Origin of the sequence: Buchnera aphidicola (Symydobius americanus) (assembly GCF_964059135.1) — a bacterium.
GTDB lineage: Bacteria > Pseudomonadota > Gammaproteobacteria > Enterobacterales > Enterobacteriaceae > Buchnera_L > Buchnera_L aphidicola_AJ.
On sequence record NZ_OZ060393.1, the window covers coordinates 382,501 to 439,387 of the forward strand.

General features: G+C 26.0%; 74 protein-coding genes, 5 tRNA genes and 1 rRNA gene (2 of these 80 running past the window's edge). 20 read left to right on the plus strand and 60 right to left on the minus strand.

The features are described 5' to 3' along the window. From AB4W55_RS01775 to aroE, 3 genes are all read right to left on the minus strand, one after another. Window positions 1-1,385: ribosomal RNA gene (locus AB4W55_RS01775) — 23S ribosomal RNA — on the minus strand; it reaches 1,522 nt to the left of the window's first position. 199 nt (window positions 1,386-1,584) lie between these two features. Further along, a tRNA-Glu gene (locus tag AB4W55_RS01780) sits at window positions 1,585-1,657 on the minus strand. Window positions 1,658-1,804: 147 nt separating this feature from the next. Next, window positions 1,805-2,653: a shikimate dehydrogenase gene (gene aroE, locus AB4W55_RS01785; protein WP_367672364.1), complete on the minus strand. Its 849-nt coding sequence runs from the start codon at window positions 2,651-2,653 to the stop codon at window positions 1,805-1,807. Between the two features lie 128 nt (window positions 2,654-2,781). Between aroE and def the strand changes: the two genes are divergently transcribed. Then, a complete protein-coding gene (gene def, locus AB4W55_RS01790) occupies window positions 2,782-3,222 on the plus strand; it encodes a peptide deformylase (RefSeq protein WP_367672366.1) in 441 nt (146 codons plus the stop codon). A gap of 42 nt (window positions 3,223-3,264) precedes the next feature. Further along, a complete protein-coding gene (gene fmt / locus AB4W55_RS01795; protein ID WP_367672368.1) occupies window positions 3,265-4,212 on the plus strand; it encodes a methionyl-tRNA formyltransferase in 948 nt (315 codons plus the stop codon). A 54-nt stretch (window positions 4,213-4,266) separates the two neighbouring features. Here the strand turns inward: fmt and rplQ are convergent, their stop codons facing one another. The 35 genes from rplQ to tusD all read right to left on the minus strand — a co-directional run bounded on the left by rplQ (window position 4,267) and on the right by tusD (window position 23,707). Further along, complete coding sequence (gene rplQ / locus AB4W55_RS01800) at window positions 4,267-4,647, minus strand: 50S ribosomal protein L17 (protein WP_367672369.1); 381 nt, start codon at window positions 4,645-4,647, stop codon at window positions 4,267-4,269. A 41-nt stretch (window positions 4,648-4,688) separates the two neighbouring features. Beyond that, window positions 4,689-5,678 (minus strand): DNA-directed RNA polymerase subunit alpha, encoded by a 990-nt coding sequence (gene rpoA / locus AB4W55_RS01805; protein ID WP_367672370.1) that lies wholly within the window; start codon window positions 5,676-5,678, stop codon window positions 4,689-4,691. A 32-nt stretch (window positions 5,679-5,710) separates the two neighbouring features. Then, the gene (rpsD, locus tag AB4W55_RS01810) at window positions 5,711-6,331 is read right to left on the minus strand and encodes a 30S ribosomal protein S4 (protein WP_367672371.1); all 621 of its coding nucleotides are present in this window, start codon (window positions 6,329-6,331) and stop codon (window positions 5,711-5,713) included. A gap of 30 nt (window positions 6,332-6,361) precedes the next feature. After that, window positions 6,362-6,751 carry a 30S ribosomal protein S11 gene (rpsK, locus tag AB4W55_RS01815; protein WP_367672800.1) on the minus strand — a complete coding sequence of 130 codons (390 nt, stop codon included), beginning with the start codon at window positions 6,749-6,751 and terminating at the stop codon, window positions 6,362-6,364. A gap of 20 nt (window positions 6,752-6,771) precedes the next feature. Further along, window positions 6,772-7,128 carry a 30S ribosomal protein S13 gene (gene rpsM / locus AB4W55_RS01820; RefSeq protein ID WP_367672372.1) on the minus strand — a complete coding sequence of 119 codons (357 nt, stop codon included), beginning with the start codon at window positions 7,126-7,128 and terminating at the stop codon, window positions 6,772-6,774. A 41-nt stretch (window positions 7,129-7,169) separates the two neighbouring features. Continuing rightward, window positions 7,170-7,286, minus strand: coding sequence for a 50S ribosomal protein L36 (gene rpmJ / locus AB4W55_RS01825; protein ID WP_367672374.1), 117 nt, complete (start codon window positions 7,284-7,286; stop codon window positions 7,170-7,172). A gap of 75 nt (window positions 7,287-7,361) precedes the next feature. Continuing rightward, window positions 7,362-8,684 carry a preprotein translocase subunit SecY gene (secY, locus tag AB4W55_RS01830; protein WP_367672375.1) on the minus strand — a complete coding sequence of 441 codons (1,323 nt, stop codon included), beginning with the start codon at window positions 8,682-8,684 and terminating at the stop codon, window positions 7,362-7,364. 19 nt (window positions 8,685-8,703) lie between these two features. Next, window positions 8,704-9,135 (minus strand): 50S ribosomal protein L15, encoded by a 432-nt coding sequence (gene rplO / locus AB4W55_RS01835; protein WP_367672376.1) that lies wholly within the window; start codon window positions 9,133-9,135, stop codon window positions 8,704-8,706. Window positions 9,136-9,138: 3 nt separating this feature from the next. Further along, complete coding sequence (rpmD, locus tag AB4W55_RS01840) at window positions 9,139-9,321, minus strand: 50S ribosomal protein L30 (protein WP_367672378.1); 183 nt, start codon at window positions 9,319-9,321, stop codon at window positions 9,139-9,141. A gap of 9 nt (window positions 9,322-9,330) precedes the next feature. Further along, on the minus strand, window positions 9,331-9,834 hold the full coding sequence (rpsE, locus tag AB4W55_RS01845; RefSeq protein ID WP_367672380.1) for a 30S ribosomal protein S5: 504 nt from the start codon (window positions 9,832-9,834) through the stop codon (window positions 9,331-9,333). A gap of 14 nt (window positions 9,835-9,848) precedes the next feature. Beyond that, entirely contained in the window at window positions 9,849-10,211 is a 363-nt protein-coding gene (gene rplR / locus AB4W55_RS01850; protein WP_367672381.1) for a 50S ribosomal protein L18, read from the minus strand. A 1-nt stretch (window position 10,212) separates the two neighbouring features. Next, complete coding sequence (rplF, locus tag AB4W55_RS01855) at window positions 10,213-10,749, minus strand: 50S ribosomal protein L6 (protein ID WP_367672382.1); 537 nt, start codon at window positions 10,747-10,749, stop codon at window positions 10,213-10,215. 14 nt (window positions 10,750-10,763) lie between these two features. Continuing rightward, window positions 10,764-11,159: a 30S ribosomal protein S8 gene (rpsH, locus tag AB4W55_RS01860; protein WP_367672383.1), complete on the minus strand. Its 396-nt coding sequence runs from the start codon at window positions 11,157-11,159 to the stop codon at window positions 10,764-10,766. Window positions 11,160-11,207: 48 nt separating this feature from the next. Further along, window positions 11,208-11,513: a 30S ribosomal protein S14 gene (gene rpsN, locus AB4W55_RS01865; protein WP_367672384.1), complete on the minus strand. Its 306-nt coding sequence runs from the start codon at window positions 11,511-11,513 to the stop codon at window positions 11,208-11,210. A gap of 23 nt (window positions 11,514-11,536) precedes the next feature. Beyond that, the gene (rplE, locus tag AB4W55_RS01870) at window positions 11,537-12,076 is read right to left on the minus strand and encodes a 50S ribosomal protein L5 (RefSeq protein WP_367672385.1); all 540 of its coding nucleotides are present in this window, start codon (window positions 12,074-12,076) and stop codon (window positions 11,537-11,539) included. A 14-nt stretch (window positions 12,077-12,090) separates the two neighbouring features. Then, window positions 12,091-12,408 (minus strand): 50S ribosomal protein L24, encoded by a 318-nt coding sequence (gene rplX, locus AB4W55_RS01875; protein ID WP_367672386.1) that lies wholly within the window; start codon window positions 12,406-12,408, stop codon window positions 12,091-12,093. Between the two features lie 19 nt (window positions 12,409-12,427). After that, complete coding sequence (gene rplN, locus AB4W55_RS01880; protein ID WP_367672387.1) at window positions 12,428-12,796, minus strand: 50S ribosomal protein L14; 369 nt, start codon at window positions 12,794-12,796, stop codon at window positions 12,428-12,430. A gap of 85 nt (window positions 12,797-12,881) precedes the next feature. After that, the gene (gene rpsQ / locus AB4W55_RS01885) at window positions 12,882-13,133 is read right to left on the minus strand and encodes a 30S ribosomal protein S17 (RefSeq protein ID WP_367672388.1); all 252 of its coding nucleotides are present in this window, start codon (window positions 13,131-13,133) and stop codon (window positions 12,882-12,884) included. Then, complete coding sequence (rpmC, locus tag AB4W55_RS01890) at window positions 13,130-13,327, minus strand: 50S ribosomal protein L29 (protein ID WP_367672389.1); 198 nt, start codon at window positions 13,325-13,327, stop codon at window positions 13,130-13,132. The genes rpsQ and rpmC overlap by 4 nt, the downstream gene beginning before the upstream one ends. Then, window positions 13,324-13,737 (minus strand): 50S ribosomal protein L16, encoded by a 414-nt coding sequence (rplP, locus tag AB4W55_RS01895; RefSeq protein ID WP_367672390.1) that lies wholly within the window; start codon window positions 13,735-13,737, stop codon window positions 13,324-13,326. The genes rpmC and rplP overlap by 4 nt, the downstream gene beginning before the upstream one ends. A gap of 8 nt (window positions 13,738-13,745) precedes the next feature. Further along, entirely contained in the window at window positions 13,746-14,465 is a 720-nt protein-coding gene (gene rpsC, locus AB4W55_RS01900) for a 30S ribosomal protein S3 (RefSeq protein WP_367672391.1), read from the minus strand. A 23-nt stretch (window positions 14,466-14,488) separates the two neighbouring features. After that, window positions 14,489-14,821 (minus strand): 50S ribosomal protein L22, encoded by a 333-nt coding sequence (gene rplV / locus AB4W55_RS01905; protein ID WP_367672392.1) that lies wholly within the window; start codon window positions 14,819-14,821, stop codon window positions 14,489-14,491. 12 nt (window positions 14,822-14,833) lie between these two features. Beyond that, window positions 14,834-15,112, minus strand: coding sequence for a 30S ribosomal protein S19 (rpsS, locus tag AB4W55_RS01910; RefSeq protein WP_367672393.1), 279 nt, complete (start codon window positions 15,110-15,112; stop codon window positions 14,834-14,836). Between the two features lie 21 nt (window positions 15,113-15,133). Next, window positions 15,134-15,961, minus strand: a complete 828-nt coding sequence (gene rplB / locus AB4W55_RS01915; protein WP_367672395.1) for a 50S ribosomal protein L2 — start codon at window positions 15,959-15,961, stop codon at window positions 15,134-15,136. A 25-nt stretch (window positions 15,962-15,986) separates the two neighbouring features. Further along, window positions 15,987-16,286, minus strand: coding sequence for a 50S ribosomal protein L23 (gene rplW, locus AB4W55_RS01920; protein ID WP_367672396.1), 300 nt, complete (start codon window positions 16,284-16,286; stop codon window positions 15,987-15,989). Continuing rightward, the gene (gene rplD, locus AB4W55_RS01925) at window positions 16,283-16,888 is read right to left on the minus strand and encodes a 50S ribosomal protein L4 (protein ID WP_367672398.1); all 606 of its coding nucleotides are present in this window, start codon (window positions 16,886-16,888) and stop codon (window positions 16,283-16,285) included. Before rplD ends, rplW begins: the two co-directional genes overlap by 4 nt. Window position 16,889: 1 nt before the next feature. Continuing rightward, window positions 16,890-17,522, minus strand: a complete 633-nt coding sequence (rplC, locus tag AB4W55_RS01930; protein WP_367672400.1) for a 50S ribosomal protein L3 — start codon at window positions 17,520-17,522, stop codon at window positions 16,890-16,892. 56 nt (window positions 17,523-17,578) lie between these two features. Next, a complete protein-coding gene (gene rpsJ / locus AB4W55_RS01935; RefSeq protein ID WP_367672401.1) occupies window positions 17,579-17,890 on the minus strand; it encodes a 30S ribosomal protein S10 in 312 nt (103 codons plus the stop codon). Window positions 17,891-18,190: 300 nt separating this feature from the next. Continuing rightward, window positions 18,191-19,375, minus strand: a complete 1,185-nt coding sequence (tuf, locus tag AB4W55_RS01940; protein ID WP_367672403.1) for an elongation factor Tu — start codon at window positions 19,373-19,375, stop codon at window positions 18,191-18,193. 64 nt (window positions 19,376-19,439) lie between these two features. Beyond that, a complete protein-coding gene (gene fusA / locus AB4W55_RS01945; RefSeq protein WP_367672405.1) occupies window positions 19,440-21,551 on the minus strand; it encodes an elongation factor G in 2,112 nt (703 codons plus the stop codon). 68 nt (window positions 21,552-21,619) lie between these two features. Then, complete coding sequence (gene rpsG / locus AB4W55_RS01950; RefSeq protein WP_367672407.1) at window positions 21,620-22,090, minus strand: 30S ribosomal protein S7; 471 nt, start codon at window positions 22,088-22,090, stop codon at window positions 21,620-21,622. Between the two features lie 52 nt (window positions 22,091-22,142). After that, complete coding sequence (gene rpsL / locus AB4W55_RS01955) at window positions 22,143-22,517, minus strand: 30S ribosomal protein S12 (protein WP_367672409.1); 375 nt, start codon at window positions 22,515-22,517, stop codon at window positions 22,143-22,145. A gap of 129 nt (window positions 22,518-22,646) precedes the next feature. Further along, the gene (gene tusB / locus AB4W55_RS01960) at window positions 22,647-22,934 is read right to left on the minus strand and encodes a sulfurtransferase complex subunit TusB (protein WP_367672411.1); all 288 of its coding nucleotides are present in this window, start codon (window positions 22,932-22,934) and stop codon (window positions 22,647-22,649) included. An 18-nt stretch (window positions 22,935-22,952) separates the two neighbouring features. Continuing rightward, entirely contained in the window at window positions 22,953-23,312 is a 360-nt protein-coding gene (gene tusC / locus AB4W55_RS01965; protein WP_367672413.1) for a sulfurtransferase complex subunit TusC, read from the minus strand. A gap of 5 nt (window positions 23,313-23,317) precedes the next feature. Continuing rightward, the gene (gene tusD / locus AB4W55_RS01970) at window positions 23,318-23,707 is read right to left on the minus strand and encodes a sulfurtransferase complex subunit TusD (RefSeq protein ID WP_367672415.1); all 390 of its coding nucleotides are present in this window, start codon (window positions 23,705-23,707) and stop codon (window positions 23,318-23,320) included. 200 nt (window positions 23,708-23,907) lie between these two features. Between tusD and tsgA the strand changes: the two genes are divergently transcribed. Further along, window positions 23,908-25,092, plus strand: a complete 1,185-nt coding sequence (gene tsgA, locus AB4W55_RS01975) for an MFS transporter TsgA (protein ID WP_367672417.1) — start codon at window positions 23,908-23,910, stop codon at window positions 25,090-25,092. A 23-nt stretch (window positions 25,093-25,115) separates the two neighbouring features. Here tsgA and trpS read toward each other — a convergent pair whose 3' ends face one another. The 4 genes from trpS to aroK all read right to left on the minus strand — a co-directional run bounded on the left by trpS (window position 25,116) and on the right by aroK (window position 28,609). Further along, the gene (trpS, locus tag AB4W55_RS01980; protein WP_367672419.1) at window positions 25,116-26,114 is read right to left on the minus strand and encodes a tryptophan--tRNA ligase; all 999 of its coding nucleotides are present in this window, start codon (window positions 26,112-26,114) and stop codon (window positions 25,116-25,118) included. A gap of 76 nt (window positions 26,115-26,190) precedes the next feature. After that, on the minus strand, window positions 26,191-26,859 hold the full coding sequence (rpe, locus tag AB4W55_RS01985; protein ID WP_367672420.1) for a ribulose-phosphate 3-epimerase: 669 nt from the start codon (window positions 26,857-26,859) through the stop codon (window positions 26,191-26,193). Window positions 26,860-26,940: 81 nt separating this feature from the next. Further along, window positions 26,941-28,029: a 3-dehydroquinate synthase gene (gene aroB, locus AB4W55_RS01990; protein ID WP_367672422.1), complete on the minus strand. Its 1,089-nt coding sequence runs from the start codon at window positions 28,027-28,029 to the stop codon at window positions 26,941-26,943. Between the two features lie 58 nt (window positions 28,030-28,087). After that, complete coding sequence (gene aroK / locus AB4W55_RS01995) at window positions 28,088-28,609, minus strand: shikimate kinase AroK (protein WP_367672424.1); 522 nt, start codon at window positions 28,607-28,609, stop codon at window positions 28,088-28,090. Window positions 28,610-28,897: 288 nt separating this feature from the next. Here aroK and AB4W55_RS02000 point away from each other — a divergent pair. After that, window positions 28,898-28,985 (plus strand) — tRNA-Ser (locus tag AB4W55_RS02000). Between the two features lie 63 nt (window positions 28,986-29,048). Here AB4W55_RS02000 and deoD read toward each other — a convergent pair. The 4 genes from deoD to ssb all read right to left on the minus strand — a co-directional run bounded on the left by deoD (window position 29,049) and on the right by ssb (window position 32,600). Beyond that, entirely contained in the window at window positions 29,049-29,756 is a 708-nt protein-coding gene (deoD, locus tag AB4W55_RS02005) for a purine-nucleoside phosphorylase (RefSeq protein WP_367672426.1), read from the minus strand. Window positions 29,757-29,841: 85 nt separating this feature from the next. Further along, window positions 29,842-31,071, minus strand: a complete 1,230-nt coding sequence (locus AB4W55_RS02010) for a phosphopentomutase (protein ID WP_367672428.1) — start codon at window positions 31,069-31,071, stop codon at window positions 29,842-29,844. Between the two features lie 68 nt (window positions 31,072-31,139). Continuing rightward, entirely contained in the window at window positions 31,140-31,721 is a 582-nt protein-coding gene (locus AB4W55_RS02015; RefSeq protein WP_367672430.1) for a NifU family protein, read from the minus strand. A gap of 393 nt (window positions 31,722-32,114) precedes the next feature. After that, window positions 32,115-32,600, minus strand: a complete 486-nt coding sequence (gene ssb, locus AB4W55_RS02020; RefSeq protein WP_367672431.1) for a single-stranded DNA-binding protein — start codon at window positions 32,598-32,600, stop codon at window positions 32,115-32,117. A 340-nt stretch (window positions 32,601-32,940) separates the two neighbouring features. Here ssb and dnaB point away from each other — a divergent pair, with 340 nt between their 5' ends. The 4 genes from dnaB (at window position 32,941) to hemW (ending at window position 36,694) form a co-directional block, all read left to right on the plus strand. Beyond that, entirely contained in the window at window positions 32,941-34,320 is a 1,380-nt protein-coding gene (gene dnaB / locus AB4W55_RS02025; RefSeq protein WP_367672433.1) for a replicative DNA helicase, read from the plus strand. A 174-nt stretch (window positions 34,321-34,494) separates the two neighbouring features. Continuing rightward, a complete protein-coding gene (locus AB4W55_RS02030) occupies window positions 34,495-35,058 on the plus strand; it encodes a YqgE/AlgH family protein (RefSeq protein ID WP_367672435.1) in 564 nt (187 codons plus the stop codon). Window positions 35,059-35,061: 3 nt separating this feature from the next. Further along, window positions 35,062-35,484, plus strand: a complete 423-nt coding sequence (gene ruvX / locus AB4W55_RS02035; protein ID WP_367672437.1) for a Holliday junction resolvase RuvX — start codon at window positions 35,062-35,064, stop codon at window positions 35,482-35,484. Between the two features lie 73 nt (window positions 35,485-35,557). Continuing rightward, entirely contained in the window at window positions 35,558-36,694 is a 1,137-nt protein-coding gene (hemW, locus tag AB4W55_RS02040; protein WP_367672439.1) for a radical SAM family heme chaperone HemW, read from the plus strand. A gap of 20 nt (window positions 36,695-36,714) precedes the next feature. On the opposite strand, the gene trmB is transcribed toward hemW, so the two are convergent. Then, a complete protein-coding gene (trmB, locus tag AB4W55_RS02045; protein WP_367672441.1) occupies window positions 36,715-37,452 on the minus strand; it encodes a tRNA (guanosine(46)-N7)-methyltransferase TrmB in 738 nt (245 codons plus the stop codon). Between the two features lie 101 nt (window positions 37,453-37,553). On the opposite strand from trmB, the gene mutY reads away from it, so the two are divergent. Continuing rightward, on the plus strand, window positions 37,554-38,591 hold the full coding sequence (mutY, locus tag AB4W55_RS02050; protein WP_367672442.1) for an A/G-specific adenine glycosylase: 1,038 nt from the start codon (window positions 37,554-37,556) through the stop codon (window positions 38,589-38,591). A 12-nt stretch (window positions 38,592-38,603) separates the two neighbouring features. Continuing rightward, window positions 38,604-38,852, plus strand: coding sequence for an oxidative damage protection protein (locus AB4W55_RS02055; protein WP_367672443.1), 249 nt, complete (start codon window positions 38,604-38,606; stop codon window positions 38,850-38,852). Window positions 38,853-38,900: 48 nt separating this feature from the next. Here AB4W55_RS02055 and sbcB read toward each other — a convergent pair whose 3' ends face one another. Continuing rightward, complete coding sequence (gene sbcB, locus AB4W55_RS02060) at window positions 38,901-40,310, minus strand: exodeoxyribonuclease I (RefSeq protein ID WP_367672445.1); 1,410 nt, start codon at window positions 40,308-40,310, stop codon at window positions 38,901-38,903. A gap of 223 nt (window positions 40,311-40,533) precedes the next feature. Further along, a tRNA-Asn gene (locus tag AB4W55_RS02065) sits at window positions 40,534-40,606 on the minus strand. A gap of 177 nt (window positions 40,607-40,783) precedes the next feature. Here AB4W55_RS02065 and AB4W55_RS02070 point away from each other — a divergent pair. Both AB4W55_RS02070 and pyrE read left to right on the plus strand, forming a co-directional pair. Beyond that, a tRNA-Ile gene (locus tag AB4W55_RS02070) sits at window positions 40,784-40,856 on the plus strand. An 81-nt stretch (window positions 40,857-40,937) separates the two neighbouring features. Further along, a complete protein-coding gene (gene pyrE, locus AB4W55_RS02075; RefSeq protein ID WP_367672446.1) occupies window positions 40,938-41,594 on the plus strand; it encodes an orotate phosphoribosyltransferase in 657 nt (218 codons plus the stop codon). Between the two features lie 31 nt (window positions 41,595-41,625). Here pyrE and dut read toward each other — a convergent pair whose 3' ends face one another. The 8 genes from dut to miaA all read right to left on the minus strand — a co-directional run bounded on the left by dut (window position 41,626) and on the right by miaA (window position 48,240). After that, a complete protein-coding gene (dut, locus tag AB4W55_RS02080; protein ID WP_367672801.1) occupies window positions 41,626-42,090 on the minus strand; it encodes a dUTP diphosphatase in 465 nt (154 codons plus the stop codon). A gap of 52 nt (window positions 42,091-42,142) precedes the next feature. Beyond that, window positions 42,143-42,598 (minus strand): 50S ribosomal protein L9, encoded by a 456-nt coding sequence (gene rplI, locus AB4W55_RS02085; protein WP_367672447.1) that lies wholly within the window; start codon window positions 42,596-42,598, stop codon window positions 42,143-42,145. A 26-nt stretch (window positions 42,599-42,624) separates the two neighbouring features. Beyond that, window positions 42,625-42,852, minus strand: coding sequence for a 30S ribosomal protein S18 (gene rpsR, locus AB4W55_RS02090; protein ID WP_367672449.1), 228 nt, complete (start codon window positions 42,850-42,852; stop codon window positions 42,625-42,627). 42 nt (window positions 42,853-42,894) lie between these two features. Next, window positions 42,895-43,383, minus strand: coding sequence for a 30S ribosomal protein S6 (rpsF, locus tag AB4W55_RS02095; protein ID WP_367672451.1), 489 nt, complete (start codon window positions 43,381-43,383; stop codon window positions 42,895-42,897). Between the two features lie 234 nt (window positions 43,384-43,617). After that, a complete protein-coding gene (locus AB4W55_RS02100; RefSeq protein WP_367672452.1) occupies window positions 43,618-44,916 on the minus strand; it encodes an adenylosuccinate synthase in 1,299 nt (432 codons plus the stop codon). Between the two features lie 169 nt (window positions 44,917-45,085). Further along, on the minus strand, window positions 45,086-45,664 hold the full coding sequence (locus tag AB4W55_RS02105; RefSeq protein WP_367672453.1) for an aminodeoxychorismate/anthranilate synthase component II: 579 nt from the start codon (window positions 45,662-45,664) through the stop codon (window positions 45,086-45,088). Further along, window positions 45,665-47,233, minus strand: coding sequence for an anthranilate synthase component 1 (locus AB4W55_RS02110; RefSeq protein ID WP_367672455.1), 1,569 nt, complete (start codon window positions 47,231-47,233; stop codon window positions 45,665-45,667). Window positions 47,234-47,304: 71 nt separating this feature from the next. Then, the gene (miaA, locus tag AB4W55_RS02115) at window positions 47,305-48,240 is read right to left on the minus strand and encodes a tRNA (adenosine(37)-N6)-dimethylallyltransferase MiaA (RefSeq protein WP_367672803.1); all 936 of its coding nucleotides are present in this window, start codon (window positions 48,238-48,240) and stop codon (window positions 47,305-47,307) included. Window positions 48,241-48,572: 332 nt separating this feature from the next. Between miaA and AB4W55_RS02120 the strand changes: the two genes are divergently transcribed. Continuing rightward, window positions 48,573-49,016 (plus strand): Hsp20 family protein, encoded by a 444-nt coding sequence (locus tag AB4W55_RS02120; protein WP_367672457.1) that lies wholly within the window; start codon window positions 48,573-48,575, stop codon window positions 49,014-49,016. Window positions 49,017-49,239: 223 nt separating this feature from the next. Continuing rightward, window positions 49,240-49,312: transfer RNA gene (locus tag AB4W55_RS02125), tRNA-Gly, on the plus strand. A 171-nt stretch (window positions 49,313-49,483) separates the two neighbouring features. On the opposite strand, the gene rpmE is transcribed toward AB4W55_RS02125, so the two are convergent. Next, complete coding sequence (gene rpmE, locus AB4W55_RS02130; RefSeq protein WP_367672459.1) at window positions 49,484-49,687, minus strand: 50S ribosomal protein L31; 204 nt, start codon at window positions 49,685-49,687, stop codon at window positions 49,484-49,486. Window positions 49,688-49,900: 213 nt separating this feature from the next. Here rpmE and hslV point away from each other — a divergent pair, with 213 nt between their 5' ends. From hslV to AB4W55_RS02150, 4 genes are all read left to right on the plus strand, one after another. Continuing rightward, window positions 49,901-50,431: an ATP-dependent protease subunit HslV gene (gene hslV / locus AB4W55_RS02135; protein WP_367672460.1), complete on the plus strand. Its 531-nt coding sequence runs from the start codon at window positions 49,901-49,903 to the stop codon at window positions 50,429-50,431. A gap of 12 nt (window positions 50,432-50,443) precedes the next feature. Further along, window positions 50,444-51,772 carry an ATP-dependent protease ATPase subunit HslU gene (gene hslU, locus AB4W55_RS02140; protein WP_367672805.1) on the plus strand — a complete coding sequence of 443 codons (1,329 nt, stop codon included), beginning with the start codon at window positions 50,444-50,446 and terminating at the stop codon, window positions 51,770-51,772. 25 nt (window positions 51,773-51,797) lie between these two features. After that, window positions 51,798-52,568, plus strand: a complete 771-nt coding sequence (locus AB4W55_RS02145) for an FAD-binding oxidoreductase (protein ID WP_367672461.1) — start codon at window positions 51,798-51,800, stop codon at window positions 52,566-52,568. A gap of 130 nt (window positions 52,569-52,698) precedes the next feature. Beyond that, on the plus strand, window positions 52,699-53,385 hold the full coding sequence (locus AB4W55_RS02150; RefSeq protein ID WP_367672462.1) for a class I SAM-dependent methyltransferase: 687 nt from the start codon (window positions 52,699-52,701) through the stop codon (window positions 53,383-53,385). 98 nt (window positions 53,386-53,483) lie between these two features. On the opposite strand, the gene AB4W55_RS02155 is transcribed toward AB4W55_RS02150, so the two are convergent. Together AB4W55_RS02155 and dapF are read right to left on the minus strand one after the other, a co-directional pair. Beyond that, a complete protein-coding gene (locus tag AB4W55_RS02155; RefSeq protein WP_367672463.1) occupies window positions 53,484-54,737 on the minus strand; it encodes an MFS transporter in 1,254 nt (417 codons plus the stop codon). Window positions 54,738-54,830: 93 nt separating this feature from the next. Then, on the minus strand, window positions 54,831-55,664 hold the full coding sequence (dapF, locus tag AB4W55_RS02160; RefSeq protein WP_367672807.1) for a diaminopimelate epimerase: 834 nt from the start codon (window positions 55,662-55,664) through the stop codon (window positions 54,831-54,833). 137 nt (window positions 55,665-55,801) lie between these two features. Here dapF and cyaY point away from each other — a divergent pair, with 137 nt between their 5' ends. Then, the gene (cyaY, locus tag AB4W55_RS02165; protein WP_367672465.1) at window positions 55,802-56,176 is read left to right on the plus strand and encodes an iron donor protein CyaY; all 375 of its coding nucleotides are present in this window, start codon (window positions 55,802-55,804) and stop codon (window positions 56,174-56,176) included. A gap of 72 nt (window positions 56,177-56,248) precedes the next feature. After that, window positions 56,249-56,887 carry the 5' portion of a hydroxymethylbilane synthase gene (hemC, locus tag AB4W55_RS02170; protein WP_367672467.1) on the plus strand. It continues 297 nt past the right edge of the window, so only the first 639 of its 936 coding nucleotides appear in the window; it begins with the start codon at window positions 56,249-56,251; its stop codon lies off the right edge, out of view.

Consider the following 56,887-nt stretch of genomic DNA (forward strand, 5'->3'; position numbering starts at 1 on the left):
CCATCGACTACGCCTTTCGGCCTCACCTTAGGGGTCGACTTACCCTGCCTCGATTATCGTTGGACAGGAAACCTTGGTTTTTCGGCGAGCAGGTTTTTCACCTGCTTTATCGTTACTCATGTCAGCATTCGCACTTCTGATACCTCCAAAGTGATTTACAACACTTCTTCGCAGGCTTACAGAACGCTCCCCTACCCAATAAAAAAAATTTATTGCCACAGCTTCGGTACATAATTTGAGCCCCGTTACATCTTCCGCGCAGGCCGACTCGACCAGTGAGCTATTACGCTTTCTTTAAATGATGGCTGCTTCTAAGCCAACATCCTGGTTGTTTATGACTTCCCACATCGTTTCCCACTTAATTATGATTTTGGGACCTTAGCTGGTGATCTGGGTTGTTTCCCTTTCCACAACGAACGTTAGCACCCGCTGTGTGTCTCCCGTGATAACATTCTACGGTATTCGGAGTTTGCATCGGATTGGTAAGCCGGGATGGCCCCCTAACCGAAACAGTGCTCTACCCCCGAAGATGAATTCACGAGGCGCTACCTAAATAGCTTTCGGGGAGAACCAGCTATCTCCCGGTTTGATTGGCCTTTCACCCCTAACCACAAGTCATCCGCTGATTTTTCAACATCAGTCGGTTCGGTCCTCCAGTTGGTTTTACCCAACCTTCAACCTGCTCATGGCTAGATCACCGGGTTTCGGGTCTGTATCCTGAAACTTAACGCCCATTTAAGACTCGGTTTCCCTTCGGCTCCCCTATTTGGTTAACCTTGCTACAGAATACAAGTCGCTGACCCATTATACAAAAGGTACGCAGTTACCTAGTAAAAAATAGGCTTCTACTGCTTGTACGTATACGGTTTCAGGTTCTATTTCACTCCCCTAACCGGGGTTCTTTTCGCCTTTCCCTTACGGTACTAGTTCACTATCGGTCAATCAGGAGTATTTAGCCTTGGAGGATGGTCCCCCCATATTCAAGCAAGATTTCTCGTGTCCCGCTCTACTTTTTGAATCCACTTATATAATTTTTTTCGTATACTGGGCTATCACCATGTTTCGCTATTCTTTCCAAAATATTCTACTAAAAATTATAAAGATTATGATTCTGGGCTGATCCCTTTTCGCTCGCCACTACTTAGGGAATCTCAATTGATTTCTTTTCCTCAAGATACTTAGATGTTTCAATTCTCTTGGTTTGCTTTGCTAACCTATAGATTCAATTAGCAATGACACAATTTAAAGTTGTGTCGGGTTTCCCCATTCGGATACCATCGGATATAACGTTTCTTATCAACTCACCGATAATTTTCGCAGATTAGCACGTCCTTCATCGCCTCTGATTGCCAAGGCATCCACCATATACGCTTAATCACTTAACCTTACAACCCACAGGTGTCTCTTATTAATTTCGTATTGTAAAAGAGCGTCTAAAAATGTTTGTTTATCAATAACTCTAGAATTTTAAAAAATTAAAAAAATGTATTAAAATCTAAAATTATAAAACATATTTTTGATTACTTTAATATAATAACATATTATTATGTTAAAGCAATGAATTATTTAAAATATTTTATTTTTCGTCCCCTAGGAGATTTGAACCCCTGTTGCCGCCGTGAAAGGGCGGTGTCCTAGACCTCTAGACGAAGGGGACAAAATGTTAAAATTAAATAAAATAAAATTTAGAAAAATAAAAAATTTTAATATTAATTAATTTAATATATAATTTTTACAGAATGTAATAAAAGAGTCAAGATCTTTTTTGTATTTTTTTTAAAGTTTTAATTATCTTGCATACTAATTATAAATAAACATATTTTTTTTGATGATTTAAAAAAGAAATAACATTTTTTACATTCGGAAAAATACCATTCCATAAATAAAAAGAATATGCCGCCTGACTTACAAGCATCCCAATTCCATCAGAAAAATAAATTGCTTTATTTATTTTACACCAACGTAAAAATGGAGTTAATTCATTACTATAATATAAATCATAAAAAAAAGTATTTTTCGGATAAAATACTAAATTAGAAATAAAAAAATTGGAATTATTTTTAATTCCTACCGAAGTAGCATTAATTACTAAATCATAATTTAATTCCTTTAATAGACTGACATTAATTGCGCGAATTGAACCTAGATTTTTAAAAAAATAAACAATCTTTTTTGCATTACAAAATGTTCTATTAACAACATCTATAGAACAATTTAATGATAATAAATTTGGTATAATTCCTCTAGCAGCTCCTCCAGATCCAATTAATAAAACGCGATCGCTATAATTAATAGCATTTAACCTCTTTAGATCATACAAAAGACCTATACCATCAGTATTATCCCCTAAAATTTTCCCTGATGAAATTTTTTTTATAGTATTTACAGAGCCGGAAATTAAAGCTCTCTTGGTTAAAACATGAGATAATAAATAAGCATCGTGTTTAAACGGAACGGTAATATTTGCCCCGGAATAATGTGATTTTAAAAAATACAAAAAAGCAGTAAAAAATTTATCTTTTTCTACATATTGAGTATTATATCGCATTAAACAATTTGTTTGTTCCGCAAATAAATCATGAATAGTAGGTGATTTAGAATGCTGGACAGGATTTCCAAATAACACGTAATATTTTTTATTATTAATCAACATTTATTTTCTCTCTAATAATATTCTAAATATTTAAAAATAAATATTAAAAATAGAATAAATTATTTAATTAATTTATATGAAATAATTTATAATATAAAATTATATTAAAAATTTTAAAAATAATTCCCATGTCTTTATTAAAAATAATAAAATACCCAGATAATAGATTACGTAACATAGCTCAACCAGTCAAAATAATTAATAAAAAAATACATCAAATTATACAAGATATGTATTACACAATGTATGAAAAACAAGGAATAGGTTTAGCTGCTACCCAAGTAGGTATTAATTTACAAATTATAGTAATTGATATTAGCGAAAAACAAACAGATCCAATAATACTTATTAATCCTAAAAAAATTTATTGTTCCGAAAAAATCAGCATTGAAGAAGGATGTCTATCAATTCCAAATACCTTAAAAAAAATTACAAGAGCAAACAAAATTCAAATTCAAACATTAAATTATTATGGAAAAAAAATTATTATTGAAGCAAAAGAACTATTATCAATCTGTATACAACATGAAATGGATCATCTCGTTGGAAAGTTAATTATTGATTATTAATTCAAAATTTACTTAAACCTTCTAAATAAAAAAAATAATATTATGAATGAATCAAAACTGAAAATTATTTTTGCTGGAACATCACAGTTTTCTGCAGATCACCTATCTAAATTAATATTATCAAAATATAACATTATAGCAGTATTAACAAAACCAGACATGCGATCAGGAAGAGGAAAAAAAATTATTAAATCACCAATAAAAATTTTATCAGAAAATTATCAAATTCCAATTTTTCAACCCAAACAAATTAACCAAAAAAATAATCTACTCGATTTTTTAAAAATCGAAGCAGATATTATGATCGTCGTTGCATATGGATTTAAAATACCTAATTTTTTATTAACAAAATACCGGCTGGGTTGTATTAATGTACACGCTTCATTATTACCAAGATGGAGAGGAGCATCCCCAATACAATCTGCAATTCTAAACGGAGATCATCAAACTGGAATAACAATTATTCAAATGAATCATAATATCGACGAAGGAAAAATATTATCTCAAATTACATGTAATATTCAAAAAAAAGATAATACAATAAATTTAACTAAAAAATTATCTCACCTTGGACAAAAAATCCTTATAAAAACATTACAAAAAATTCAAAATAAACAAATTACTCCAAAACCACAAAATCATAAAAAGTCTAAAAATTGTATCAAAATCCAAAAATACATGGGCAAAATAAATTTTTATATACATGCAAAAAAAATAGAAAAAATGGTTAGAGCATTTAACCCATGGCCTGGAACATATTTAATAATTAAAAATAAAATAATAAAAATTTGGGAAGTAGATGTTCTTGAAAGTATTTCAATGCACAATATTGGAGAAATTATTAATATTGATAAATATGGAATACAGATACAAACAAAAAAAAATATATTAAATCTTAAAAAAATACAAATATCTGGAAAAAAAATTGTTACAACTTCAGAATTTATTAATTCTACACAAAAAATATTTATCAAGGGAGATATAATATAAAATATTTTTAAAACGGCAATAAGATGCCGTTATATGAATTAAAAAATAATAAATTTATTTTTTTTCTTTTTGAAAAATACTTCGTCCAGTTAACTGAACATATGCAATGGGCGCTTTATCTCCAGGACGAAATCCACATTTTAAAATTTTAGTATATCCACCAGGACGATTCAAAAAATATGGACCAATATCACTAAATAATTTATACACTATGAAATTATTTCTGATACGAGAAAAAATTAATCTTCTATTAGAAATACTATCTACTTTCGAAATAGTAATTAATGGTTCAACTATAGTACGCAATTCTTTTGCTTTAGGTAATGTAGTTTTTATCATTTCATATTTCAATAATGCGCAAATCATGTTATTAAACATAGCTTTTAAATGACTTGAATTACGATTTAAATAACGACCGCTGTGCCTATGTCTCATTAATTATTCCTTTAAAATAAACTACTTAATTCACATAAAAATTATTCACCAGAAACATTTTCAGGAGGCCAATTTTCTAAATGCATACCCAGAGATAACCCTCGAGCGGCTAATATATCCTTGATTTCAGTTAAAGATTTTTTTCCAAGGTTTGGAGTTTTTAATAATTCTATTTCAGTACGTTGAACTAAATCTCCAATATAATGTATCGCTTCTGTTTTTAAACAATTAGCAGATCGAACCGTTAACTCTAAATCATCTACAGGACGTAATAAAATTGGTTCAAATTTCGGTTTCTTTACTTCCTTCTTGGGCTGACGAATATTACGAAAATCAACAAATGCTTCTAACTGTTCAGAAAGTATTGTTGAACCCATACGAATTGCCTCTTCTGGATTAATAGTTCCATTAGTTTCCATTTCGATAATTAATCGATCAAGATCAGTTCTCTGGGCAACACGAGCAGATCCTACACGATAAGCAACACGTTCTATTGGACTATAAGAAGCATCTAAAGATATAGATCCAATATTGATAGATTCAGAATGCGATTGTAAACGCGCAGATGCCGGAACATAACCGTATCCTAATTCTACTTTCATAGAAATATTAATAGAAGATGATTGAGTAGTTAAATGACAAATAATATGATTTAAATTAATTATTTCTACACTACTCTCACAAGTAATATCAGATGCTAATACAGGTCCAATTCCAGATTTTTGTAAAGTTAATATCACGTATTCCTTTTTATCTACTTTAATCGCTAAACCCTTAATATTTAATAAAATTTCTAAAATATCCTCTTTCACTCCAGTTTTAGAGATATATTCATGTAAAACCCCTTCAATTTGTACTTCAGTAACAGCATATCCAGGCATAGAAGAAAGTAAAATTCTACGTAAAGCACTACCCAAGGTATGACCAAAACCACGCTCTAGGGGTTCTAGAACAACTTTAATATGGGTTGGACTAATCAGTTCAACATCTGAAATATGTGATTTAACAAAATCCTTAATAGAACCATGCATAAAAAAAATTACTCCTGATTATATATTTAAAATTATTTAGAATATAACTCAATAATTAAATGTTCATTAATATCTGCTGATAAATCTGAACGATCTGGAATGCGAAGAAATATTCCTTCTAATTTATTCGAATTTACTTCTAACCAAGTTGGTTTTTCTCGTTGTTCAGATAATTCTATAGCAGCCTTAATCCTAGATTGATTTTTAAAATTATCTCTAATTTTAATAACATCATGAGGACGAACTTTATATGAAGGAATATTAACAACTTTAGTATTTACCATGATTGATTTATGACTAATGAGTTGTCGAGCTTCAAATCTAGTTACCGAAAAACCTAAACGATAAATTATATTATCTAATCTGCTCTCTAATAATCTTAGTAAATTTTCACCAGTATCACCTTTCAGTTTTACAGATAATTTATAATAATTTCGAAATTGACGCTCTAAAATACCATAAAGACGACGAACCTTCTGTTTTTCTCGTAACTGAATGCCATATTCAGATAATCTTGTCTTGCGAGCACCATGTTGACCGGGGAGTTGATTAAGTTTACACTTAGAATCAATAGAACGATATCCTGATTTTAAGAATAAATCAGTACCCTCACGACGACTAAGTTTTAATTTAGGTCCTAAATATTTTGCCATTTTATTTTTCTCATACATTCCCTAAAAAAATTATACACGACGTTTTTTAGGTGGGCGACAACCATTATGGGGAATAGGAGTAATATCAGTAATATTAGTAATTTTAAATCCTGCAGTATTTAAAGCCCGAATAGTAGATTCTCTACCCGGTCCAGGTCCTTTAACCATAACTTCTAAATTTTTCAGGCCATAATCTTTAATAGATTCAATACATCGTTCTACAGCTACTTGAGCAGCAAAAGGAGTAGATTTTCTCGAACCCCGAAAACCAGAGCCTCCCGAAGTTGCCCAACCTAATGCATTTCCCTGACGATCAGTAATCGTAACTATAGTATTATTAAAAGATGCGTGAATATAAGCAATACCATCTAAAATTTGTTTTTTTATACGTTTTTTTGTACGTTTTGAAAATTTTACCATCATTTAAAAGTCTCTAACTATTATTTTTTTATTGGTTTACGAGGGCCTTTTCGAGTACGAGCATTAGTTTTAGTCCTTTGTCCACGAACAGGTAAACCCCGACGATGTCTTAAACCGCGATAACACCCTAAATCCATTAATCTTTTAATATTTAAATTTTTCTCACGCCTTAAATCTCCTTCTAAAATTAAATTAGAAATAGCCTCTCTTAAAGAATCTAATTTACTTTCATGTAATTCACCCACTTTAGCTGTTTCTGCAATACCACATGTTATACAAATATTTCTAGCACGCGATGTTCCAATTCCATATATTAACTGTAGTGCAATAACAATATGTTTATAATCAGGAATATTTATCCCTGCGATACGAGCCATCAATACACTCCTTATAATTTATGGTACTTAACAAATCAAACTTATCCTTGACGTTGTTTATGTTTGGGATAATTGCTGCAAATAACGCGCACAACATTATTACGCTTTACAATTTTACAATCACGACATAATTTTTTGATTGAAGTGCGTACTTTCATAATAAATTTACCATTTTAAAATTTTTATGATAAATATAATTTTGAATTTTAAAATATCCAAACTGTATACATAATTTAAAAATTAAAATTAGATTTTTTTAAAATTGAACTATATTGGCTAGATATGAATAACGTTTGAACTTGTGCTACAACATCAATAATTACAACTACTACAATTAATAACGATGTTCCTCCAAAATGAAAAGGTACTTTCATAAAAACTCTCATAAAATCTGGAACAAGACAAATAAACATCATGTACAAAGAACCAATAAAAGTAATTTTATACATAATCTTACTAATGTATTTAGATGTTTGTTCTCCAGGTCTAATTCCAGGTATAAAAGCTCCAGATCTTTTTAAATTTTCTGCGGTTTCTCGAGGATTAAAGGTTAAATTAGAATAAAAAAAACAGAAAAAAACTATTAAAACTGAATAAATAATTATATACAAGAGATGGCCAGGTTGCAAATAAATCGAAAATTTAAATAACCAATCATATTTATTTAAAATACCAAACCAAGATAATAAAGTTACCGGAAAAATAATAATACTCGAAGAAAAAATAGCAGGCATTACCCCGGAGATATTTATTTTTAAAGGTAAATGTGTACTCTGAGAAACATATGTATTGTAATTTCTATTTTGTTTAGGATAATTTAATGTAATTTTTCTATAACTTCTTTCTACAAACACCACTAAAAATATCACAGATATAATAAAAACAAAAATACAAAATAACATAAAAAAACTTAAATTTGATTCACTAACTTGTTTGATAATTTGAATAATAGAAGAAGGCAAGCTTGAAATAATACCTATAAAAATAATAATTGAAATTCCATTACCAATCCCATAATCAGTAATTAATTCAGCTAACCACATTAAAAAAACAGTACCTGTGCATAAACTTATAACAGAGATAACATAAAAACTAAAACCTGGATGGGGAACTAAATCTGGTATTAGAGGAATATTTGGTAAAGTAGTTGAAATCCCAATAGCTTGTAATACTGATATAAACAAAGTCAAGTATCTAGTATACTTATCAATTATTTTTTTTCCAAAATCACCTTCTTTTTGTATCGATGATAAACGAGAACTAAATAAAGTCAATAATTGAATAATAATAGAAGACGAAATGTAAGGCATAATACCTAAAGAAAAAATAGATGCTCGACCTAAAGATCCCCCAGAAAAAACATTAATCATATCAATAATAGTACTGTTTTGATATTGTAAAAAATCAGTTAAAATAGTAATATTAATACCAGGAACTGGAATAAATGAGCCAACTCTAAATATAAAAATCATAAAACATAAAAAAAAAATTCTATTTTTTAATTCAAGTAAACTTTTATTAATATTAAAAAATTTTGATTTTATTTTTTTATCCATCCAATATATACTCTAATAATTATTCAATTTTTCCACCTAAACTTTGAATGATAGAAGCAACATTTTTAGTCACTCTTAAACCCCTAATTACAATAGATTTATTAATCAATCCCGATTTAATAATTTTAACATATTTAATACTTTTTTTAATAATATTAAATTTCTTTAAAACATTTAAATCAATAACATTTACATTAATTTTGTTTATATCTGACAAACGAACTTCTGAAGTAAAAATTTGTTTACGAGAACAAAATCCAAATTTTGGAATACGACGATACAATGGTGTTTGACCACCTTCAAAACCTCTTCTAATACTAGAACCTTTTCTAGAAGTCTGTCCTTTATGACCACGACCAGCTGTTTTTCCAAAACCTGATCCCATGCCACGTCCAACTCTTTTAGGTGTTTTTTTTGATCCTGTCTTAGGAGAAAGTGTATTTAAATACAATTTTTATTCCTCTCTTATTTTAACCATATAATATACTTGATTAATCATCCCTCGAATAGATGGAGTATCTTCTCTAATCACTGTATGTCGAATTCTTCGCAAACCCAATCCTAACATAGTAGATTTATGTTTTGGTAAACGACCAATGATGCTTTTTGTTTGAGTAATATATAGTTTTTTTTTCATATATAATACTTATCCTATAATTTGAAAAACAGATTTATTTCTTTTATCTGCAATCATTTTGGGAGATTTCATATTCTTTAAACCATTCATAGTTGCTCGTACAACATTAATAGGATTAGTAGAACCATAAGTTTTAGCTAAAACATTTTTAATACCCACAACTTCTAAAACAGCACGCATTGCACCACCCGCAATAATACCAGTTCCTCGAGAGGCTGGTTTCATAAAAATACTTGATCCTGTATGAAAACCTTTGACAGCATGTTGTAAAGTACCATTTTTAATTTCAATAAATATCATATTACGACGTGCTTTTTCCATAGATTTTTGAATCGCTGCTGGAACTTCTTTAGCCTTACCATATCCAAAACCTACTTTACCAGATTTATCTCCAACAACCGTTAATGCAGTAAAAGAAAAAATTCTACCACCTTTGACAGTTTTTGAAACTCGATTAACTGAAATTAATTTTTCTTGAAAATCACTATGAACTTGTTTATCTCTATTCACCATACTATTATCCCACATTAAAAGTGTAGTCCCGCATGACGCGCAGAATCAGCAACAGCTTTGATACGACCATGATATTTAAAACCGGAACGATCAAAAGAAACCCTATTTATACCCTTTTGAATTGCTCGACTTGCAATAATTGACCCAATAATACTTGCAGCTTTTTTATTACCAGTGTAAATAACCTTTTTTTGAATTTTATTCTCTAAGGTAGAAGCAACAGTCAAAATACGATTATCATGAGAAATAATTTGTGCATAAATATGACGAGAAGTACGATGTACCACTAAACGAGTAATATACAACTTTTTAAATTGTAATCGATACTTCATAGCTCTACGAATGCGAATATTTTTCTTATTCTTTAAATTAGTCATATTATTTTTTCTTCGCCTCTTTAATTCGTATAAATTCATTAGAATAACGAATTCCTTTTCCTTTATATGATTCAGGCTTACGCTTATTCCTAATATTAGAAGCTACTTGACCAACCAATTGCTTATCAATACCATATAATATAATTTCAGTTGATGAAATGTTTTTTGCAGTTATTCCTTTCGGAAGAATATAACTAATTGTATGAGAATAGCCTAAAAACATATTAATTTTATTATTTTCTTCTATATTAATTCGATAGCCCACACCAACCAATTGTAACTTTTTTGAAAAACCTACAGTAACACCAATAATCATAGAATTCACTAACGACCTAGTAGTACCAGCTTGTATCCAACCATCATATTGATTTACATTTGATTTAAAAAATAAATTATCATTTTTATATTCTATAATTACAGAAGAACTAAAATACCTCTTAAGAAATTTATTATTACTCTTTACTAAAATAAAGTTATCAGATAATGTAATATGCACATTAGATGGAACCAAAATAGGTTTTTTAGCAATACGAGACATATATCCCTCCAAAATTAAAACACAAAACAAATTACTTCACCACCAATACCAAGCTTTTTAGCGGTTTTATTACTTATTACACCATGCGAAGTAGACATAATCGCTATTCCTAAACCATCCATAACAATTGGTAAATTATTTTTATCTTTATAAATACGTAAGCTTGGTTTACTAATTCTTGTAATATTTTCAATCACAGATTTTCCTCGAAAATATTTCAATACAATAGTTAAAAAAAATTTATTAACCTTTTGGTTTACAACATAATTCTTAATATATCCTTCATTTTTTAAAACACCGCTAATAGAAACTTTTAAATTAGAAGAAGGAACAACTACTGAAATTTTATTAGCTAATTGACCATTTCGAATAATTGTTAGCATATCAGATATAGGATCTTGCATACTCATTAGATTTATTCTCTTATAATAAAAATTAAACTAATATAATATTTCTTTTTACCAACTAGCCTTTCTTAAACCAGGAACTTCACCCCGCATGGCAGATTCTCTTAATTTCATTCTACTTAATCCAAACTTTCTAATAAATCCATGAGGTCTGCCTGTCTGAAGGCAACGATTTCTCTGTCTTGATAAACTAGAATCCCTGGGAAGAGTTTGTAATTTTAAAACCGCTTTCCATCGTTCTTCTTGATTTACTGACAAATCAGAAATAAGTTTCTTTAATGCTTTTCGTTTTTCAAAAAATTTTTTACCTAATTTTATTCTTTTTAATTCACGAGCTTTCATTGATTCTTTGGCCATAAAGTATCCTTATTAAAAAACATTTATGAACGAAATGGAAAATTAAAAGCTGACAATAATGCAATTCCTTCTTTATTAGAACAAGAAGAAGTAGTAATAGTAATATCTAAACCACGAATTTTATCAATTATATCATAATTAATTTCAGGAAAAATAATTTGCTCCTTTATACCCATACTGTAATTTCCTCTCCCATCAAAAGATTTTTTAGAAAACCCTCGAAAATCACGAATTCTAGGAATAACAATAGAAATTAAACGCTTCAAAAAATCCCACTTACGCAAACCCCTCAAAGTAACTTTACAACCAATAGGATAACCTTCTCGAATCTTAAAACCAGAAATAGATTTTCTTGCCTTTGTAATATAAGGTTTTTGACCAGAAATTAATGATAAATCCGAAATTGCAAAATCTAAAACTTTTTTATCGTGCGTTGATTTTCCAAGACCCATATTCAATGTAATTTTATTTATCCTTGGAACTTGCATAATTGAAGTATACTTAAAATCTAACATCATTTTTTTTACTACGTGAGACTTATAATAACTATATAATTCAGACATCCAAATACTCCTATTTACTTAATATTTTTATTATTAGATTTTAAAAATCTCACCTTTTTACCTTTCTCAAATCTAAATCCAACACGATCAGCTTTATTAGTCAATGGATTTAAAAAAGCTACATTAGAAATATGAATAGACGCTTCTTTTTTTAAAATTTGAGAAGTTTGATTTCTAGCAGGAATAGCTTTTTGATGTTTAGTAACAAGATTTATACCCTCTATAATCAATCTATTTTTTTTATAAATGACCGATCTAACTTTACCAACCTTTCCTTTTTCTTTTCCTGATAAAATAATTACACGATCATTAGAACGAATTTTTGCCGCCATAATAATTTTCCTAAACAAATTAAAGAACTTCTGGAGCTAAAGAAATAATTTTCATAAATTTTTCTATTCTTAACTCGCGAGTTACTGGACCAAAAACACGAGTACCAATAGGTTGTTCAGAATTATTTAAAATCACACAAGAATTAGTATCAAACCGAATTAAAGAACCATCTGAACGACGAACTCCCTTCTTAGTACGAACAACCACTGCTTTCAAAACCTCTCCTGTTTTAACTTTTCCTCTAGGAACTGCCTCTTTAATGGCAACTTTAATAATATCACCAATTTTAGCATATCGCTTACCAGAACCCCCTAAAACTTTAATACACATTGCGACACGCGCACCAGAATTATCAGCAACATGTAATAATGTTTGTTCTTGAATCATATCATCTCATACCTCAAAAATAAATAACATGATAATTATAAAAATAAGTTTAAATAATATATTATTTAAAATTTTTTTTTTAATATTAAATGTTTTTTTTTATAATTTTAACTAGCTTCCATGACTTTGTTTTAGAAATTGGACGGCATTCAGATACCTCTATAATATCACCATCTTGACATTCATTATGCTCATCATGAACATGCAATTTAGTATTTTTTTTAATGAATTTTTTATAAATGGAATGTTTGACAAACCTATCGATAGATATTACAACCGACTTTTGCATTTTATTACTAATAACTGTACCCTGAACAGTACGTAATTTATGTATCATAAAACACCCTCTTTTTTTTCAGTGATCACAGTCTTTATCAAAACAATATTTTTTCGGACATTTCTAAATAAATGTGAGTTGGGAGATTTTTCAGAAGATACTTGCATTCTCAGATTAAATTTCTCTTTTAATAAATTTTCTAATTCATGATTAAGATCATCTATTGATTTATTACGGAGATCACAAATTTTCATTGATTTACCATATTATTTATAAAAATAGTTTTCATGGGTAATTTAGATGCTGCTAATCTAAAAGCTTCTCTAGATTCATTTTCAGAAATACCATCTATTTCATATAATATTCTACCAGGCTGTATTAAAGCAACCCAATATTCAACATTGCCTTTTCCTTTGCCCATTCTAACTTCTAATGGTTTTTGAGTAATAGGTTTATCTGGAAATACACGTATCCAAATTTTACCTTGTCGTTTCATAGACTTCGTAATCGCTCTTCTTGCCGATTCGATTTGTCTTGAAGTTAATCGACCTCTTGTAATTGCTTTTAATCCAAATGTTCCAAAAACAAGATTAGAATTTAAAACTAAACCGCGATTTTTACCTTTATGCATTTTTCGAAATTTAGTACGCTTAGGTTGTAACATGAATAAAATTATCTCCTATTATTTAAAATATTCACAAGGGAATAATTTGTTTTCTTTTCTGTCTTAGTACCTTTCTGAATAGAATCAAGATTTTTCATACCATCTAATATTTCTCCTTTAAATACCCAAACCTTAACTCCAATAATCCCATAAGTAGTACGAGCTTCAGATAAACTATATTCAATATTAGCTCGTAAAGTATGTAAAGGTACTCTACCTTCTCTATACCATTCTCGTCTTGCAATTTCAGTTCCACCCAAACGACCGCTTACTTCAACCTTAATGCCTTGTGCTCCCTGTCTCATAGCATTCTGAACAGATCTCTTCATAGCCCTACGAAACATAATACGTCTTTCTAATTGAGAACTAATGCTATCAGCAATTAATTTCGAATCTAATTCTGGTTTTTTAACTTCTGAAATATTAATTTGAACAGGAAAACCAGACATGAATGAAATTTTATCACGTAATTTTTCAACATCTTCTCCTTTTTTACCAATTACAATTCCGGGACGAGCTGTATGAATAGTTACTTTAATATTTTTAGATAATCGCTCAATTACAATTCTAGAAATAGAAGCTTTTTTTAATTTTGTTTGTAAAAACTTCCTAATCTTAAAATCTCCAATTAAATATTTTGAAAAAACCTTACTATTTGCAAACCAAGTGGAATTCCAAGATTTGATAATACCAAGTCGCATGCCATGTGGATGTACTTTCTGACCCATTATTACTATTCTCCAAAAAAAAATTATTTACTGGCGACAATTACAGTAATATGACTGGTTCGTTTCAAAATTCTATCAGATCTTCCTTTTGCCCGAGGGAGCATTCTTTTCATAGTAGGTCCTTCATCAACAAAAATATTTTTTATAAAAAGATTTTTAGAATCTATTCCAAGATTATGCTCAGCATTTGCAATAGCAGAAAAAAGAACCTTTTTTACTAAAAAAGCCGCCTTTTTTTTATTATAATTTAATATATTTATTACATCAAAAATCTTTTTTCCTCGAATTAAATTAGCTATTAATCTTACTTTTTGAGCTGATGACTTTGCTTGACGATATTTTGCTAAAATTTCCATCGATTTCAATACCTAACGTTTTTTAATTTTTTTATCTGCTGTATGTCCTCGATAAGTGCGAGTTAAAGAGAACTCACCTAATTTATGTCCAACCATTTCTTCTGTAATAAAAATTGGTATATGTTGACGACCATTATGAACAGAAATAGTTAATCCAACCATATTTGGAAATATTGTAGAACGTCTAGACCATGTTTTAATTGGTTTTTTATTGTTCATTTGAATATTTTTTTTTACTTTAGAAAATAAACTAACATCAATAAACGGACCTTTTTTTAAAGAACGAGGCATATATATTAATTATCCTAATTATTATTTATTATGATGACGAGAACGTAATATAAATTTATTAGTTCTCTTATTATTTCTAGTCTTTTTTCCTTTAGTTTGCTTTCCCCATGGAGTAACAGGATGTTTACCAAAATTTTTCCCTTCCCCACCACCATGCGGATGATCTACTGGATTCATTGCAGTTCCTCGTACTGTAGGTCGAATTCCTTTCCATCGTGATGCGCCCGCTTTACCTAATACTTGCAACATATGTTCAGAATTACCAACTTCCCCAATCGTAGCTCTACAATGAGATAAAACTTTTCTTATTTCTCCAGATTTTAATCTTAAAGTAACATAAAAATCATCCTTAGAAATAATTTGAGCATAACTTCCAGCAGTTCTAGAAATTTGACCACCTTTCCCTAATCTCATTTCAATATTATGTATTAAAGTTCCAGTAGGAATATTTTTCATAGGCAAACTATTACCAATCCTAATCGATACTTTATCCCCAGAAATCACTTTATCTCCAATAGCAAGATTTTTTGGTGCTAAAATATATCTCCTAACTCCATCTTGATATAATACTAAAGCAATATTAGAAGATCTGTTGGGATCATATTCAAATCTCTCAATTCTTGCAGGAATATTATCTTTTGAGCGTTTAAAATCAACTATACGGTATATTCTTTTATGTCTCCCCCCAATATGACGAGTAGTAATACGACCATTGTTATTTCTACCTCCAGTCTTATGGTTAGTAGTTAATAACGATGAATATGGTCTTCCTTTATATAAATTAGGAGTTACTACCTTAATTTTATGTCGACGACCAGGAGAGGTTGGTTTACATTTTATAACGACCATATTGAATTTCTCCGATTATCTAATACTAAAAATTATTCATAAAATCCAATTTTTGACCTTTTTTTAAAGTAACATAAGCTTTTTTCCAATTATTTCGTACAATAATTTTTTTTCCTTTATTTTTTTTTTTTCCTTTCATACAAATTATATTTACTTTTTGAACATCAACTGAAAATAATTTTTCAACAGCTAGTTTAATAATATGCTTATTAGATCGAAAAGAAACCTTAAATGTAATCTTGTTATTTTTTTCAGATAGAATAGAAGATTTTTCAGATATATGAGGAGAATACAATATATCAAATAAACGATCTTTCGAAATCATATTAAAATTTCCTCAACTTTTTTTATTGCATCAAAAGTCATAATTGTATTTTTAAAATTAACTAAACTAATAGGATCAACTGACCAAACATCCCTTACACATACTTTATATAAATTACGAGAAGCAAATAACAAATTTTTATTTATTATTTCTGTAATAATTAATACTTCTTTTAATTTAAGAGATTGCAACTTTTGAATCAATAACTTAGTTTTAAAACTTGATATAGAAAAATCTTTAAATACAATTAATCTATTTTGACGTATCAATTGTGAAAAAATGCTCCTTAATGCACCGCGATACATTTTTCGATTTACTTTATGATAATAAACCTTGGGCTTAGCAGCAAAAGTTACCCCCCCAGATCGCCAAATAGGACTTCTAATTGAACCAACTCGGGCACGCCCAGTACCTTTTTGTCTCCATGGTTTTTTTCCAGAACCAGATACTTCAGATCTATTTTTTTGAGCACGACTTCCTTGACGAGCACGATTAGAATATGATGTAACTATCTGGTGAATTAAAGACTGATTAAAATCAATTTTAAATACCAAATCTGAAACTGAAATAACAGATTGTGTATCTCGAAGTACCAATTGCATATTATCCTCCTTTAACAGCTGGCTTAACAATTACATTTCCACCAACCGATCCAGGAACAGAACCCTTTACAAATAAAAAATTCTTTTGAATATCAATTTGAATAATTTTCAAACTTTGAACTGTAACACGACAATTCCCTAAATGACCAGCCATCTTTTTTCCTTTAAACACCTTACCTGGAGTTTGATTTTGACCAATAGAACCAGGTGCTCTATGAGATAATGAATTTCCATGAGTAGCATCTTGCATACTGAAATTCCATCGCTTTATAGTACCAGAAAATCCTTTCCCTTTAGATAATCCAGTAACATCAACTTTTTTTATAGAATTAAATAAACTTAAATTAATGATCTGACCTATTTTGAATTTATGATCTGCTGTTATTTTAAATTCCCACAAACCACGACCAGGAATTACACCAGATTTTTTAAAATGACCCATCTCTGGTTTATTTAATTTATTTTTTTTTTTTAATCCTGTAGTTAACTGAATAGCATGATAATGATCAAATTGTAATGTCTTAATTTGAGTAATTCTATTTTCTGTTATTTCTATTACAGTAACAGGAATAGCATTACCATCTTGAGTAAATATTCTCGTCATTCCAATTTTTGTACCAACTAATCCAAGCATATGCTATCACCAATTATAACGATATAATTATTAAGATAATAATTTATTATAATAATTTAACTCACACTAATTTGAACATCTACTCCAGCGGATAAATCCATTCTCATTAAAGCATCAATAGTTTTTTCGGTTGGTTCTATAATATCAATTAATCTTTTATGAGTACGGATTTCATACTGATCTCGAGCATCTTTATTAACATGGGGAGAAACTAACACTGTAAATCGTTCTTTTTTAGTCGGTAAAGGAACTGGACCACATACTTGAGCCCCAGTTCGTTTAGCTGTCGCAACAATTTCAAAAGTAGATTGATCAATCAATCGATGATCAAATGCTTTTAATCTAATTCGAATTTTCTGGTTCTGCATAATCTCAGAACTCCAATTATTTAAAAAGAAAATTAAAAAATAGTTTAATTAAAAATAATAAACTATTATATTTTTATAATACAACATCTATTAAAAAAGATAAAACTATAAATATATTATATAATAGAATTATGATACAACATCTGAAAAAATAAAAATATTTATTATAAAATGATATCATAACATTAAATAATATAAATTTAATAACTGTAATCTAAAAAATCAAGAAAAGAGTATACAATTATTCTCTTTCCTTGAAATAATGTATAATATATATAATCAGATACATTCGAATAATTATTAACTAATCACCTTTACTACAACACCAGCACCCACAGTCCTACCACCTTCTCTAATTGCAAAACGTAACCCATCAGCCATGGCAATAGGGTTAATTAAAGTAACTAGCATTTTTATATTATCGCCAGGCATAACCATTTCAACACCTTCAGGTAATTCAATTGAACCAGTAACATCAGTAGTTCGAAAATAAAACTGCGGACGATACCCTTTAAAAAATGGAGTATGTCTACCACCTTCTTCTTTAGATAAAATATATACTTCAGCCTCAAATGTAGTATGAGGGTGAATACTACCAGGTTTAGATAATACCTGACCTCTCTCTATTTCATCCCTTTTAGTACCTCGTAATAAAATACCAACATTTTCTCCGGCACGACCTTCATCTAATAATTTTCTAAACATTTCTACGCCAGTACAAATTGTTTTGGTAGTTGGTTTAATACCAACAATTTCCACTTCTTCTCCCACTTTAATAATACCTTTTTCAACCCTTCCGGTAACAACAGTACCTCTACCAGAAATAGAAAAAACATCCTCAATAGGAAGTAAAAAAGGATGATCAATATCTCTTTTAGGATTAGGAATATAAGTATCTAAAGCATTTGCTAAGTCTATAATTTTTGATTCCCATGCAGAATCTCCTTCTAATGCTTTTAGAGCAGAACCTCTAATAATAGGAGTATCATCACCAGGAAAATCATACTGGGTTAATAAATCGCGAACTTCCATTTCAACTAATTCTAATAATTCTTCATCATCAACCATATCACATTTATTTAAAAATACTACCATATGTGGAACACCAACTTGACGACCAAGTAAAATATGTTCTCTGGTTTGCGGCATAGGACCATCCGTAGCTGCAACTACTAAAATAGCACCATCCATTTGTGCAGCCCCAGTAATCATATTTTTAATATAATCTGCATGACCTGGACAATCAACATGCGCATAATGTCGAGATTGAGTATCATACTCTACATGCGAAGTATTAATGGTTATTCCTCTTGCCTTTTCTTCGGGAGCATTATCAATTTGATCAAAAGCACGAGCAGATCCACCATAATGTTTAGATAAAACCGTAGTAATAGCCGCTGTTAAAGTAGTTTTACCATGATCTACATGCCCTATAGTACCCACATTAATATGCGGCTTCAAACGCTGAAATTTTTCTTTAGACACAATTTTTTCCTTTATATATAACTAAAAAATAAATAAAATATTAAAATAAATTTAATATATAAAGTTATTTACTTTTTTTTTCAATAATACTTAATGAAATATTTTTAGGAATTTCTAGATAATTTAAAAATTCCATAGAATAAGATGCCCTACCTTGAGTTTGAGAACGTAAATCAGTTGCATAACCAAACATTTCAGATAAAGGAACTCTAGCAGAAATAGACTTTCCTGTCTGTAAATCTTGCAAACCTTCTATAATACCCCGTCTTCGATTTAAGTCTCCTATTACATCTCCCATATATTCTTCTGGTGTTTCAATTTCAACTTTCATGATAGGTTCTAATAAAACTGGATCAGCTTGCTTAAAACCACTTTTAAAGGCCATAGAAGCAGCAAATTTGAAAGCTAATTCTGAAGAATCAACATCATGATATGAACCAAAATGTAATCTTATCCCTACATCAACAACTGGATACCCTGCAAGCGGTCCGGATTTTAATTGCTCTTGAATACCTTTATCAATAGCCGAAATATATTCGCTCGGAATTACACCACCTTTAATATCATTAACAAAATCATATCCTGATCTTCCAGGTAATAAAGGAAATATATCAATTACAACATGACCATATTGTCCTCTTCCTCCTGATTGTTTAATATATTTTCCTTCAATATTTTTCACTGTATTTCGGATTGTTTCTCTATATGCCACTTGAGGGTTACCTATACTTGCATCAACACTAAATTCTCTTTTCATGCGATCAATAATGATTTCTAAATGTAATTCCCCCATACCAGCAATAATTGTTTGATTAGACTCATGATCAGTCCAAACTCGAAAAGATGGATCTTCTTTGGCTAATCTACTTAAAGCAAGACCCATTTTTTCTTGATCTGTTTTTGTTTTGGGCTCTACAGCAATAGAAATAACAGGTTCTGGAAATTCCATTTTTTCCAAAATAACAGGATGATTTAAATCACATAAAGTATCACCAGTAGTAACATTTTTTAAACCAATAGCAGCAGCAATATCTCCTGCTCGTACTTCTTTAATTTCTTCCCTCTTATTAGCATGCATTTGAACAATTCTACCAAAGCGTTCTTTTTGGGATTTTACTGAATTAAATACAGTATCTCCAGAAGATACCATTCCGGAATAAACTCTAAAAAAAGTCAAATTCCCAACAAAAGGATCACTAGCAATTTTAAATGCTAAAGCAGAAAAAGGAGCATCATCACTAACAATATGATCAACAGTAATTAATTTCTTATCTTGTGATGAAGTATCTATAATAGATTTTATATCTGTCGGAGAAGGTAAATATTCAATAATAGAATCTAATAATGCCTGTATTCCTTTATTTTTAAAAGCAGAACCACAAGTAATTAATATAATTTCATTATTTAAACATCTTTTTCTTAATCCTGATTTAATTTCATATTCAGATAAAATTTCGTTATTTAAATATTTTTCCATAACTTCTTCATCAGACTCTGCTGCCGCTTCGATTAATATTTGATTCCATTTTTTAGAATCATCTAACATATAATCCGGGATATCATCATATCGAAATGTAATACCTTGATCAGCATCATTCCAATATACTGCTTTCATTTTAATTAAATCAATAATTCCAAGAAACTGATCTTCTTCTCCAATAGATAATTGAATAGGTATAGGATTAGCACGTAATTTAGATCTAATTTGATCAACCACTTTTAAAAAATTTGCTCCAATACGATCCATTTTATTAACAAATGCAATTCGGGGAACTTTATATTTATTTGCCTGCCGCCAAACTGTTTCAGATTGAGGTTGAACACCTCCAACAGCACAATAAACCATCACTACACCATCTAAAATACGCATAGATCGTTCTACTTCAATTGTAAAATCTACATGACCGGGTGTATCAATAATATTAATACGATGAGGTAAAAACTGCTTTGACATACCAGACCAAAATGTCGTAGTAGCAGCTGAAGTAATTGTTATTCCTCGTTCTTGCTCTTGCTCCATCCAATCCATTGTAGCCGCACCGTCATGAACTTCTCCAATTTTGTGATTAATACCTGTATAAAACAAAATTCTCTCAGTAGTAGTGGTTTTACCAGCATCAATGTGTGCACTAATACCTATATTACGATAATTAATAATTGGTGTTGTACGAACCATATTTTCCCTTTATAAAAATAACATAATTAAAACTATATTTTATTAATATATAGTTTATATTATGAAAATTACCAACGATAATGTGCAAAAGCCTTATTTGCTTCTGCCATGCGATGAACTTCTTCACGTTTTTTAACAGCAGAACCCTTATTTTCTAAAACATCTAATAATTCATAAAATAAACGAAGAAACATTGATTTTTCTTTTCTTTTCCTTGCAGACATGATAATCCAACGCATTGCTAATGCATCCCGCCTAATTGGACGAACCTCAACAGGAACTTGATATGTAGAACCACCTACTCTTCTAGATTTAACTTCTACAACAGGACGAACATTTTCTAATGCTTCATCAAAAATCGACAATTCATTTTTTTTATGTTTTTCAGATAATTTCTGTAATGCAGTATACACAATATATGATGCAAGAGATTTTTTTCCATCAACCATTAATATATTAATAAATTTTGCTAATAATACAGAAGAAAATTTAGGATCTGGCAAAATTTCACGATTCCCAACAACACGACGACGAGACATACTTATTCTCCAACAAATTAAAATGAATAAAAATTAATAATTAAAATAAATATTATTTTTTTGATTTTTTTACACCATATTTTGACCTACTCTTCTTTCGTTCTTTAACACCAGCGCAATCTAAAGCACCTCGAACTACATGGTAACGAACTCCAGGTAAATCTTTAACACGACCACCTCGAATTAAAATAACCGAATGTTCTTGCAAATTATGACCTTCTCCACCAATATAAGCAGTGACTTCAAATCCATTAGTTAATTTTACACGACATACTTTACGTAAAGCAGAGTTAGGTTTTTTAGGAGTAGTAGTATATACTCTCATACAAACACCCCTTTTTTGAGGACATTTTTCTAATGCGGGAACATTATTTTTTATTATTCTTCGAACACGAGGTGAACGTACTAATTGATTAATTGTAACCATAAAACCCTCAAAATAAATAGATAAAACTAATTAAGAAAATTTATCAGATAAATTAATTATGAACAATCTTAACTTTGTTATATAAATAATTTAATATTAAAATTAAATATTATTAATAATTTAAAAACATTACCAATTCATACAAAGTTTATGTTTTTCTGTTAATATAATTAATTCAGAGTAATTAATGATATGAAATTTATCAGAAACCTTATTCAAAATACCTCTTGCTATTACATCTTCTCTAAGTAAGTATAAATTTATATTAGATAAATTGATTCCCTTAAAAAACGTATTATTTCTTATAGAAATCAATACACCATCTTGTAAAGCAACAAAATCATCCATAGAATTTAAAAATTTTAATATTGAATTAAAATTTACCTGAAAAGGAGAATTCATTAAAATATGTAACATAAATATATTTTTGTAAATTTAAAAATTTAATATATGATCAAATTCATATAATTTTGATCGTATTTGTTTTGAATTTAATAAATTAACAGGTAATATAAAATCAGTATCTTTAAAACAACCTCTTTCCAAAAGAGAATCATAACATAAATAAAAACTATTAATATTAAAAAAAGATAATGCACGAAATGAAAGGGAATAATTCTTAAGTAATATCCCTCGCGTATCTTGGTTACTTAAAATCTGAAAAATACCATCCTCAATAAAAAAAAGACTAAGATTATTCGTTAAACAAGATGCAGATAATACAAAATCTAATCCTTCCTTACCCAAACTATTTCCATGAGGAGAACAAGAAAATACCACAGCAATTTTTTTCATATAAATTAAAATTGAACCAATCGATCAGATTTTAAAATAGAACTTACCAACGTTCCTAAGCCAGTTAAATGAAAAGATTTATGCAAATTTCCATCAGAAAATCCCAAATCTAACGCAAGATTATCATCAATTACGCCTCTAACATATGCTGCATTAGAGCAAACATGTAAATTAATAGAAAATTTTTTACTAAATCTGCACCAAGAATATACTAAATTCTCTTCATCAATGGATGAATACAAAAATTTATTTGAATTATAAATACCATTACAATAAAAAAAAACACTGTTAATTGAGTGTATTTTAAAATGAATTAAATTTTTTGAAAATAAAAAAGCACTAATAGCATTTTCAGTGCCATATGGCGGACCCATAACAAGTATAGTATATTTCAAATTTTATTCCATCTTACAAATAATATAAGTTTATTCAATAAAATACTACATTAAATTAAAAAAAACATCATATTAAAATATAAATAATAAAAATTTTTTAAATTTTATCATATGTAAAAAAAAAAGTAAAAAATATTTCATTAACTACACACAATACAATACAAAATAAAATACTAAAAGACAAAACATATTATATTATAATGAGAAAAAAAATCACTAAAGATAAAATTGGATTAACTTTGATAAGTTTCCTATCCTATTATTTTATAGGATCAATTATTACTATCACTGGAATTCTTATGAAAAGTATTGCAAGGTATTTTCATGTCTCTATGTCTGAAATTAGTAGTACATTTACTTATTTAAATCTTGGAATACTGATTTCTATTCTATTGAACTCATGGATTACAAATTTTATATCTTTAAATAAACAGATTCTCACAGGCTTCATCTTTATAATACCCTCAATATTAGGATTAGCGTATTCAAATAATATTGCAACATTCTGTATTAGTATATTTATACTAGGATTAGTTGGGGGAATGACAATGTCTATTGGAACATTTTTGATCACATGTATATACAATGGAAAAAATAGAACATCAAAATTATTAATAACAGATTCATTTTTTAGTCTGTCCGGTATGACATTTCCAATAATTGCATCTTATTTCATCAAACACGATATATCATGGTATTGGATCTATATCATGATTGCGATGATATACTTTTTAATACTTATCATTTCTTTAAATGTAAATTTTCCAAATCACATCATCTATAATCAAAAAAAAAAATATATTAAACAAGAAAAATATCAAATCAACATTAGTATACTAACATTATGTTTTGCTGCATTATTATATATTTTAGGACAATTAGGATTTATATCTTGGATACCAGAATACTTAATACAAAATATTAATATAAATATTCAAACACTCGGAAAATTAATAAGTAATTTTTGGATGTCTTATATGATAGGCATGTGGTTTTTTAGTTATATTTTAAATTTTTTTGATTTACAAAAATCCCTATTATATTTAACGAGTATTTCTACTATTTTGATGTATCTAATTATTCATACAAAAAATATCCAATCCTTGATAATCATTATGATTATGTTAGGTTTTTTTTCAAGTGCAATTTATACCATTATCATTACATTAACCGCATTACAAAAAAAAAATGTTTCCCATAAATTAATTAATTTAATATTAACATCAGGAACATTTGGTACGTTATTAACATTTATAATTACCAGCCCGATTGTTTCTCATTTTGGAATATATATAACATTAACAATATCAAATATATTATATGGAATTATTTCAATTTTATCTTGGACATTAAAGTTTTCTAGTAACCATACAAAAAATCTTTAAAATATTTAAAATAAAATATATTTTTAAGATAAACCCATTTTATAATATACTTTTTCTAGTGTAATTTTAGCTCGTAAACTAGCCTGATGCGACCCATTATCTAAAATATCCTGCAAATATAATTCATTATTTCTAAAGTATAAAAATTTTTCTTGTAATATATTCAAAGAATAATATATAGTATCAGATACAAATTTCTTAAAAGTATTATATGATACATTATAAAATTCTTTCTCTAAAACAGATATTTTCTTTCCAGTTAAACTCGCCAAAATATTTAATAAATTTGAAATACCTGCTTTACGATTCGGTTCATAAAATATTTTATTCTCTGAATCCGTAATAGATCGAGAAATTTTTCTCAAAATAGATTGTTTATCATCTAGTAAAAATATTACATTATTTATATTAACATCTGATTTTGACATCTTTTTTGTTGGATTTAATAACGCCATAATTTTAACATGACAATCATTTAATTTATAATTTGAAGGTAGTTTAAAGGTCTTCCCATGTAGTACATTAAATCGATTAGCAATTTTTTTAGCTAATTCTAAATGTTGTTTTTGATCATGACCAACAATAATATAATCTGTTTGATATAACAAAATATCTGATGACATTAAAATAGGATAATTTAATAAACCAACATTAACATTTTTACTATTTATTTTTGATTTATGTTTAAATTGTGTCATACGGATTAATTCACCAAAATACGTATAGCAATTTAATATCCAATTTAATTGACAATGTTCAGATACCGAAGATTGAATGAATATAATACTTTTTTTAGGATCAACTCCTGAAGCTAAATAAAAAGCTAATGTATCAAAAGTAATTTTTCTTAATAATCTATGTTCCTGAAACGATGTAAGAGCATGCAAATCAGCTATACTATAAATACAGGTAGCATTATTTTGTATGATAGACCAATGAGATAAAGAACCAATATAATTCCCTAAAGTAAGATTACCTGATGGTTGAACAGCACTAAAAATAATTGGTTTAGATAAAATCACACTTCATCCTCAGAAATAAAAAAAATCAATTCAAAAATATAATTATATTATATATTATTAAAAATTTCATAAATATTTAAATACTATATAATTTACTTTTCATGTTTTGAATAATTTTGAAGTAATTTTTTGAACTAAATATAGCAGAACCAACAACAAATATATCCGCTCCAGCAGAAGCAATATCTGAAATATTACTTAATTTAATACCACCATCTACCTCTAATAAAATATTAGGAAAAAATTTATCAATCCGAATACGAATTTCACGCAATTTATCTAACATTTTTGGAATAAAACTTTGTCCAGAAAAACCAGGATTAACACCCATTAATAAAATTATATCAATCTTATCCATGGTATAATCTAAAATACTTAATGACGTAGACGGATTAAAACCTAAACCAACCTTACAACCAGAATTTTTAATTAAAGTCAATGTTTTATCAACATGATCTGTAGTTTCAGGATGAATAGTGATGCAATCTGCTCCAGATTTTGCAAAGATAGGAATTAAATTATCGACTGGTTTTACCATTAAATGTACATCAATTGGAGCTGTAATCTTGTAATCTTTCAAAGACTTTAATACCATTGGACCAATGGTTAAATTTGGAACATAATGATTGTCCATTACATCAAAATGCACGATATCACCACCTGCAGATAATGCTTTTTGTACATCTTCTCCTAATCTTGAAAAATCCGCAGATAGAATTGAAGGAGCAATAAAAAATTTTTTCATCAAAATCTCTTATATTAATAATCAATATTAGAATTAATTTATATATCTTCCAAAAATAAAATAAATCATAATAAAGTCAAATTAAATACTAATCACTTGTAAAATAGCAGATTCTATAACTTTATGATTAATATCATTAAAAATCTTTACTTTTCCAATGGAAATAGGTAAAACTAATCGAATTTTTCCGAAATGATTTTTTTTATCTCGTTGCATATAAGGAAAATACGATTCTACTTTCATTGAACAAGGTGCTTGAACAGGTAATTCACATCTCTTTAATAATTTTATTACTCGATTAACGTCGTATTTTTTCATCAATCCAAGTATTTCAGATGTTGTACACGCCATAACTATTCCTACGGAAACAGACTCACCATGCAACCAACCCTGATAATTAAAATACGATTCAATAGCATGACCGTAGGTATGACCCAAATTCAATAAAACACGAAGATTTTTTTCGCGTTCATCATTCGATACAATATTAGCTTTTAATTCACAACATCTTTTAATACAATACATTAGACTTTCTATATTTAAAGACAAAATTTGATGTAAATTTTTTTCTAACCATTCAAAAAAAACCATATCAAAAGAAATAGCATATTTTATAACTTCAGATAAACCAGAAGCTAATTGATTATAAGGCAAAGTACGTAAAAAATCTAAATTTATAATAACCGATTGAGGCTGCCAAAAAGAACCGATCATATTTTTTCCTAAAATATGATTTACCCCAGTTTTTCCCCCTATAGCAGCATCTACTTGAGATAATAAAGTGGTTGGAATTTGTATAAAACTTATACCTCTTTGATAAATAGAAGCAACAAAACCAGTTAAATCACCGATAACACCTCCCCCTAATGCAACTAATACACTATGACGATCATGCATTTTTTTTAATAATTCAGACAATAATAAATCTACTGAATTTAAATTCTTATACTCTTCTCCATCAGGAAAAACAAATTCATCTACATGAAATCCTAATTTTAATAAATAATCTAATACTATTTTTTTACAAATATGATTTAATGTAATATTAGTAACTAACATTATTTTACATCCACTTTTTAGGGGGGAAAATATGTTATCAAAACTAAATAATTTAGAACCAATTTTAATTAAATAAGAGTGGTTTTTTAAATGAACTCTTACTATCTCCATAATTATTATCCTTTCTATATAACAATAAATAACCAATCATAATTAAAATATGATCAAATTATACTTTCCTTAGATAATTCATAATATTATATGTTATTAATTTAGCGCTTTTATTATCAGTATTAATTGTAATATCTGCTATTTCCTGATATAGAGGATTGCGTTCTAAAGATAATTTATGTAAAATACTAAAATTTGAACCCGTATTTTGTAATAAAGGTCTGTTTTTATCTTTTTTAGTACGCATTAATTGTTTTTCAACAGTTGCTTTTAAATATATGATAATACCTCTAGCAGATAAAAAATTCCTTACATTCTGAGAAATAATTGATCCACCACCAGTAGCTAATATAATTCTATTCATTTGAGTTAATTCATTAATAATCTTTTCTTCTCTAATTCTAAAACCCTTCTCTCCTTCAATATCGAATATCCAACTAATATCAGCACCAGTACGTTTTTCAATTTCTTGATCTGAATCATAAAATTCCATACTAAGCTCTTTTGATAAATGACGACCAATTGTACTCTTTCCAGCTCCCATGGGGCCTATTAAAAAAATATTTCTTTTTTCTACCATATTTATAATATTACTAACAAGTTGTTTAAAATACCCAATAGTAATATTCACTATCGGTAAGAGTATATAAATAATTTAAAAAAAATATAAAATATGTTATTTTGAATATTGAAATAAAAAATTAATAAAAACAATATAATTAAAAGATATCAAATATTCTCAAACATAAAATATTCTCTTTAAAAAAAAATAATAAATTATATTGTTATCTATCAACTAATTGTATAAAATAAAGATAACAATATTTAAATTCTATAATTTAATATCAATTTATAAAATATGTTAATAGGTGAGATGTCCGAGAGGCTTAAGGAGCACGCCTGGAAAGCGTGTATACGAAAAAATCGTATCAAGGGTTCGAATCCCTTTCTCACCAAAAAAAAATAATCATGTAAAACAGAATAATAATCTAAATATTATTTTAAAATATTTAGTAATTTTATACGATAATAGATTCTAAAGCGATTTTAATTATATTATTCAAAGTCGATTCTCTTTCCTGATAAGATAAAAATTGGTTTTTAGAAATATGATCTGAAATGGAACAAATAGACATAGACTGAATACCAAATTCTGCTGATTTAGAATAAATTCCAGCAGTTTCCATATCTACTCCTAAAATTCTATACTGATTTAATAAATCATACACTTTATAATCATCAATGTAAAATGAATCTGTGGTAAAAAAATTTCCAATATTTACATTTAAATTCATTTTTTTTGAAATATTAACTGCATCATACACCATATTAAAATCCGCAATAGCAGAAAAATCAAAATTATTAAATTTTAAACGATTCATACTGGAATCCGTACACGCCCCAAGAGCAATAAGAATATCATTTAAATCTAAATCATTTCTAACAGTACCGCAAGTTCCAACTCTAATAATTTTTTTAACATGATAATATTTAAATAATTCAGTAATATAAATACATGCGGAAGGAATTCCCATACCATGACTCATGGTAGATACTATAACACCCTTATAATAACCAGTAAAACCTAACATAGATCTTATATTAGTAATTTGATACGAATTCTCTAGAAAATTTTCCGCAATATATTTAGCTCGTATAGGATCTCCAGACATAATTACACGTTCTGAAAAAGTATTTTTTTTAGCATTAATGTGGGGTGTGACCATACCTTATATTATCCTCAAATTATAAAAATATTTTAATCAATAAAAATAAATTATATATATTTATTTAAAAAATTTTTATTAAGTATCATAACATATTAACCCCATAATCCATATTAGATAAAGAAAAATACTTAGAAATAGTTTGAGCAATATCTGAAAATGTTTTACGATGACCTAAAAACCGTACAGGAATCAATTTCCCGTATAATAATATAGGTATAAATTCTCTAGTATGATCCATTCCTGACCAAGTTGGATCACAACCATGATCAGCAGTAATAATTAAAAGATCTTCTTTCTTTAAAATATTCAATATCTCTGGTAGTCTGGAATCAAAGTATTCTAAACCTTTTGCGTATCCTGAAACATCTCTTCTATGCCCCCATGTAGAATCAAAATCAACAAAATTAGAAAATACTATAGACTGACCAGGAGCATGTTGCATTTCATGAATGGTTTGATTAATTAAAGAATCTAATCCAACAGATAATACTGTCTTAGTAATTCCTAAATGTGCAAAAATATCCGCTGTTTTACCTATAGCAATTACATGACCATTTTTTTCATGAATTAACTTTTGTAAAACAGTTTTATGTAATGGTGGTTTTGAAAAATCTTTTCGATTTCCAGTACGATAAAAACAACCCTGATAACTACCTAAAAATGGACGAGCAATCACTCTAGTTATATTATAATTATTCTTATCTAATATCCCTCTAATCCCTTCACATAACTTATACAAATTAAGCAAACCAAATTCTTTTTCATGACAAGCAACTTGAAATACTGAATCGGAAGATGTATAAACAATTGGTTTTTTAGTTTTAATATGTTCTTCTCCAAAATCATCTAATATTTTTATCCCAGAAGCATGACAATTTCCAAGAAAACCGGGTAATTGAAATTGATTCTGAATTTCAAGAAGAAGCGTTTTTGAAAAACTATCTTTAAGATCTTTAAAATAATCCCATTGAAACAATACTGGTACTCCAGCTAACTCCCAATGACCAGAAGAAGTATCTTTAGCAGATGAAATTTCACTAGCATATCCGTAACTTCCCAAAATTTTGATAGGTTCTATTATTCCAAAAGGAAAATTTCCAGAAATTTTTCTATAAACCTCACCTAATCCTAAAGAAATTAAATTCGGAATACGCAATGGTCCATAACGATTCTTATTAGCTGCATTAAAATAACAGTATTCAGCTATATGTCCCAATGTATCTGCCCCTACATCATTAAATAGACCAGCATCATAACTATATCCAACACCAAAGGAATCTAATACTAAAATTAATACCCTTCTTCTGCTCATATGAGATATCCTAATTATATTAATAGTTTAATATATTACGCATTAACATAATAAAAAACTATATAAATTTAAAAAAAAGAATGATTTCCACGAGTATGATTTGTAATATCTTTTACACCCTTTAATATAGGAAAATTCTTTAAAATTTGTTTTTCAATACCATCTTTTAAAGTAAAATCTACCATAGAACAACCATTACAACCACCTGAAAATTTTATAATAATGTAACCTGATTTAGTAATATTTAATAAAGTAATTTTTCCACCATGCACAGAAAGTTGAGTATTGATATTAGATTCTATAAAAGATTGTATTTTTAAAAATAATTTACGATTTTTATTAGTATGATCAATACTTGATTCTTTAGCATTAGGAGCAATTAACATTAACTGTTTTTCTAAATTATTCTTGAATAAATCAATCTTAGAATTTTTAAAATACGGAACAATTTCGCGATTTAAATAAATACTAAAATTTGAGTATTTAATTTCAATATCTTTTGGATGAATTGTATTATAATCATAAGATATCTTACATTCAGCATACTCAGTACCAGGATGTTGGATTGATATTCTTAGATTAGTTTTTTGATTTTTTTTATTAATCAAAATATTTAAGTAAGTTTCAGCGCGTTTAGAAATCTTAATCATGATAAATTATTATAATAATTAAAATATATTTATATTATGGATAATTTTAGTAATATATACAATATTAAATTATGAAAAATGATAATGTTATTGAAGATTATCAAGAATAATACGTTTATATAAAAATTTTTATAATATTAAAATATATATATTATAGAATTCAGTATAAAAATAATAAAATATTCTTATCTCATACTAAAGAAAAAAATAATTTAATATTATATTTTTCCAAGAATCGATTAAATAAATAAAATGTTTAAAATATTTTTGATATACAGTAAATGATAAATCAGATAAAATTAATCCTAAAAAAATATTCAAAAAAAAAGAAAATAACATATATTCACCAATATAATTTTAAAATAATATTCAATATATTGAAAATAAATTGCCTTAAAACGGAAGTTCTTCATCAAATTCTGGACCGGATAAATCGTCTTCCAAAAAGGAATCTTGATTTAAATCCTTTGAATTCTTATTTTTAACAATAAAATTATTATCTTTTTGGTTTTGATCATCTCTGTTAGAAATTCGAGAACCTAACATTTGCATAGTTCCATTAGCTTTGACTATAATTTCCGTAACATATCTATCAATACCATTTTGGTCTTTCCATTTTCTCGTTTTTAACGAGCCTTCAATATATATTTTAGCACCTTTAGATAAATATTCACCTGAAATTTCAGCTAATTTCCCAAATAAAACCACTCTATGCCATTCAGTATTTTCTTTTATATCTCCTGTTTTTTTATCTTTCCAGCTTTCGGATGTTGCTATACTAATATTAGCTACTGCACTCCCGTTTTGCATATAACGAACTTCAGGATCTTTTCCTAAATATCCAATTAAAATAACTTTATTAATTCCTCGACTAGCCATATTAATGCCCTATAATTAAAATATAATAATATGAAATAATTGGAACTTTTATAACAAATATAAAACATGAAATATAATAATTTTTAAAATAATTTCAAAAATATATATTTATTATCTATTAAAAAATCAAATTTCAATAATAAAAATATTAAAAAATCATATTAAATATTCTATCTTAAAATATGAAATGTAATAAATAATAAATTCACTCTAAAAATTATAAAAATTTAAAAATAGTGAATTAAAACTATAATAAATATAAAATAAACAAAAATAAATTTAAAAATTAAAATATACTAATGGTATTATAAAAATATTTAAAAAAACAAAAAAAAAATAAATGAAAGATTATAATTCCTTAAATCAAAAAAAACAAAATAAAAATTATATTCCTCCATATTCAATTGAAGCAGAACAATCTGTATTAGGTGGTTTAATGCTAGAAAATGAAAAATGGGATCACGTATCACATTATATAATTCCAGAAGATTTTTTTAATCAATCACATAAGTTAATTTTTCAAGAAATGAAAAAATTAATTGATTTAGGTAATCCAATTGATCTGATTACGTTATCTGAATCATTAAAAAACAAAGGAAAACTAGAAAAAATAGGCAATTTTTCTTATTTATCAGAATTATCTAGAAATACACCAAGTACCGAAAATATTATAGCATATGCAAAAATTGTTAAAGAACAATCTATTCTACGAGAAATTATAAATATTGGTAATAATATTGCAAATGTAGGATACCATACAAACGGGAAAACAAGCCAAGAAATTTTAGATTATGCAGAATGCAATTTATTTAATATTCATAAAAAACAATACAAAAAAAATTTTCATCCTAAAAATATAAAGATCATGTTAGATAAAACAATTACTATAATTGAAAAATTAATTCATTCAAAAGATAGTAATATTACAGGTCTAAATACAGGATATATTGATTTAAATAAAAAAACATTAGGGTTTCAAAAATCTGATCTAATAATCATTGCTTCTAGACCTTCAATGGGAAAAACAACATTTGCGATGAACCTTTGTGAAAATACTGCTATGAAGTATAAGAAACCAATCTTAATTTTTAGTTTAGAAATGCCAGGAGAACAAATTGTAATTCGAATGTTAGCATCTCTATCTAGAGTATATCAAAATAATATTAGAACGGGTAAATTAAATGATGAAGATTGGTCTCGTATTTCAAGTACAATTAATATATTATTAAAAAAAAGAAATATTTACATCGATGATTCTTCTAAATTAACGCCAAATGACATTCGATCAAAAGCAAGAAATTTATATCGAAAAAAAAACGGTTTAAGTTTAATCATGATTGATTATTTGCAATTAATTACAGTGCCACATTTATCAGAACATCGAACATTAGAGATAGCAGAAATTTCTCGAACATTAAAAGCACTCGCAAAAGAATTAAAAATACCTATTATTGCATTATCGCAATTAAATAGATCTTTAGAACAAAGATCAGATAAACGACCTATTAATTCTGATTTAAGAGAATCTGGAACATTAGAACAAGACGCGGATTTAATAATGTTTATTTACCGTGATGAAGTATATAATGAAAATAGCGCATTAAAAGGAATTGCAGAAATTATTATTGGCAAACAAAGAAATGGACCAATTGGAACAATTCAATTAACATTTAATGGTAAATTTTGTAGATTCGATAATTACCACGAATATAAAAACTAGTATTTATCTTAATAAAAAATTGTAATATATCAAAATAATTCTAAAATTCAAAATATTAATTATTTTAACAATAAATTACGAAAAACTTGTGTATACTAAAAAAATAAAATATAATTTAATTAAAATCAACACAAACGAAATATACATCATTTAACTATTGAGTAAAATAAACAAATGATCCTACAAAATCATTTTTTAATTGCTATGCCTGGAATTAAAAATAATCGTTTTAAAGAATCTGTAATATATATCTGTGAACATAACAAACACGGTGCGATGGGAATTATTATAAATAAAGCAATTAAAAACCTCACTATTAAAAAAATTCTAAAAAAATTAAATATTAATACTTCAACTTGTTTGTTTGGACCTAGAATTAGTGATCCTGTACTGATGGGTGGATTTCATTCAGAAGATAGAGGGTTTATAATACATTCATCAAAAATAGAATTTTCATCTAGTATAAACATTTCTAATGACGTATTTATGACAACATCAAGAGATATTTTAGAATCTGTAGGTGAGTTAGAAGAACCAAATAATATATTAGTTGCATTAGGATATTGTATATGGGGGAAAGATCAATTAGAACAAGAAATTTTAAATAATTTTTGGTTAACAGCATTGGCTAATAAAGAAATATTGTTTGATACTCCCATTAAACAAAAATGGGCAAAAGCTGCTGAAAATATAGGTATAGATATAAAAAAAATTTCTTTAAATGCAGGATATGCATAATACATGATTATACTTTCATTAGATTTTGGAACAAAAAATATAGGAGTAGCAATTGGACAGCAAATAACCTGTACTGCAAATACAAGAGACTCTATTAAAGTAAAAAATGGAATCCCAGATTGGGGAAAAATTTCCTTAATAATTAATAATTGGAAACCAAAAATAATTATTATAGGAAAACCTCTTAATATGAATGGATCTTACCAAAATATTATAAAAAAAATAAAAAGATTTGCAAAAGAATTATATGAAAAATTTTATATAAAAATAAAATTATATGATGAACGATTAACTACAATAGAAGCAAAATCAATCCTATTTAAAATAGGGGGATATAAAAAATTAAATAAAAATATAATAGATTCCTTATCAGCTGCACTAATATTAGAAAGCTGGTGTTTAAATTATAAAAAAAATAAAAAATAATCAAATTCATATAAACATAGTAATATAAATAAAAAATCATCACATAATAACTTATACATTACAAAAAAAATAAATGATTGTTTTACCAAAATTAAGTTTATATATTCATATACCCTGGTGTTCTAAAAAATGTCCATACTGTGATTTTAATTCATATGTATCAAAAAAAAATATTCCAGAAAAAAAATATGTTGAAAATTTAATAAAAGATTTTCATAATGATAAAAAATTTATACAAAACAGAAAAATACAAACCATATTCATAGGAGGAGGGACACCTAATCTATTAAGTAACAATTCTATTAAAAATTTAATTGAAAATATTAAAAATTCTAGTGAAATAAATAAATTAACAGAAATTACTATTGAAGTAAATCCAGAATCAATTAATATAGAAAAAATATTAGAATATATAAATATTGGAATTAACAGGATATCAATAGGAATACAAAGTTTTAATCAAAAATCATTAAAATTACTTGGAAGAAATCATACTGAAGAAATTTCAACCAATCTTTTACACGCAATAAAAAAAAATAGGATAAATTCTAATATAGATCTAATTTACGGAACCCCAGAACAAACATTACAAGATTGTTTAAATGATCTAAAAAAAGCAATATTTATGGATCCTACACATATTTCATGGTATCAATTGAGTATAGAAAAAAATACTCCGTTTTATTTTGAAAAATTAAATTTACCAAATGAAGAAACTATATGGAAAATGTATAATATAGGAGATAAATTGTTAAAACAATCAAAATATAAACGATATGAAATTTCTTCATACTCTAAACCAAATTTTGAATGCTTACACAACTTAAACTATTGGCATTTTGGAGACTATATTGGAATAGGTTGTGGCGCTCATAGTAAAATTACTCACACAAATGGAAATATTACTAGATTTATAAAAAAAAAAAATATCTACCATTATTTATCTAGTAATAAATATATTCAAAAAAAATATAAAGTCTTAAACCAAGAAAAACCATTTGAATATTTTTTGAATACATTTAGATTATTTCATCCAATTAAAAAAAAATATTTCTCCTTATATACCGGATTAAGCATAAAAAAAATTCAAAAACAAATTAATCAATGTATTCAAGAAAAATATATTACCGAAACTAATAAATATTGGATTGTATTACCAAAAGGAAGAAATTTTTTAAACAACCTATTAGAATTATTTATTGAATATTAAGATATATAAATTATAATATGTTATTTTTGTATAGAACGAAAAAATAATTCAAAAATTTCTTGTTTTAAAAAAAGAGCTTTTTTTTCAAAATTGGTTACTACTCTTGCAGGAGACATTAACATGCACGTAGAATTCTTTGATATATTAACATATCCAATAGCATCATTCATAATTTTCAAAATACTTTGAGCATAAGACGCAGAATCAGTAACTATATGTAATAAACCACCAAACATTAATTTCTTTAAAAGAAGTTTAATAAATGAATAATTAAATATTCTTCTTTTATGATGTCTAAATTTTGGCCAAGGATCTGGAAAAAAAAATTGAATAGTATGTAGCGTATGATCTAAAATCATATATTTTAAAACCTCAACTGCATCATGCGCAATAATTTTTATATTTTTTATATTAGATATATATATTTTTTTCATACAAGAAATAATTCCAGATATATGTACTTCAATTCCTAAAATATTTCTATCTAAATTAGAGGATGCTGTATGTAATAAGGAATCACCGTTACCAAAACCTATTTCCACAATTAATGGAAAATTGTTTTTATAAACAAGATTATTTAGATCAATCATCTCTTGCTTAAAGTTTATTCCAATACTTGGCCAATATTTTTTAAAAAAATAAATATCATTTTTTTTTAATTTTCTATTACGACAAACAAAACTACGAACCTGTCGTAAAAATATATGATTAATATTATATGTAGGTGTAATTAAATTATTAACTAATTTATATTTCATAAAATACCTATCTTTCAAAAATAAAAATATTATATAAATAATTTATCACAACATTTAAAACAATTATGATAAATATCATTCAAATATAATTAATCAAAATAATGAACAATTGGAAATTCTCTCAGCTAATTATTAATTGGCAACATCAATATGGAAGAAATAATTTACCATGGCAAACTAAAAAAAACCCCTACCATATTTGGATTTCAGAAATTATGTTACAACAAACTCAAGTAAAAACAGTAATACCATATTTTAATAAATTTATTAATAAATTTAATAACATTCATATTCTATCAAAAGCTAAACTAAACGATATATTATACTTATGGAGTGGATTAGGATATTATCGTCGAGCTAACAACTTATATAAAACTGCAAAAATCATCAAAAATAAATACCAAGGAAATTTTCCAAAAAATATTATCCAATTAATGCAACTACCAGGGATAGGAAAAACAACCGCTGGAGCAATCTTATCATTTTCATATAATTTTTCATTTCCTATTCTTGATGGAAACGTAAAAAGAATATTAATTAGGTTTTATAACATTATCCAAAATCAAAAAAAATCTGATATAGAAAAAATACTATGGAAAAAAATTACCCAAATTACTCCGATTCACCATGCTAATAAATTTAATCAAGGTATGATGGATTTAGGATCATTAATATGTACTTATAAAGAACCAAAATGTAATATATGCCCAATTTATCAAAATTGTAATTATCAATTAAATAAAAAAAATGACAATTTATCTATTAAAAACAATATAAAAAAGAAAAATATGTTTTTTATAATCCTAAGATTTAAAAATTTAATATTTTTAAAACAAAGAAAAAATCAAAATATATGGAAAAACCTATTTTGTTTTCCAGAATTTCAGAGTGAAATTGATATCAATCATTGGATATTTAAAAAAAATATTAATAATTTAAATTACAGAAAAATAATATGTATTCACCATCAATTTAGTCACTTAAAAATAAAAATGTATTTTTTTCAATTAAATATAAAAAAAAAACATATATTAAATACAAAGTATAATATTTGGTATGATTTAGATAATCCAAAAAAAATCGGATTATCAAAACCGATAAAAAAAATATTATTAATATTAAAAAATATAGAATCATAGGAAAATTGAAATATGAGAATAATTTTCTGTAAATTTTTTAAAAAAATACTAGAAGGACAAGAATATAAAATATATCCTGGAAAAATAGGAGAAGAAATATATCAACATATTTCAAAAAAAGCGTGGAAAAAATGGATATCTCAACAAACAAAAATCATTAATGAAAAAAAATTAAATATGAACCATTCCAAAGATTACAAAGAAATCGAAAAAAACATGATTTCTTTTCTCTTCCATAATAGTAATCATCTTTCTAATTAGAATAAATATCAAAAATATCAAAATACTTTTATATATGATGTTAATTTTTTAATTTTTAATTAAAAAAAAATTATTCAAATACTCCAATAAATTATACAATAATTGAATTTTTTTAAAATCATTAGCATATTTAAGAATTAAATCTTGTAAATCTAAAAAATATTGATGTAAAAATAATTGATTAAATTTAGTTAATCTATAAAATAACCATTTTTTTTTTTCAATATTATTTAGAATCGAAGGAAAATTACGCGCTCGATACCGAAATAACATTTCATAAATCTTTAAATCAGAAAATTTAAAATTTATATTCTGTAAATTAAGAGGTATATTACAATGTATCATTTTCATTAAAGATATATCATACTGATTAAAAAAAGATGAATAAATTTGTAAATCCACATCATCAGAATTATTCTGATACTTATAATTTCTAAAAAAAAAATCTATTTGTTTAAATAAATTTAAATTCTTCTTTAAAATAGATATCTTTAATAAATAATTTTCTATATTAATTCCAAATTTTAAGAATCTCGTTCGATCTAAAAAATTAATAGGAAATAAAGCAGGACATTGATTAATATATAAAATATTTATTCCTAATAAATTAAGATCTTTCATAGTAAAATTATTATAATTCTTTTTATTTTTAATATATATAATTAATTGGTTAATATCCATATATAAATCAAAAAAAATTAACATATTTAAATTCTGAACATTCCAAAAAATAGGGAAAATACAACTCATATTATTCCTAGCATTTCCAAAACATGCAGAAATATAAATTAAAGGAAAAGAACAAGATTGATTCACTAACATTTTTAAACGATTTTTAATACGATAAGAAAACAAAAAATGAAATAATTTAGGTGTTCTTGATTTAATTAATTTTGCTAATTCTAATGTTGCATAAATATCAGAACTTGCATTATGAACTTTACTATGAATAATATTATTTGCATCAGTTAAATGAGATAATTTAAAGGTAGGTAATCCATTATTTTTTGGCCAGACTAAAATATTAGGACAAAAAACATAACATGATCGAACAATATTTATTAAATCCCAACGAGAATTATTATTCTTCCAATGCCAACCATAAGGATCAAAAAAATTTCGATAGAATATATTTCTAGTAAATTCATCATCAAAACGAATATTATTATAACCAATGATACAGGTATTTTTAACAGAAAAAATATCATAAATCTTTTTTGAAAAATAATATTCGTTTATTCCATTCGAAATAGCATATTGAGGAGTAATACCGGTAATTAATACAGATCTTAAATTAGGTAAATAGTCATCAGGAGGGGAACAATAAATGGAATAAATATTATCTATGATATTAAAATCTTGATCAGTTCTAATACATGCAAATTGCGATGGTTTATCTAATGCTGGATTGATTCCAAAAGTTTCATAATCATAAAATAAAAAATTTATTATTGTCATAAATACTAACTATCTTTATATTTTTAATGAAATCATCAATAGTTGATAAAAATTAATTAATCAACTATTGATAAAATATATAATAATTATATTATAATAAAAATATAAAATTTAAAAAAATAGTCATTCAAGATGATAATAAATTAAAATAATTATGTAAACAAAATAATATATAATTAATAAAAATCTTAATTTTATAAAAAAGTATTTAAAATAATTCTTTCTCCTCCGACTGGGCTCGAACCAGTGACATACGGATTAACAGTCCGCCGTTCTACCAACTGAACTACAGAGGATAATTTTTTTTATTATAGCAATTATCTACAATTTTGTCAAAAATTTTATACTATATAAAAGTAAAAAAAAATAATAATCTTAAATTATTATCTAATTTAAATATGTTATTAAAATTTCAAATTAATTAATAATAAATATAGATTATATTGAAATTTTGATTTATAATAGACTTATTAGGCCCTTTAGCTCAGTGGTCAGAGCAGGCGACTCATAATCGCTTGGTCGCTGGTTCAAATCCAGCAAGGGCCAAAAAAATATTTTATATTATAAAACATTTCATTCCGTCTTTAAAAATAAAAATATATTTAAAATATAACATGTGAGTAATATATGACGTGGAAAAATAAATTTATTGAATTTTCTTTAAAAAAAGGTGCTTTACAATTTGGAAATTTCAAATTAAAATCTGGCAGAAATAGTCCATACTTCTTCAATTCAAAATATTTTTACACAGGATCAGATTTATTAAAATTAAGTCAATTTTATGTAGATATGATTATAAGAGATCCAATAAAAATTGATATTTTATTTGGATTAGCTTATAAAGGTATCCCTATCGCAACAACAATAGCAATTATATTATATAAAAAATACAATATAAATTTAAAATATACATTTAATCGAAAAGAAATTAAAACATATGGCGAAAAGGGAATTATCGTTGGAAATAATATCCAAAAAAAAAATATAATTATCATTGATGATGTAATTACATCCGGAATAACTATTCAGGAATCTATATCAATTATCCAAAAAAATAGTAATGATAATATTATCTCTAATATATTCGTAGCATTAGATAGAAGAGAACGCGGCACAATAAAAAAAAATAGCGCTATAGAACAGATTAAAAACCAATATTCATGCAATGTATTTTCAATTATTAATATATATGACCTAATTGAATATCTCTCTCTCAAAAAAATATATCCAGAAAAAATAAAAAAAATCCAAGATTACCAAAAATCATACGGAATACATCAGTAATTTAATTAACTAAAAGAATCAATAAAATTATTCATTTTATACCGGAAGAACCAAATCCATTTACATTACGGTCTGTTTTATATTTAAAATTAGATACTATATTAAAAACTGGCTTAATAATTGGAACAAAAACTAATTGTGCAATACGATCACCAAAATGAATAAAAAATTTTTTATCACTTCGATTCCATAAAGAAACCATTAGCTCACCCTGATAATCAGAATCAATTAAACCAATTGAATTACCCAATATAATACCATATTTATGACCTAAACCAGAACGAGGTAAAATCATTGCTGTAATGAGTGGGTTTTTTATAAAAATACCAATACCTGTTGGTATCAAAATAACTTGATTTGGAAAAATAATAACATTTTTTTGTATTAAACACGCTCTTAAATCAATAGCGGAAGAACCAGAAGTAGAATATTGTAAACATGAAAATTGTTCTAAAAATCGTTTATTTAATACTATTAAATTAATTATAGGATTCATAAAATTATAAAAAAAATCAATCATAAAAAAATATTATTAAAATAAAAAATAATTATTTATTTTTTAAAGATATATTTACCGTAATTATATGAGAAACTGTTTTGTGAGGTTTAAAACATACCTTATAATTACCTAATTGACGAATAGAACCACATTCTAAAATAATTTCTTTTCTATGTACTGGTACACCTAAATTAGTAATGTAATTAGCAAGTTCACGTGATCCAATAGAACCAAAAATTCTTCCTTTTTCTCTAGCCTGAACAAACATACGCACAGTACCCAAGGATTTTATTTGATTAATTCTTTTATGAACTTCGATAATTTTTGATTGAATTTTTTGAGTTTCCTGGTATTTTTTTTGTTCTAAAAATTTGATATTTTTTAAAGTTGCTAGAATAGCTTTTCCAGTAGGAATTAAATAATTTCTAGCATAACCGGGTTTAACTTCGATTACCTTTCCAATATCACCTAAATTTTTGAGAGTTTTTAATAAAATAATTTTCATACTTTCCTTTTTCTAAATATATTATATTAATGATGTTGATCCGTATAAGGCAATAAAGCTAGATATCTAGCACGTTTAATCGCACGAGATAATTGTCTTTGATATCTTGAACGAGTTCCTGTGATCCTACTGGGAATAATCTTACAATTTTCTGTAATATAATTTTTTAATATTACAATATCCTTATAATCAATTTCTTTAATTTTTTCTACCGTAAATCTGCAAAATTTTCTTCTTCGAAAATAACGAACCATTTAAACCTCGGAATAAAAGTAATATTAATATATTATTATTTTCTAAAGAATTTTATTAGAAATTACATTTCTTTTCTTATCTTTAGTATCTTTAGTATCTTTAGTATCTTTAGTATCTTTAGTATCTTTAGTATCTTTAGTATCTTTAGTATTTTTAGTATTTTTAGTATTTTTAGTATTTTTAGTATCTTTAGTATCTTTAGTATCATCTTTTAATTTTAATATTGGAGATACAGAAGTGACTTTTCTTTTCATACAAATAATAAGTTTTCGAAAAACAAACTCATCAAATCGAAATTTTTGATCTAAAGTTTGAATATGTTGAGAACAAATTTCAATATTCATCAATATATAATATGATTTATGTAAGTGATTAATTGGATAAGCTAATTGACGTCTTCCCCAATTTTCAAGACGATGCAAAATACCGTGATTCTTTTTTACAAATTTTTTATATTTTTTAATGATCTTATTGACCTGATCTAGTGTTTGATCAGGATGAATCATAAATATAATTTCATAATGCCGCATATGTAATAATAATCCTTATGGATGTATAGTTATATTTATTAAATTAAAATTTAATATAAAATAACAAGGAAATGTATAAATTTGATAGTAATAATTTAATATATCGTATTATATTAAAAAATTCAATTAAAAAATTAAACTATCATGAAGAATCAAATAAGCTATCTAAATCAAGGAATAAAAATATAATAATTTTATTACAATATATAATTTTAATGAAAATCTATTAAATATTTAGTTAATAATATCTCGAACCATAATTATTGAAGAACGATCGGGGCCTGTAGAAATAATATTAATCGGTACTCCAACAAAATTTTCAATATAATGAATATAATACTTTGCTTCTGTTGGTAAATCAGAAAATTTAGTTATTCCCAATAATGAAGTTTTCCAACCAGAAAAAACTTTATAAACCGGTCTGATAGAATTCCAATCTAAAACAGAAGAAGACATACTTAAAACATTTAAATCGTCATAATTCTGATAGCCAATACAAACTTTAAACTCCGATAAACCATCAAAAACATCTATTTTTGTTAAACATAATGAAGAAACAGAATTTAAACTTACCATTCTTGATAAAAGAACTAAATCTAACCAACCGGTACGTCTTCTACGACCCGTAGTCGAACCTATTTCTTTTCCTTTATCAACAAAATAAGAATTAAGTTCATCAGTTAATTCTGTTGGAAAAGGACCAGAACCTACTCTCGTACAATACGCCTTAAATATACCTAAAACACAATTAATACTATTTAAATTCACACCAGATCCAGTAAAAACACCTCCTATTGTAGTATTAGAAGAAGTAACATATGGAAAAGTTCCATGATCTAAATCTAATAATGCACCCTGAGCCCCTTCAAATAGAATGTTTTTTGGTTCAGTATCATTATAATAATTTAATAAATAAGGAATATCTTTTACTTTAGAAAGCAAAATATCTTTGTACTTTATTAAATTTAAAAATATATCATCAAATTTAACAGTACTATAATTATAGTAATGATTTAACTGAAAATTATAATAATCAATATTATTTTTTAACTTTTGAGATAATAAATCTTCATTAAAAAGATCTCCAACAGTAATTCCTCGGCGAGCAACCTTATCTTCATAAGTTGGACCAATTCCTCTACCAGTAGTACCAATAAGATATTTTCCTAATTTTTTTTCTCGAGCTAAATCCATATTAATATGATAACCTAATACTAAAAAACAATTTCTAGAAATAAATAAACGATTTTCTAAAGAAATATTATAAGAAGACAATATATCTATCTCTTTAATAAAATCTATAGGAGAAATCACCACTCCATTGCCTAAAAAAAGTTTTGTATGTTTATGAAGCACACCAGACGGAATTAGATGTAATACAATTTTTTGATCATTCACTAATAACGTATGCCCAGCATTATGCCCACCTTGATAACGAACAATATAATGGAATTTTTTCGATAAACAATCAATAACTTTACCTTTACCTTCATCTCCCCATTGCATCCCCAAAACTACCAAATTTTTATTCATTACGTAATGATCCTTAAAAATATTTAATATTATATAAAATAATATATTTCACATATCCATAAAAGATTACTTTAATCTAAAATATTAGAAATAATAAATTATAAAATTCATACATATAAATTAAATTAAAAATTAAAAAATTTAAAAGTTTTAAAAAATAATTGATTAACTATTTTTGAGCCCAATTTAAAGTATTATTCAGTAACTTTGAACCATATGTAGTTAAAATAGATTCTGGATGAAATTGAAATCCACAAACTTTGTCAGAATTATTCCGAACAGACATAACCATATTTTTAAACCTGGAATTAACAACTAGTGAATTTGGTATATTTTTACAAATTAAAGAATGATACCGAGCGACAGGTAAAGGATTTGGAAGTTGAAAAAACATGTCTTTTCCATCGTGATGAATTAAAGACGTTTTTCCATGTAAAATCTCTACAGCATATTCTATTTTCCCTCCATAATATTCTACAATTCCTTGATGCCCTAAACAGATACCAATTACAGGTATTTTTTTAATAGCATAATCTAATAAATCTAACATACAACCAGCATCTTTAGGATTACCTGGTCCTGGAGAAAGTAAAATAATTGGATCACGCATACGAGATAAAACTGAAATAATAATATCTATGGAAGTTTGATTACGATAAATTATAACTTTATGATTATTAATACGTAATTGGTCAACAATATTATATGTAAAAGAATCAAAATTATCTAATAAAAGAATATTTTTCATTTACAATGAATCCTGTAGATAATTGGATTGAATAATAGCATTTATTACAGCTTGAGCTTTATTACGACTTTCTAAAGACTCTTCTTCAGGAATAGAATCTAATACAATACCAGCACCAGATTGAATAGTTGCAATTTGATGTTCAATATATGCAGAACGTATAACAATACAAGTATCTAATATACCGGATTCTGTAAAATAACCAATAGATCCACCATAACTTCCTCTTTTTAACCTCTCCGTTTGAGAAATTAATTGCATAGCTCTCACTTTCGGTGCTCCACTTAATGTACCCATATTCATACATGCAGCATAAGCATGTAAAAAATCTAAATCATATCTTAAAATTCCTACCACTTTAGATACTAAATGCATAACATGAGAATACCGATCAACATTGGTTAAATTGGATACAAATCGACTACCGGGAATACAAATTTTTGCTAAATCATTACGAGCTAGGTCTACTAACATCAAATGCTCCGCTAACTCCTTATGATTGGTTCTCATTTCAAGTTCAATTCTATTATCTAAATCAAGATCAAATTTTCCATATTTATCAGTACCTCGGGGTCGAGTACCAGCAATAGGATATATTTCTATTTTTCGGTTCTTAGGATTATATTTTAAAGAACTTTCTGGAGACGATCCAAATAATATAAAATTTCTATCTTGCATATAAAACATATATGGACTGGGATTATTCAACTTTAATCGATAATAAGCAGATAATGGATAAGGACAAAATAATGAAAATTTTCTAGAAGGAACAACCTGAAAAACTTCCCCCTTTTTTATATAGTTTTTCATATTTTTAACTATATGTTTATACTCCATATCACTAAAATTACATGTAACAGGAGAAGGAAAAACTTTTTTTTCTGGAATTAATATAGGAGAATGATTCAATTTTTTATAAATATTATATAATCTCTTTTTAATTCTTAACTTTTCAAAATCATTTTCATAAAATATACTACCCTGAAGAATGCTATTTTTTTTTAAATGATCAATGATTAACAAAACTTCTGATAAATAAAAACAAAAATCAGGACATTGATGAATACTCTTCAAATCTGGTAATGATTCAAAATTATTAATTAAATCATATGAAAATAATCCACCAAAAAAAACTGCTTTTGGTTGATTTAAAGGAGATTTAATTAATTGAAAAATAAACCTAAAAGAATCAAAAACTGAAAGAGAATGTATCTTTTTATCTTCATCTAAATCTTTTTTAAAATTAGGAAACACTAATTTTACTTTATTTTTATAAAAACTAAATTTTACCGTTTTAGGAAGAATAGTTGATAATCGATTTAATAAATACTGACCATTTTTTGAAAATGATTCAAAAATCACAGTTTTTTTAAATCCCATAATACGTACTGCCGTATCTATAATCATCATACTTTCTAATTGTTTTCTTTTATTAATCTCTGCAGATTCTAATAATAAAGTATGTTTTTTTTGACCGCAAATTTCATAAAATGCTGCAGCAGGATTAGATCTATAAGAAGCATCAAGTATGATAGTTTGAATTTCTGATCGAAAATTAATTACATTCATATAATATGTTTTATTAAAAATAATTTTTATTTTATCATGTTACTTCAAAAAAGCATTATTAATAATAATTATTACTTTTTAAATAAAGAATTTTTATGATTTTTTAAACATTCAATCTCATTTAATACATTTAAAACCTCTTGTATTAATTGATGAACATCAGTTGTATATAAATAATGCACATTTTTCCAATTTCGAATCCATGTCATTTGTCTTTTTACTAATTTTCGGGTAGCAGAAAGAGATTTAACAATCATCTCGTGATAAGTAATCATATTAGATAAATACAACCACATATAACGATAACCAATACAACGCATAGAAGGAAGATTAATGTTTAGATCAGTTCGATAAAATAAACTCTTAACTTCTAATTCTAATCCTTGATGTAACATTTTATAAAATCTACTTTTAATTTTATAATGTAAATATTTTTTATCAGGAATATGAGCGAATTGTATAAGCTTATATGGAAATCTATGATTTTTAATTTTATTTAATTCACTAAATTTTTTTCCCGTAATTAAACATATTTCTAATGCTCTTAATAATCTTTGAGAATCATTAGGATGGATATTCTTGCAGGATTCTGAATCAATTTTAAATAAATAATTATATAAATAATTACTTTTATTATAAATATTAGAAGATAATATTCGTTTTCTTAAATGAAAATTAGATTTCGGAAGATGAGAAATTCCATTTAATAGAATATTATAATAAAACATTGTACCACCAACTAATAACGGAATTTTACCCGAATATAAAATATCTTCTATTTCTCTTAACGCATCTAATCGAAATTCTGCAGCAGAATAAAAATCACTAGGATCCTTACAATCCACTAATCTATGAGGGTGTTTTAATAATTGTAAACAATTTGGTTTTGCAGTTCCAATATTCATGTAACGATAAATTAACGCAGAATCTACACTAATTAATTCTATAGGTAAATACTTTCTTAACTTCATGGCTAAATTAGATTTACCTGAAGCTGTTGGTCCCATTAAAAAAATAACAAATGGTTTAAAAAAATTCATATAATACCGCAATATATTAAATGATATAATATCATAAATTAATTACATGAAAAATAAAAAATACTATACTAAAATATAAAAACATTTTAAAAAAATATTTCAATTAAAATAATATTTTAAATTATTACAAATAAATTTCTAAAAATATCAAATTTAATAATTTATTATAAAAAAAAATAGGAATTAGACTTGAAAAAAAAATAATCAACCCTATATACTTTAATAGAAGAAAAATAAAACCATCAAGAGATTAAAAATCAATAATAATATTTAATCTAATAAAAATAGAGAGGTAAATCATGTCTTATAATGCTATCTCATTTAGTCCAATATTAACAAATAATTTATTTTCAGAACGATTAAATCAAATTGATAAAATTTTTAGCAAATTAACTGGCGAACAAATAGCATCAAATCTACCAGACTATAATTTTATAAAAAATGCAAACAATCAATACGAACTCATTTTATCAGTTCCAGGTTATCAAGAAGATAAATTAGATATTTCAATACAAAATAACGAATTAACTGTATCTACAACTGAAACCAATAATACCGAAATTAATGAAGATAAAAAATACTTATATAAAGGAATTAAAGATGGTAGATTTTCAATAAGCTTTAACCTACACAATCCTATTAAAATCAAAAAAGCTGTATTAAAATTAGGATTACTAAAGATTACTTTTGAATACGAAATTCCTGAAGAACAAAAAATTAAAAAAATTAGTATAGAAAAATAAATTCAAAAATTAAAAACATGTTATGTCAACATATATATTAAAATAAAAAATATTCAATTTATTTATTATAATTTACTAAATAGTATTCAATACTAAAATATCTACAAAAAAAATAATCATTAATAAAAATATTGTTTGAGATTTTTAATTTATCTATTTAAAATGTAATCAAAACGTCAATCTTAAAGTTATTATAAAAATATAAAAAATATTATCATCTCACGCGGGAATAGCTCAGTTGGTAGAGCGCAACCTTGCCAAGGTTGAGGCCACGAGTTCGAATCTCGTTTCCCGCTAAAAAAAATAAATACTATTTATGTAATATAATTTTTACATAATATTATTGAAAAAAATACTAAAAATTCTACAAAACCATTTTAATATAAAAATGAATTATTCTAAAAAATAATAAATATTTATCAGCAAAGATACATATTAAAGTATAATATAAGGAAAAATTTTATGATCTAACTAAAAAATCTTTTATTAAATTTTTCAATTCGCCCTCCGCTATTTAAAATACGTTGCTTTCCTGTATAAAAAGGATGACAATGAGAACAAATATCTAAATTTAAATAATCTTTATTGATTGTTGAAAAAATATGCATTTTTTCTCCACAGGCGCAACTAACCGAAATTTGATTATATTTAGGATGAATTTCTTTTTTCATATTAATAGTGTTTTATATAGTGAATGATTCAATATCATTTATTATAACCTATAAAATCATTTAAAAAAAATAAAATATAAAATATTTAATGACTCTAAAAATACAATTTTTATACATTAAATAGTATAAAAATTATATCATTTAATTTTAAATATCGCTAAAATATCTTATAATTAAATACATCAGAAACAACTATAATTATAGAGATTATCTATGACAACCATATTAAGCGTTCGATTAAACGATAAAGTAGTAATCGGTGGAGATGGACAAGCAACATTAGGAAATACCATCATGAAAAAAAATGTCAAAAAAGTAAGATCATTATATAATAATCAAGTGATTTCGGGATTTGCAGGAGGAACTGCAGATGCATTTACCTTATTTGAATTATTTGAACAGAAATTAGACATGTATCAAGGAAGATTAGAAAAGTCAGCTATAGAATTAGCAAAAGATTGGAGAAATGACCGTATATTAAAAAAACTAGAAGCCTTATTAGCAGTTGCAGATAAAAAAATATCGTTAATTATAACTGGTAGTGGAGATGTAATACAACCAGAACATGATATAATTTCAATTGGATCTGGTGGTCCATATGCTCAAGCTGCTGCTTATGCATTATTAAAAAATACTAACCTTAACGCATATGAAATTGTAAAAAAATCTTTAAAAATTGCTGCAAACATTTGCGTATACACGAACCACATATTCACTATTAAAGAACTCACTTCAGAAAAATAAGGATGGTATATGATGTCTAATATGACGCCCAAAAATATTGTAAATGAATTAAATAAATTTATTATCGGTCAAGAAAAAGCAAAAAAAGCTGTTTCAATTGCTCTAAGAAATCGATGGAGAAGAATGCAATTAAAACAAGAACTTCAAAATGAAATTACCCCTAAAAATATTCTCATGATTGGACCAACCGGAGTCGGAAAAACCGAAATTGCTAAACGTTTAGCTAAATTAGCTAATGCTCCATTTATAAAAGTAGAAGCTACTAAATTTACTGAAGTAGGATACGTAGGTAAAGAAGTTGATTCCATCATTCGAGACTTAACTGATTCAGCAATTAAAATTGCTCGTATTAAAAAGATTAAAGAGAATATTTATCATGCTCAAAAAAAAGCTGAAGAAAAAATATTAGACATACTTGTTCCAAAAGCTAAAAATTGGAATCCTAATATGCAATCAGAACTACCTATAACCACAATTGAAAATTTTAGAAAACAATTACAATCAGGAAAATTAGATGAAAAAGAAATCGAAATTAAAATAGCAAATAATCCCATGGGGGTTGAAATTATGGCTCCACCTGGCATGGAAGAACTAACAAATCAATTGCAATTGCTCTTTCAAAATTTGAATAACCCAAGATATACTACTAAAAGAGTAAAAATTAAAGATGCTCTAAAAATTTTATCAGAAGAAGAAGCTTCTAAACTAGTTAATCTTGAAGAGTTAAAAAAAGAATCAATTCATGCAGTTGAAGAAAATGGTATAGTATTTATAGATGAAATAGATAAAATTTGTAAACAACGAGGGACTACCGGATTAGATATATCCCGCGAAGGAGTACAAAGAGATTTATTACCTTTAATTGAAGGATGTACCGTATCTACAAAATATGGTATGGTTAAAACAGATCATATTCTATTTATTGCGTCTGGTGCTTTTCAAACAACAAAACCATCGGATTTAATACCTGAATTACAAGGAAGACTACCAATTAGAGTAGAACTAAATCAATTAAATGCAAGCGATTTTGAAAAAATCCTTACCCAACCACAAACATCTATAACAAAACAATATATTGAATTACTAAAAACAGAAGGAATAAATATTAATTTTACGCAAGACGGAATAAAAAAAATAGCAGAAATTTCATGTCATATAAATGAAACCATGGAAAATATAGGAGCACGAAGATTATATACTATTCTAGAATGCTTAATGGAAGAAATTTCATTTAACGGATCTGATAACCAAGAAAAGAATATTAATATTAATGCTAGCTATGTTAGTAAACATTTAAATAGATTAGCATCTAATGAAGATTTAAGTCGATTTATTTTATAAGTTAAAACAGTAATTCCCTTACATCATGATGCTTAAGGATTTGATAATGACTGAATGGGTCAAAGGAAAAGTAATACAGATAGAAAAGTTCGAACATAATTTGTTTAAATTAATTATAAATGCTCCAATATCAAAATTTATTGCTGGTCAATTTTCAAAATTATCCATAAAAAAAAACAATCAAAAAAGAATTCAAAAAGCATATTCTTATGTAAATGCCCCAAAAGAGAAAAATCTAGAATTTTTTATAAAACGTATCCCATTGGGAAAAATGACAACCGAATTATATAAATTAAATCCCGGTGATAACATTGACATTTCAAAAAATTCATTTGGATTTTTTACGATTCACGAAATTCCAGATAAAGAAGTTTTATGGATGTTTGCTACTGGAACGGCAATAGGACCATTTTGTTCCATTCTAAACGATGGAACAAAATTAAATCAATTTAAAAAAATTATTTTAATATATGCTGTAAGATATTCAAAAGAACTAATATATTTACCTTTTTTAAAAAAAATGAAAATTAAATATCAAAACCAATTAGAATACGAAATCATAGTAAGTGGAGAAAAATATAAAAATTCATTATCAGGACGTATTCCATATTTATTATATAAAAATTCTATAGAAAAAAAAATAGGATGTCAAATTAATCCTAAAAACTCACATGTAATGCTATGTGGCAATCCAAATATGATTAAAGAAACAGAATCATTTTTAATCAAACATCGTGGATTAAAAAAACACCTAAGAAGAACTCCAGGAAATATTAGTAATGAACATTACTGGTAAAATAGAGTAATATGTAAATAAAAAATTTTTAAAATACTACCATTTTAGTATCTAAAATTATTAACCTAATCTATTTAATATGGAATATAAAATTAATATTGTTAACAAATGTAATAAAAAAATAAAAAATATGTTAATTAACAAGTGGAAATTAAAAAATCAAAAACATACAAAATACTCTCTTATTATTCAGCCTGATTGCCACCTAGAACTCAAAAATAATCTAGAACCAAAATTTAAAAATATATACATTAATTTAAATTATAAAAAAGTACAATTCTATAGAAATAATAAAAATCTAAAAATAGCAAAAGCAATAGGAATTAAAAAAAATAAAAAACTAATTGTATTAGATGCCACTGCTGGACTAGGAAAAGATTCATTTATATTTTTCTCTCTAGGGTGTAAAGTATTTATGATAGAACGAAATCCTGTTTTAGCTGCTTTACTTAACGATGGATTAGAAAGAGGATATAAAGATAAAAAAATTGGTAATTTATTAAAAAAAAATATTAAATTAATTCATACTTCTAAAATAACAACTTTACTATTAGAAAAAATTAAACCTGATGTCGTTTATTTAGATCCTATGTTTCCTAAAATCAAAAAAACCTCTTTATCTAAAAAAAATATTAGAATAATTAGAGATTTAGTTGGAAACGATAATGATTCTGATATTTTATTTCAAAAATTTCAATCATTAATGATTAAAAAAATTGTAGTGAAAAGACCTAGATATGCTAATCATCTAGGAAATAAAATACCAAAACATATCATAAAAACAAAGAAACATAGGTTTGACATTTACAAAAATTAAATTTCAAATAAATCAAGTTAAAATATTTATCATTAATAATCCATTATGAATAGTTAAATTATCTAATAACAAATAATTAATTAAATAAATAATATAGTTTATTTAATATTAGATTTAATTGTAGACATCATTTTTATTCCAATAATTAATACAAAAGAAATAAATATAGAAACTCCCATCCATCTCCCAAAAGACCAAAAAAATCCACCACATGTACCTAAAACACTAGAACCTAGATAATAAGAACATAAATATACTGAAGAAGCTTGTCCTGTATATATCTTAGCTTGATGTCCAATCCAACTACTTGCAATCGAATGAGCTGCAAAGAAACCAGATGAAAACAATATTAATCCTATAATAATTACAAATAATGTATTTGATTGTGTAATAATAATTCCCATTATCATAATTAATACAGAATATATCACAATATTTTTTCGACCATATTTTTCAATTAAAGAACTAGCCCTAGGAGAAGTATATACTCCAAATAAATATACAATAGAAAGCAAACCAATCATAATTTGATTTAAAAAAAACGGCTTCATCATAAGCCTGTATCCAATATAATTAAATACAGTTACAAAACTACCCATTAAAATAAAACCAATGATAAAAAGAACAGATAATAATTTATCATTCCACTGACATATTAAATCATATATTATCTGGCGAGGTTTTAAAGAAGTACTTTTAAAATTAATTGAAGATGGTAAACATACCACAAATAAAATAGATGCTATTAAGCATAAACATCCCATGATCATAATAGACATATTCCATGAAAAATAATTAATTAATATACTACTTAAAAACCTTCCGAAAAATCCACCAATAGTATTTCCACTAATATATAATCCAATTGCAAAAGGTAAAATTTTAGGATTTATTTCTTCGCTTAAATACGTCATAGCTACAGCAGCTACTCCACTTAAGGAAAAACCAGTCAATAAACGCATGATAATAATTTCATTCCAAGTATTCATACATGCACAAAGAATAGTGAAAAAAGTGGATAAAAATAATGAAATACTCATAATAATTTTACGACCAAAAAAATCAGATAATGATCCAGTTAATAACATACCAATAGCCATCGAGGCTGTTGCAAGAGATAAAGATAAACTACTTTGATATGGAGTTAAATGAAATTCAATAGAAAATGTTGGTAAGATAGGTTGTAAAGAATACAAAATTGAAAAAGTAGAAAATCCAGCAAAAAATAATGCTAAAATTATTCTAATAAATTGCTTTGTTCCTTTTTGGACATATGCGTGATTATTATCATTTGATTGCAGAGAATAATCATTATGATTCTCTTTTTGAATATTTTTTTTTAAATAAAACAAAATTTTTCCCTTATTAACAATGTTTTAATAAAACTGTATTAAATACAATAATAATATAATTTAAATGTTTTTAAGAAAAAAAATGAAAATAAATTAAATAATAGGCAAATTAATATTACCATCATATACATGTTCAGCCGGTCCTACCATATAAACTGCATGATCTAATCCATTCCAACTAATATTAAGATCACCCCCAAGTAAAGTTACTCTCACTTTTGAATCTAAAAAATCTTGTATTATTCCAACCACAACAGCAGCACAAGCACCACTACCACATGCTTTTGTTTCACCTACCCCTCTTTCATATACTCTAAAAATAATATGATTTCGATTAATAATTTGTATAAAATTAACATTAATTTGTTCAGGAAACAATACATGTTGACTTATTAAACTGCCTAGTTCATGAATTGGATATTTTAATATATCATTCACAATAATTACACAATGGGGATTACCAATAGAAACCGCACCAAAAAATATTTTTTTACTATTTATAATAATAGAATATTTCTTTAAAGCTTCCGGAAATAACATTGGTATTTTATCAGGATTAAAAACTGGTATCCCCATATTTACCTTAATTTGGTATTTGTTGTATATTTTAACATAGATAATATTTGTATGTGTTTTAAGAACTAACTGTTTCTTATGTGTAATTTTTTTTAGAAAAACAAAATAAGCGAAACATCTTGCACCATTTCCACATTGTGATACTTCTGATCCGTTAGAATTAAAAATACGATAAAAAAAATCAAAGTTTAAGTCATCAGATTTTTCCACAATTAATAATTGATCAAAACCAATTCCTGTATTTCTATCAGATAATTTTTGTATCTGAATACTAGAAATATTAAAAAATTGATTAATTTTATTTATAATAACAAAATCATTTCCAAGACCATGCATTTTTGAAAAATTTATTTTTTGAAAACTATTTTTAAGCATATTACGTATTTCACAAAAAATCATTAATAATTATAAATTATATTGTATTTTCTTAATAAAACACTAAAATATTTTTATAAACTAAAATATATTTTAAAAATACTATAAACAAAATGAAACTTACACAATTAGATTTCTACCTTCAATTCGAAAAAATATTATTTAAAATTGAAGAATACCTAAATACATTTCATGGTAAAAATGATATCGATTATGAAATTAATAACAATATTATGACAATATCATTTCAAAAAAATAATAAAATTATCATTAATAAACAAACAGCATTAAAACAAATTTGGTTAGCAACTAAAAAAAATGGATATCATTTTAATTATGAAAATTTTAATTGGATTTGTAATCGTACAAAAAGAAATATATGGAATATTTTAGAAGAATCTTTCTATACACAGGGTAAAGAAAAAGTAAATTTTTCCAATCTTTATGATAAAAATGATTTTAAAAACAATAAAAATTTTAAAAAATAAAGTTTTTATTTAACGATAATTCAAAAATATAAAATATTTATTTTCTGTTAAAATGAAATACTTATCATCATCATGAAACAAAAAATTATTCGAATTGCGACCCGAAAAAGTCCATTAGCATTATTACAATCCTATCATGTTAAGAAAAAAATTTTATATTTTTACCCTCATTTAAAAATTCAAATTATTCCTATCAATACTTACGGAGATCAAAATATTGATAAACCATTATATCGTATTAATGGAAAAAACATTTTTATTAAAGAATTAGAACTAGCACTATTAAAAAATCAAGCTGATATTGCAATTCATTCGATGAAAGATATTCCAATTAAAATACATAATCAATTACATTTAATTAGCATTTGTAAAAGAGGAAATCCATTAGATGCATTAGTCTCTAACTATTACAATTCAATTAACGAATTACCAATAGGCGCAATTATCGGAACATCTAGTTTAAGACGAAAATGTCAATTAATTTCCTATCGACCTGACTTAATCATTTATCCTATTCGAGGTAATATAGAAACCAGGATTAATAAATTAGATCTTGGAATGTATGACGCTATCATTCTTGGAGTAGAAGGATTAAATAAACTAAAATTAAAACATCGAATTAAACAAATTATATCAGAAAAATTATCTTTACCATCATGCGGACAAGGTGCAATTGGAATTGAATCTAGAAAATATGATAAAAATATTTCT

Excerpts from the sequence above, each read along its gene's own strand:
- hslU (WP_367672805.1), top strand. The coding sequence starts at position 50,444 with ATGTCTAATATGACGCCCAAAAATATTGTAAATGAATTAAATAAATTT.
- fusA (WP_367672405.1), bottom strand. The coding sequence starts at position 21,551 with ATGGTTCGTACAACACCAATTATTAATTATCGTAATATAGGTATTAGT.
- AB4W55_RS02055 (WP_367672443.1), top strand. The coding sequence starts at position 38,604 with ATGAGAATAATTTTCTGTAAATTTTTTAAAAAAATACTAGAAGGACAA.
- AB4W55_RS02145 (WP_367672461.1), top strand. The coding sequence starts at position 51,798 with ATGATGCTTAAGGATTTGATAATGACTGAATGGGTCAAAGGAAAAGTA.
- trmB (WP_367672441.1), bottom strand. The coding sequence starts at position 37,452 with ATGAAATATAAATTAGTTAATAATTTAATTACACCTACATATAATATT.
- AB4W55_RS02110 (WP_367672455.1), bottom strand. The coding sequence starts at position 47,233 with ATGAATGTAATTAATTTTCGATCAGAAATTCAAACTATCATACTTGAT.
- aroE (WP_367672364.1), bottom strand. The coding sequence starts at position 2,653 with ATGTTGATTAATAATAAAAAATATTACGTGTTATTTGGAAATCCTGTC.
- rpmE (WP_367672459.1), bottom strand. The coding sequence starts at position 49,687 with ATGAAAAAAGAAATTCATCCTAAATATAATCAAATTTCGGTTAGTTGC.
- rplB (WP_367672395.1), bottom strand. The coding sequence starts at position 15,961 with ATGGTCGTTATAAAATGTAAACCAACCTCTCCTGGTCGTCGACATAAA.
- rpsK (WP_367672800.1), bottom strand. The coding sequence starts at position 6,751 with ATGGTAAAATTTTCAAAACGTACAAAAAAACGTATAAAAAAACAAATT.
- rpmC (WP_367672389.1), bottom strand. The coding sequence starts at position 13,327 with ATGAAAATTTGTGATCTCCGTAATAAATCAATAGATGATCTTAATCAT.
- ruvX (WP_367672437.1), top strand. The coding sequence starts at position 35,062 with ATGATTATACTTTCATTAGATTTTGGAACAAAAAATATAGGAGTAGCA.
- AB4W55_RS02120 (WP_367672457.1), top strand. The coding sequence starts at position 48,573 with ATGTCTTATAATGCTATCTCATTTAGTCCAATATTAACAAATAATTTA.
- tusB (WP_367672411.1), bottom strand. The coding sequence starts at position 22,934 with ATGTTACATATTTTAATGAATTCTCCTTTTCAGGTAAATTTTAATTCA.
- rplW (WP_367672396.1), bottom strand. The coding sequence starts at position 16,286 with ATGATTTCGAAAGATCGTTTATTTGATATATTGTATTCTCCTCATATA.
- tusC (WP_367672413.1), bottom strand. The coding sequence starts at position 23,312 with ATGAAAAAAATTGCTGTGGTATTTTCTTGTTCTCCTCATGGAAATAGT.
- deoD (WP_367672426.1), bottom strand. The coding sequence starts at position 29,756 with ATGGTCACACCCCACATTAATGCTAAAAAAAATACTTTTTCAGAACGT.
- rplP (WP_367672390.1), bottom strand. The coding sequence starts at position 13,737 with ATGTTACAACCTAAGCGTACTAAATTTCGAAAAATGCATAAAGGTAAA.
- rpsM (WP_367672372.1), bottom strand. The coding sequence starts at position 7,128 with ATGGCTCGTATCGCAGGGATAAATATTCCTGATTATAAACATATTGTT.
- rplV (WP_367672392.1), bottom strand. The coding sequence starts at position 14,821 with ATGGAAATTTTAGCAAAATATCGTCAAGCAAAGTCATCAGCTCAAAAA.
- rplN (WP_367672387.1), bottom strand. The coding sequence starts at position 12,796 with ATGATTCAAGAACAAACATTATTACATGTTGCTGATAATTCTGGTGCG.
- fmt (WP_367672368.1), top strand. The coding sequence starts at position 3,265 with ATGAATGAATCAAAACTGAAAATTATTTTTGCTGGAACATCACAGTTT.
- rplD (WP_367672398.1), bottom strand. The coding sequence starts at position 16,888 with ATGCAATTGGTACTTCGAGATACACAATCTGTTATTTCAGTTTCAGAT.
- secY (WP_367672375.1), bottom strand. The coding sequence starts at position 8,684 with ATGGATAAAAAAATAAAATCAAAATTTTTTAATATTAATAAAAGTTTA.
- rplC (WP_367672400.1), bottom strand. The coding sequence starts at position 17,522 with ATGCTTGGATTAGTTGGTACAAAAATTGGAATGACGAGAATATTTACT.
- rpsJ (WP_367672401.1), bottom strand. The coding sequence starts at position 17,890 with ATGCAGAACCAGAAAATTCGAATTAGATTAAAAGCATTTGATCATCGA.
- rplF (WP_367672382.1), bottom strand. The coding sequence starts at position 10,749 with ATGTCTCGTATTGCTAAAAAACCTATTTTGGTTCCATCTAATGTGCAT.
- rpmD (WP_367672378.1), bottom strand. The coding sequence starts at position 9,321 with ATGAAAAAAAAACTATATATTACTCAAACAAAAAGCATCATTGGTCGT.
- pyrE (WP_367672446.1), top strand. The coding sequence starts at position 40,938 with ATGACGTGGAAAAATAAATTTATTGAATTTTCTTTAAAAAAAGGTGCT.
- mutY (WP_367672442.1), top strand. The coding sequence starts at position 37,554 with ATGAACAATTGGAAATTCTCTCAGCTAATTATTAATTGGCAACATCAA.
- dut (WP_367672801.1), bottom strand. The coding sequence starts at position 42,090 with ATGAATCCTATAATTAATTTAATAGTATTAAATAAACGATTTTTAGAA.
- cyaY (WP_367672465.1), top strand. The coding sequence starts at position 55,802 with ATGAAACTTACACAATTAGATTTCTACCTTCAATTCGAAAAAATATTA.
- rpsQ (WP_367672388.1), bottom strand. The coding sequence starts at position 13,133 with ATGATACATAAATTACGTACTGTTCAGGGTACAGTTATTAGTAATAAA.
- aroK (WP_367672424.1), bottom strand. The coding sequence starts at position 28,609 with ATGGTAGAAAAAAGAAATATTTTTTTAATAGGCCCCATGGGAGCTGGA.
- AB4W55_RS02010 (WP_367672428.1), bottom strand. The coding sequence starts at position 31,071 with ATGAGCAGAAGAAGGGTATTAATTTTAGTATTAGATTCCTTTGGTGTT.
- sbcB (WP_367672445.1), bottom strand. The coding sequence starts at position 40,310 with ATGACAATAATAAATTTTTTATTTTATGATTATGAAACTTTTGGAATC.
- rplE (WP_367672385.1), bottom strand. The coding sequence starts at position 12,076 with ATGTCTGAATTATATAGTTATTATAAGTCTCACGTAGTAAAAAAAATG.
- rplI (WP_367672447.1), bottom strand. The coding sequence starts at position 42,598 with ATGAAAATTATTTTATTAAAAACTCTCAAAAATTTAGGTGATATTGGA.
- AB4W55_RS02100 (WP_367672452.1), bottom strand. The coding sequence starts at position 44,916 with ATGAATAAAAATTTGGTAGTTTTGGGGATGCAATGGGGAGATGAAGGT.
- rpmJ (WP_367672374.1), bottom strand. The coding sequence starts at position 7,286 with ATGAAAGTACGCACTTCAATCAAAAAATTATGTCGTGATTGTAAAATT.
- rpsG (WP_367672407.1), bottom strand. The coding sequence starts at position 22,090 with ATGTCTCGTCGTCGTGTTGTTGGGAATCGTGAAATTTTGCCAGATCCT.
- rpsH (WP_367672383.1), bottom strand. The coding sequence starts at position 11,159 with ATGAGTATGCAAGATCCTATATCTGATATGCTAACAATTATTCGAAAT.
- rplX (WP_367672386.1), bottom strand. The coding sequence starts at position 12,408 with ATGGCGGCAAAAATTCGTTCTAATGATCGTGTAATTATTTTATCAGGA.
- rpsC (WP_367672391.1), bottom strand. The coding sequence starts at position 14,465 with ATGGGTCAGAAAGTACATCCACATGGCATGCGACTTGGTATTATCAAA.
- hslV (WP_367672460.1), top strand. The coding sequence starts at position 49,901 with ATGACAACCATATTAAGCGTTCGATTAAACGATAAAGTAGTAATCGGT.
- rpsE (WP_367672380.1), bottom strand. The coding sequence starts at position 9,834 with ATGGTGAATAGAGATAAACAAGTTCATAGTGATTTTCAAGAAAAATTA.
- rplR (WP_367672381.1), bottom strand. The coding sequence starts at position 10,211 with ATGACTAATTTAAAGAATAAGAAAAATATTCGCATTCGTAGAGCTATG.
- AB4W55_RS02030 (WP_367672435.1), top strand. The coding sequence starts at position 34,495 with ATGATCCTACAAAATCATTTTTTAATTGCTATGCCTGGAATTAAAAAT.
- miaA (WP_367672803.1), bottom strand. The coding sequence starts at position 48,240 with ATGGGACCAACAGCTTCAGGTAAATCTAATTTAGCCATGAAGTTAAGA.
- AB4W55_RS02150 (WP_367672462.1), top strand. The coding sequence starts at position 52,699 with ATGTTAATTAACAAGTGGAAATTAAAAAATCAAAAACATACAAAATAC.
- rpoA (WP_367672370.1), bottom strand. The coding sequence starts at position 5,678 with ATGCATGGTTCTATTAAGGATTTTGTTAAATCACATATTTCAGATGTT.
- rpsL (WP_367672409.1), bottom strand. The coding sequence starts at position 22,517 with ATGGTTACAATTAATCAATTAGTACGTTCACCTCGTGTTCGAAGAATA.
- AB4W55_RS02015 (WP_367672430.1), bottom strand. The coding sequence starts at position 31,721 with ATGATTAAGATTTCTAAACGCGCTGAAACTTACTTAAATATTTTGATT.
- tsgA (WP_367672417.1), top strand. The coding sequence starts at position 23,908 with ATGAGAAAAAAAATCACTAAAGATAAAATTGGATTAACTTTGATAAGT.
- rpe (WP_367672420.1), bottom strand. The coding sequence starts at position 26,859 with ATGAAAAAATTTTTTATTGCTCCTTCAATTCTATCTGCGGATTTTTCA.
- rpsF (WP_367672451.1), bottom strand. The coding sequence starts at position 43,383 with ATGCGGCATTATGAAATTATATTTATGATTCATCCTGATCAAACACTA.
- rpsR (WP_367672449.1), bottom strand. The coding sequence starts at position 42,852 with ATGGTTCGTTATTTTCGAAGAAGAAAATTTTGCAGATTTACGGTAGAA.
- rpsN (WP_367672384.1), bottom strand. The coding sequence starts at position 11,513 with ATGGCCAAAGAATCAATGAAAGCTCGTGAATTAAAAAGAATAAAATTA.
- rplQ (WP_367672369.1), bottom strand. The coding sequence starts at position 4,647 with ATGAGACATAGGCACAGCGGTCGTTATTTAAATCGTAATTCAAGTCAT.
- dnaB (WP_367672433.1), top strand. The coding sequence starts at position 32,941 with ATGAAAGATTATAATTCCTTAAATCAAAAAAAACAAAATAAAAATTAT.
- AB4W55_RS02105 (WP_367672453.1), bottom strand. The coding sequence starts at position 45,664 with ATGAAAAATATTCTTTTATTAGATAATTTTGATTCTTTTACATATAAT.
- rpsS (WP_367672393.1), bottom strand. The coding sequence starts at position 15,112 with ATGCCTCGTTCTTTAAAAAAAGGTCCGTTTATTGATGTTAGTTTATTT.
- hemW (WP_367672439.1), top strand. The coding sequence starts at position 35,558 with ATGATTGTTTTACCAAAATTAAGTTTATATATTCATATACCCTGGTGT.
- rpsD (WP_367672371.1), bottom strand. The coding sequence starts at position 6,331 with ATGGCAAAATATTTAGGACCTAAATTAAAACTTAGTCGTCGTGAGGGT.
- def (WP_367672366.1), top strand. The coding sequence starts at position 2,782 with ATGTCTTTATTAAAAATAATAAAATACCCAGATAATAGATTACGTAAC.
- ssb (WP_367672431.1), bottom strand. The coding sequence starts at position 32,600 with ATGGCTAGTCGAGGAATTAATAAAGTTATTTTAATTGGATATTTAGGA.
- aroB (WP_367672422.1), bottom strand. The coding sequence starts at position 28,029 with ATGGAGATAGTAAGAGTTCATTTAAAAAACCACTCTTATTTAATTAAA.